General features: G+C 38.0%; 36 protein-coding genes, 1 tRNA gene and 2 pseudogenes (1 of these 39 running past the window's edge). 14 read left to right on the plus strand and 25 right to left on the minus strand.

Annotated features, from left to right (window positions below):
- The 3 genes in view from G504_RS18510 to G504_RS0109385 are tightly spaced (at most 17 nt apart) and all read right to left on the minus strand, a layout consistent with a single transcriptional unit that may run on beyond the window.
- Nucleotides 1–1,241, minus strand: partial view of a site-specific DNA-methyltransferase gene (locus G504_RS18510; protein WP_019669914.1) — the 5' portion only. Its footprint begins 595 nt before the window's first position; only the first 1,241 of its 1,836 coding nucleotides appear in the window; the start codon lies at nucleotides 1,239–1,241; its stop codon lies off the left edge, out of view.
- A gap of 17 nt (nucleotides 1,242–1,258) precedes the next feature.
- Nucleotides 1,259–2,149 (minus strand): PD-(D/E)XK nuclease family protein, encoded by an 891-nt coding sequence (locus tag G504_RS18515; protein WP_019669915.1) that lies wholly within the window; start codon nucleotides 2,147–2,149, stop codon nucleotides 1,259–1,261.
- A complete protein-coding gene (locus G504_RS0109385; RefSeq protein ID WP_019669916.1) occupies nucleotides 2,146–4,734 on the minus strand; it encodes a UvrD-helicase domain-containing protein in 2,589 nt (862 codons plus the stop codon). The genes G504_RS18515 and G504_RS0109385 overlap by 4 nt, the downstream gene beginning before the upstream one ends.
- A gap of 329 nt (nucleotides 4,735–5,063) precedes the next feature.
- On the opposite strand from G504_RS0109385, the gene G504_RS0109390 reads away from it, so the two are divergent.
- Nucleotides 5,064–5,465, plus strand: coding sequence for a winged helix-turn-helix domain-containing protein (locus tag G504_RS0109390; protein ID WP_019669917.1), 402 nt, complete (start codon nucleotides 5,064–5,066; stop codon nucleotides 5,463–5,465).
- A 688-nt stretch (nucleotides 5,466–6,153) separates the two neighbouring features.
- Here the strand turns inward: G504_RS0109390 and G504_RS18520 are convergent.
- From G504_RS18520 to G504_RS0109410, 4 genes are all read right to left on the minus strand, one after another.
- Nucleotides 6,154–6,405 carry a hypothetical protein gene (locus tag G504_RS18520; protein ID WP_019669918.1) on the minus strand — a complete coding sequence of 84 codons (252 nt, stop codon included), beginning with the start codon at nucleotides 6,403–6,405 and terminating at the stop codon, nucleotides 6,154–6,156.
- Nucleotides 6,402–7,400: a DUF3871 family protein gene (locus G504_RS0109400; protein ID WP_019669919.1), complete on the minus strand. Its 999-nt coding sequence runs from the start codon at nucleotides 7,398–7,400 to the stop codon at nucleotides 6,402–6,404. Before G504_RS0109400 ends, G504_RS18520 begins: the two co-directional genes overlap by 4 nt.
- Entirely contained in the window at nucleotides 7,391–8,272 is an 882-nt protein-coding gene (locus G504_RS0109405; RefSeq protein ID WP_019669920.1) for an AAA family ATPase, read from the minus strand. The genes G504_RS0109400 and G504_RS0109405 overlap by 10 nt, the downstream gene beginning before the upstream one ends.
- An 88-nt stretch (nucleotides 8,273–8,360) precedes the next feature.
- Nucleotides 8,361–8,729, minus strand: a complete 369-nt coding sequence (locus tag G504_RS0109410; RefSeq protein WP_019669921.1) for a hypothetical protein — start codon at nucleotides 8,727–8,729, stop codon at nucleotides 8,361–8,363.
- A 307-nt stretch (nucleotides 8,730–9,036) separates the two neighbouring features.
- On the opposite strand from G504_RS0109410, the gene G504_RS0109420 reads away from it, so the two are divergent.
- On the plus strand, nucleotides 9,037–9,315 hold the full coding sequence (locus tag G504_RS0109420; RefSeq protein WP_019669923.1) for a helix-turn-helix domain-containing protein: 279 nt from the start codon (nucleotides 9,037–9,039) through the stop codon (nucleotides 9,313–9,315).
- 82 nt (nucleotides 9,316–9,397) lie between these two features.
- Nucleotides 9,398–10,318, plus strand: a complete 921-nt coding sequence (locus tag G504_RS0109425; RefSeq protein WP_019669924.1) for a hypothetical protein — start codon at nucleotides 9,398–9,400, stop codon at nucleotides 10,316–10,318.
- A gap of 90 nt (nucleotides 10,319–10,408) precedes the next feature.
- Here G504_RS0109425 and G504_RS18525 read toward each other — a convergent pair whose 3' ends face one another.
- From G504_RS18525 to G504_RS0109455, 6 genes and pseudogenes are all read right to left on the minus strand, one after another.
- On the minus strand, nucleotides 10,409–12,109 hold the full coding sequence (locus tag G504_RS18525) for a recombinase family protein (protein WP_019669925.1): 1,701 nt from the start codon (nucleotides 12,107–12,109) through the stop codon (nucleotides 10,409–10,411).
- A gap of 68 nt (nucleotides 12,110–12,177) precedes the next feature.
- Nucleotides 12,178–13,017 (minus strand): annotated as a pseudogene (locus G504_RS18530) (YifB family Mg chelatase-like AAA ATPase); the annotation flags it as partial.
- A gap of 108 nt (nucleotides 13,018–13,125) precedes the next feature.
- Nucleotides 13,126–15,525, minus strand: coding sequence for a penicillin acylase family protein (locus G504_RS0109440; RefSeq protein ID WP_019669927.1), 2,400 nt, complete (start codon nucleotides 15,523–15,525; stop codon nucleotides 13,126–13,128).
- A gap of 131 nt (nucleotides 15,526–15,656) precedes the next feature.
- Nucleotides 15,657–17,657, minus strand: coding sequence for a protein-disulfide reductase DsbD family protein (locus tag G504_RS0109445; RefSeq protein WP_019669928.1), 2,001 nt, complete (start codon nucleotides 17,655–17,657; stop codon nucleotides 15,657–15,659).
- The gene (gene tilS / locus G504_RS0109450) at nucleotides 17,654–18,961 is read right to left on the minus strand and encodes a tRNA lysidine(34) synthetase TilS (RefSeq protein ID WP_019669929.1); all 1,308 of its coding nucleotides are present in this window, start codon (nucleotides 18,959–18,961) and stop codon (nucleotides 17,654–17,656) included. The genes G504_RS0109445 and tilS overlap by 4 nt, the downstream gene beginning before the upstream one ends.
- Nucleotides 18,962–19,068: 107 nt before the next feature.
- Nucleotides 19,069–19,611 (minus strand): NADPH-dependent FMN reductase, encoded by a 543-nt coding sequence (locus tag G504_RS0109455; protein WP_019669930.1) that lies wholly within the window; start codon nucleotides 19,609–19,611, stop codon nucleotides 19,069–19,071.
- 125 nt (nucleotides 19,612–19,736) lie between these two features.
- Between G504_RS0109455 and G504_RS0109460 the strand changes: the two genes are divergently transcribed.
- Complete coding sequence (locus G504_RS0109460) at nucleotides 19,737–20,933, plus strand: acyltransferase family protein (protein ID WP_019669931.1); 1,197 nt, start codon at nucleotides 19,737–19,739, stop codon at nucleotides 20,931–20,933.
- A 59-nt stretch (nucleotides 20,934–20,992) separates the two neighbouring features.
- Here G504_RS0109460 and lpdA read toward each other — a convergent pair whose 3' ends face one another.
- Nucleotides 20,993–22,399: a dihydrolipoyl dehydrogenase gene (gene lpdA / locus G504_RS0109465; protein ID WP_019669932.1), complete on the minus strand. Its 1,407-nt coding sequence runs from the start codon at nucleotides 22,397–22,399 to the stop codon at nucleotides 20,993–20,995.
- 131 nt (nucleotides 22,400–22,530) lie between these two features.
- Nucleotides 22,531–22,992, minus strand: coding sequence for an Lrp/AsnC family transcriptional regulator (locus G504_RS0109470; protein WP_019669933.1), 462 nt, complete (start codon nucleotides 22,990–22,992; stop codon nucleotides 22,531–22,533).
- Between the two features lie 153 nt (nucleotides 22,993–23,145).
- On the opposite strand from G504_RS0109470, the gene G504_RS0109475 reads away from it, so the two are divergent.
- The 8 genes from G504_RS0109475 (at nucleotide 23,146) to ribB (ending at nucleotide 32,614) form a co-directional block, all read left to right on the plus strand.
- Entirely contained in the window at nucleotides 23,146–24,372 is a 1,227-nt protein-coding gene (locus G504_RS0109475) for an aminotransferase class I/II-fold pyridoxal phosphate-dependent enzyme (protein WP_019669934.1), read from the plus strand.
- A 64-nt stretch (nucleotides 24,373–24,436) separates the two neighbouring features.
- The gene (gene nhaC / locus G504_RS0109480) at nucleotides 24,437–25,924 is read left to right on the plus strand and encodes a Na+/H+ antiporter NhaC (protein WP_019669935.1); all 1,488 of its coding nucleotides are present in this window, start codon (nucleotides 24,437–24,439) and stop codon (nucleotides 25,922–25,924) included.
- Nucleotides 25,925–26,032: 108 nt separating this feature from the next.
- Entirely contained in the window at nucleotides 26,033–26,539 is a 507-nt protein-coding gene (tpx, locus tag G504_RS0109485; protein WP_019669936.1) for a thiol peroxidase, read from the plus strand.
- Nucleotides 26,532–26,897 carry a diacylglycerol kinase family protein gene (locus G504_RS0109490; RefSeq protein ID WP_019669937.1) on the plus strand — a complete coding sequence of 122 codons (366 nt, stop codon included), beginning with the start codon at nucleotides 26,532–26,534 and terminating at the stop codon, nucleotides 26,895–26,897. Before tpx ends, G504_RS0109490 begins: the two co-directional genes overlap by 8 nt.
- Before the next feature lie 63 nt (nucleotides 26,898–26,960).
- A complete protein-coding gene (locus tag G504_RS0109495; protein ID WP_019669938.1) occupies nucleotides 26,961–29,318 on the plus strand; it encodes an FtsK/SpoIIIE family DNA translocase in 2,358 nt (785 codons plus the stop codon).
- A gap of 2 nt (nucleotides 29,319–29,320) precedes the next feature.
- Nucleotides 29,321–29,965, plus strand: coding sequence for a LolA family protein (locus G504_RS0109500; RefSeq protein WP_019669939.1), 645 nt, complete (start codon nucleotides 29,321–29,323; stop codon nucleotides 29,963–29,965).
- A 73-nt stretch (nucleotides 29,966–30,038) separates the two neighbouring features.
- Entirely contained in the window at nucleotides 30,039–31,475 is a 1,437-nt protein-coding gene (locus tag G504_RS0109505) for an LptF/LptG family permease (RefSeq protein WP_019669940.1), read from the plus strand.
- On the plus strand, nucleotides 31,472–32,614 hold the full coding sequence (ribB, locus tag G504_RS0109510) for a 3,4-dihydroxy-2-butanone-4-phosphate synthase (RefSeq protein ID WP_019669941.1): 1,143 nt from the start codon (nucleotides 31,472–31,474) through the stop codon (nucleotides 32,612–32,614). Before G504_RS0109505 ends, ribB begins: the two co-directional genes overlap by 4 nt.
- Before the next feature lie 7 nt (nucleotides 32,615–32,621).
- Here the strand turns inward: ribB and G504_RS0109515 are convergent, their stop codons facing one another.
- From G504_RS0109515 to G504_RS0109525, 3 genes are read right to left on the minus strand one after another with little or no spacing between them, the layout of a single operon-like run.
- Nucleotides 32,622–33,815, minus strand: a complete 1,194-nt coding sequence (locus G504_RS0109515; protein ID WP_019669942.1) for a DegT/DnrJ/EryC1/StrS family aminotransferase — start codon at nucleotides 33,813–33,815, stop codon at nucleotides 32,622–32,624.
- 58 nt (nucleotides 33,816–33,873) lie between these two features.
- On the minus strand, nucleotides 33,874–34,509 hold the full coding sequence (locus tag G504_RS0109520) for a nitroreductase family protein (protein WP_019669943.1): 636 nt from the start codon (nucleotides 34,507–34,509) through the stop codon (nucleotides 33,874–33,876).
- 7 nt (nucleotides 34,510–34,516) lie between these two features.
- A complete protein-coding gene (locus G504_RS0109525; RefSeq protein WP_019669944.1) occupies nucleotides 34,517–35,272 on the minus strand; it encodes a sulfite exporter TauE/SafE family protein in 756 nt (251 codons plus the stop codon).
- Between the two features lie 108 nt (nucleotides 35,273–35,380).
- Here G504_RS0109525 and G504_RS0109530 point away from each other — a divergent pair.
- Nucleotides 35,381–35,465: transfer RNA gene (locus G504_RS0109530), tRNA-Ser, on the plus strand.
- Between the two features lie 620 nt (nucleotides 35,466–36,085).
- On the opposite strand, the gene G504_RS0109540 is transcribed toward G504_RS0109530, so the two are convergent.
- The 7 genes from G504_RS0109540 to G504_RS0109570 all read right to left on the minus strand — a co-directional run bounded on the left by G504_RS0109540 (nucleotide 36,086) and on the right by G504_RS0109570 (nucleotide 44,164).
- Nucleotides 36,086–36,847 (minus strand): flavodoxin family protein, encoded by a 762-nt coding sequence (locus tag G504_RS0109540; protein WP_019669946.1) that lies wholly within the window; start codon nucleotides 36,845–36,847, stop codon nucleotides 36,086–36,088.
- A gap of 53 nt (nucleotides 36,848–36,900) precedes the next feature.
- A complete protein-coding gene (locus G504_RS0109545; protein WP_019669947.1) occupies nucleotides 36,901–37,422 on the minus strand; it encodes a flavodoxin domain-containing protein in 522 nt (173 codons plus the stop codon).
- 37 nt (nucleotides 37,423–37,459) lie between these two features.
- Entirely contained in the window at nucleotides 37,460–39,295 is a 1,836-nt protein-coding gene (locus G504_RS0109550; RefSeq protein WP_019669948.1) for a phytoene desaturase family protein, read from the minus strand.
- A 624-nt stretch (nucleotides 39,296–39,919) separates the two neighbouring features.
- Entirely contained in the window at nucleotides 39,920–40,153 is a 234-nt protein-coding gene (locus G504_RS0109555; protein WP_019669949.1) for a hypothetical protein, read from the minus strand.
- 1 nt (nucleotide 40,154) lies between these two features.
- The gene (locus tag G504_RS0109560; protein WP_019669950.1) at nucleotides 40,155–41,171 is read right to left on the minus strand and encodes an FAD binding domain-containing protein; all 1,017 of its coding nucleotides are present in this window, start codon (nucleotides 41,169–41,171) and stop codon (nucleotides 40,155–40,157) included.
- A gap of 10 nt (nucleotides 41,172–41,181) precedes the next feature.
- Nucleotides 41,182–43,527 (minus strand): xanthine dehydrogenase family protein molybdopterin-binding subunit, encoded by a 2,346-nt coding sequence (locus tag G504_RS0109565; protein ID WP_026348488.1) that lies wholly within the window; start codon nucleotides 43,525–43,527, stop codon nucleotides 41,182–41,184.
- A gap of 1 nt (nucleotide 43,528) precedes the next feature.
- Nucleotides 43,529–44,164: a (2Fe-2S)-binding protein gene (locus G504_RS0109570; RefSeq protein ID WP_019669952.1), complete on the minus strand. Its 636-nt coding sequence runs from the start codon at nucleotides 44,162–44,164 to the stop codon at nucleotides 43,529–43,531.
- A 588-nt stretch (nucleotides 44,165–44,752) separates the two neighbouring features.
- Here G504_RS0109570 and G504_RS18535 point away from each other — a divergent pair.
- A pseudogene (locus G504_RS18535) lies at nucleotides 44,753–45,255 on the plus strand (hypothetical protein); the annotation flags it as partial.

Below are 45,255 nucleotides of genomic sequence, written 5' to 3' on the forward strand. Positions count from 1 at the left end.
TCTAGAATTAGATCATCATTATTTACATTTGAGATGTTAATAATTCTTTTCAAAAAATCAACAGGTTTAGGATGATCAAAATATTTTATGCCATCAAATATTTCATTTAATTCCCTTGTTGCCTTTTTATTTCCTTCAATATCGTTCCATAAGTTTGAAGCAAACTTAGTAGCTTCACCTAAATAGTGCTTTTGATAAACTTGCCATTTTCCAATACCTTTTTTAGTGACTTTTTTCCATTCAATTTCTCCCTCTTTTAATAATTTCTTATATGTGTCTTCAGAGCACACCCATCGACTCTCCCAACCTTCCGGAGCTATAGGGAACACTTCTTCTTTATCTGGCGATATAACTGGGTAGAACATTGAAGGTCTATCTTCTCTTCTGTTTTCACCTCCAGTTCTTCTCAATGATCTTAGTAAGTACCTCCCTTTTTCATCCTCTAAATCGTAAATTTTTAAATCTTTTAATTCCATTGGAAGGCCAGAAAATCTGAACTTTTCTGTTTTTGTATAAATTAGAGCATAATCAAGTTCACTTGAGATTTTTGTATTTCCACTTCCCATTCTAGTGCCTGTACACCTTATTATTGTACCTCTATAGTTCTCTTCCCCATAAATTTCATCACATATTTTTTTTAAGTTATCCAATTCATTATCATCTATTGAAATATAAATAACACCATCTTCTTTCAATAGGTCTTTAGCCAACCTTAATCTTGGATACATAAAAGAGAGCCAATTGGCATGATATTTCCCAGAGGATTTAGGGTTAGATACCAAAAGTCCTTCATCACTTTTTTCTCCAGTTTTTCTTAAATAATCTTCGGTGCTATCAGCAAAAGTGTCATTATAGATGAAGTCATTGCCAGTATTGTAAGGAGGATCTATATATATCATCTTAATTTTACTCATGTAGGACTTTCTTAGGATCTTGAGTACCTCTAAGTTCTCTCCCTCTATAAAAATGTTCTCCGTAGAATCTTCATTTACACCTTCTCCTGGACAAGGTTTTAAAGTGCCTGTTGGTGCTTTAGCAGCAATTCTTCTCGCATCCTGTTTACCCATCCAATTAAGGCCAAAGTGTTCCTTTACTGAGCTATCAGTGCTGTACTCCCCAATAAGTTCTTTAAGCGTGTTTAAATTGAAAACTCCATCTTCAAAAGCTTCTGGAAAAAGCTGCTTTAGTTCATTTAGTCTGTCATCGGTAAATGAATATTGGGGTGTAAATTCTTCAGCCATATTTTGTTCTTATCTTTTTAAATTAAATCATCAATGTTAGTTGGTGGTGGGGTTTCAAATGCATTAGTATTCGTAAAGTTTTCAACTTCATCCGTATTTCCTAAATCACTTATATATTCCGCAAACCCACCGCTATAAGCGCTGGATTTTTGAGAATATTCCCTATAGGCATCACAAGAAAACCTTGCATCGCAGTTTCTACAAACTCTTGTTGCAAATCTCTGTCTTGTTCCTTTTATTCTTTCAAGCAATATATCTATACTGGGGGGTTTAAATTCTCTGCTTTCTATTTTGTCCACTACGCAGGCAAATTTGTTTATGGTAGTTTCTACCTTATCCTGTGAAAATGCAATTGGAATTACGGGATCCCATTTTTCTAATTCTCTTTGTAATTTTTCTTCATCATCTGCATCAATGGCCTTTTTTAGACTCCTGGGAAACTGTGTTGCTATAATTGCCGTGCCATTGAGTTTTTCATTTCTTAGGTTTTGCCAAATGTGGGTGTACACATTTAGTTGGTCTAAATAATCCTCCTGATTAGCTTTTACATAATCTGCATCATGTGTTTTCACGTCATACATAGTCGTGGTGTCTTTTTCTCTAATGATATCCACAACTCCTTCAATTGTAAACTTGTTTCCCCTTGGAGATAGTTGCTCAGGCAAGGTTAATTTCACTTCAGTTTCAGTAACAGTTTCTGCTACTTCTCTCATTTTCCTGAAATACATAATAATTTGAAGTAGCCCTTGTCTTTTTATTTCGGGAGTTAATGCGTGGCCTCCTTCTAGTCTTAATCTTTCATAGTTAGCTTCATATTCTTGAGCTATCCATTCTTCCACTTCTACAAGGTATTGCAGCTCTTTAAGCTTGGCCTTGTCTTTTTTCAGTAAGTTAAGTTCATCTTTCATGCCTCTTGCTCTCTTTTTGAAATTAAAAACTGGTGTAAATCTTCAATGGTATTATGTACTAAGGAGCCAAAGAACATGGTTTGAGTTCTTGAGGGAATAAATCCATATTTTCTGAAAATCATGTATTGTCTTGGACATCTATCATAGGTTAAATAATCCGCAGTATAGGAATAAGGTTTGCTTAATGCAGATTCCTTGACATGATCAATTTCAAGAAAGGATTTGTCAAAGCTTTGCATATCTAAAGCATTGGTTTCCTGCAGGGTATTGTTTATATATGAAATAATACATCTTCCTTTTTTAGATTTTATTGGCGCAAGTTTTGGTAGAATGAGAAGTTTTTCAGCTCTTGATAAACCCACATAGAAGATTCTCATTAAGTCAAATCTTCCAATTTTATCAAGTGGCTCACCTTCCACTTCTTTCAAATTTCTAATGATTACTTCTTTTTGGTCAGCTTCAGCAAATTCCCTCCTTTTGGGGTACATAAATACAATGGGAAATTCTAAGCCTTTAGATTGGTGTATGGTTAAAACCTGAATATTCCCTTTAGGAAATGGGTCTTCGTCATTCTCATATTCAGATTCTCCTAAGCGATAGATTGTATATAAGTATGAAGAAAAGAATAATCTCAAAAAGCCTTCATCTTGCATGAAGCTTCCAGACAATATGGAGGAGTACAACTCCATAAACTTGCTTAAATATTCAGTGATTTTAGAGAGGTTACAAATTGGGGCTTCGTTTCCTTCATTTTGAGCTAAATCAAAATAATTTTTAAAATGATTAAATCCTGTTATTTGATAAAACAGATCAAGAATACTCCAGTCTAAAGATGTTGCTCTATTTATTATTTGAGAAAGTTTAAAAGGTTGTAATGCGTCATCATTTTGTCTTTCATTTACTATTCTAGCTAAATAAGGGCTCAATATTGCTTTTTTAGCATCATCTGAAAGGTTATTAGCCTGAGCCAATTTCCGTCTCATTTTATCAAGATCAAAAACATCGTCAAGCTCCCAGTTATTTTTATCTACGACCTTTAATAAACTCGAATAGTCCTTTGAAATAGTTTCTAATTGAGCTCTTTTGTTATCAACAAACCTTCTAAAATCAGAATCACTATCAATGATTTCTGCACCAGTTCTTTCAGCATTTTGTATCCAATTTTTGTATTGATTAAATTCAAATCCGGAAAAATCTGATGAGTCTGGTAGCCCAAAAACATTGGCAAAAACACCAAATAACTCAGTTGCCTCTTGACCCTCTAAAAATACTCCTGCTCTCGGAGCATATACGTTTAGTCCGTGATCTCTTAAGGTCTGAATAGTGTTTTTCGCATCTTTATTGGAAAGGGAAGGGAAAAGGAAAGCAATTTGATTGGCGTCACTTACGACTTCATTTTGAATAAGTTCTTTGCAAAACTGAGCTGTCTGGTCAATCCAATCATCCTGGACGGAAATGACTGAAGTTTGACTGTCACTTGAATGTGCGACTATAGATTTGTCATGCACCCTATACTGACTGGTAATATCTCCATTTTTTGTCCAGTCTTCCTTATCAATAAATCCAGAATAGAAATCCACAATTTTTCTTTTGGATCTATAGTTTATGGATAACGAAATTTTAGTCGTTTCAATTCCCAGGTAACTTTTAACCCTTTTGGGAAATTCCACAAAATTCTCTACGGTACTACCTCTAAACCTATAAAGAGCCTGGTCATCATCTCCAACGACACAAATATTTTTATTTCCTGCAAGGGCAAAATATAATTGCTCTTGAATACTGTTGGTGTCTTGGTATTCATCAACAATTAAATACTTGAAAATATTGGATGCGTCCTTAAAGCTTTCAATTACTTCTAACGCTTTATTTTGCAATAATGATAAATCACATTTCTCAAAGGTTTCATTTTCGATAAGAATATTTCTATACTCTTTATACATTCTGAGTATAGCAAACAGCAGATCCCTTTGATCCGTTTTAAACAATGCCTCTTCAACATCTAATCTTTCTTCAGAAAATCTATTGAATAAAGCTATTATATCTATTATGGCTTTATGCTTGTTGGGGTACGAAGGTTCTTTCTTTTGGAAGTATGCATTAATATCAATAGTGTCCAATTCTCCTGCATCCAAAAGTCTATTCCAAATAGAATGCCTTTTTATGAAAAAGTATTGTTCTAATTGGTCTATCGTTTTTACAGGTTTGTTTCTTTTTCTATCTGAATAAAATCTTCGATCTCCAATTAGCCTATTACATGATGAATGTACAGTTCCAATATACATACTGGCCAAATCATATTGTTTACCTGTATGATTGCTTGCTAGCCCGAGAAGTGATTGGAGTCCCTCTTTAAGTTGATGTGCTGCTTTCTCCGTAAAAGTTGCAAGCATTATTTCGTCAGGACTAATGTTATAGAAAACAATTAGATTAAGTGTTCTCCATAACAGTACTCTTGTTTTTCCTGATCCAGGGCCTGCAGTTAGGTAAAGAGCACCATCAATGTGTTTTATAGCTTTTTCTTGAGATTCATTAGGCACAAACCCAACTTCCGCCCATAAAGTCTCTAAAGAGAAATTTTTATTCATTCATTAATCAGTAATTATAAAAAATAGTAGGGAAACAAAGAATAAAGATAGAATACCTAAAAGTTAATACCTATTAAGACTTCATTTTTTATAACCATTTATTATAACGAACCATTAGTTTTCGTATCTGTGTCAGCATAGCATTATATAACCATCTAAATCTATTTGAAAAACCGTTCTCAAATTAATTGTGGCCTACTGACAATCCTGTGCTCTATAAGAAGAGTATTGGCTGTCAAGTAAGGTGCTGTTCGTTTATAACTTCAAAGTAAAGTATCAAGAACTGGCAAACGCATTAATTATTTTTAGGGTATTGAAAAGCAGATAGAATGACTTCATGGAGTAACAAAGAATTAGAGCAATTGATTGATCCAAATAATCACAAAATCAAATTTGATGGTTTTGATTACGTGTGGTATCACAAGATTAATGGGAAGTGGGAAATTCATAGTATCGAGATATATGACAACTATGAAAAGCCTTATTCATATTTAAGGTTTTGGTTGTATGAATGGAATAAAGAACTCACTTCTAGGAGACGAACTGAAATGAGAAAGAAGCTTAGTATTGAGAAGAAGGTATGGAGAATATGTGAGGTTCTAGAATATGACACATATAAAAGAGTTTTGGAGATACATAAATTGGATCCTACATTAACTCATAAAGAAATAGCTGATATGTTGAATGTGTCAAAACAATTGGTGGGCAGATATATCAAGGATGCAGCATAATTGAAAATAAATTTGATCTCGGTTTACTTTTGTATAAAGAAAAGTAAACCTAGAACTCCAGGAGGCGTGATATCCAGGAAGATTCACACTTTTGACATTTAAGTCTATAATAGTAGAAACTTTGCCGTTCAGTTATATATTCTAAATATCATATTTATCCCATCTAAATTATACTAGTTAATCTATTGGGATAGCATGCAGCAAGGACTTGTGCTTCTATATCACGGCTTGTTTAGATAGTAATGTGTATTTAACACACTTTTTACATTCTATCCCAAAACAAATGAACCATAATACGAGTATATAAATAACACTATCTTCTCGAATTATTTAACTCAAATACTTTTATACATTTCATCAAAGGTTTACCTGAATCTTAAAGCCCATTTAATTTCATAATCGACATAATTAGCCTCTACAAATACGAAAATTATGTTGCAGTATTTTAAATAAGAAATAAGAAAATAGCTATAATATAATAATGTGGATTTCTTAAATCATGCAGAATAATTGCCAAAAAGAGGGTGTCTTGGATTAGGAAGAGAAAAAGTTTAAGTCTATATAACTCATCCTTTTTCCTCTTCTTACCCAATGCGCACAAAACATTTTCAGGGGTTTTTTGATACAGGAGAAACCGTCTCAAAAGCTTGATTATCCAAAATACAGCATAACTCCTTTATTTCAATTTCTAATCAATAAGAATATCAAAGTGAAAATGGAAATAGGCGCAGCCTTCAATGACAAATACAGTTTTTAAATCCATTGTTACTTTCACTTGATCCACCCAAACAATCTGCCCTTTGTTTAAAGACCCCACAGGCTTCAATACAGACACTCTGAAGGGTGTAAATAATTGCTTGAGTAGATTATCCCAAGTAATAACATAAATCCATTTTGACGAGCTGTGAGACAACTGCCATGCCAGGTCTTGTTTGTTCATATATCATCCAAGACTATTGAATTTAAAAACCAATTTTCCGTCTGGTTCTGCATAGAATCAGCTAGTCCAGTTACAAACTCAAAAGCATTGGCATTGCGCTCCAGATTCGAGTCAATATAACTTGACTTGTTGGCATCGGTCATAAGGTTGTATAAATCCCAAAGGTTAATATCTCCATTTTGACTTCTAGAGAAATTAGCATCTTCATAATAGTTCTTCACTACTGTTCCAATTTGATTGTCATTCATCAAAAGTGTCAACTTGTCAACTTTTTCTTCCCTTTTTAGATGGGTGTACATTCGCATTTTACCAATGGTATGTGCAAACTGAAGTTCATCCAAAGTGAATTTATTAATCCGCTCTAGGTTGCCCAGGAACCTATCGTTATCAAATTGTTGGATTAACTCGTTAATCTTATCTTTCAATTCTGCTACACTACTCACTCTGATATCTGCATTTAACCCATCAGTGCTTATGCAGAGGTTAGTACATACCAAGTTTTTATAGCCAATAAATACCTTAAATTTTTCAAGCTTTCTTTTACTATACAAATTCTCAAAATTAAGGGCTCTCACACCTCCGATTGATAGAGATAATTTATTGTTGTTTACAATTTCTGTAATCTCCGGCACTTCAATTATGAAGGCGCATCGTTGATAATAAATTGTATTTTCTTCCGGTATTAATTCCTTGACCGGTTTTCCTATTGCACTTGGTACGCGGCCCTTTATAGTATGGGACACTCTAATATTAGGCTGTAATATCCGATGTCCAGAAAAATTTGCGTGTACGACCTCTTCAGTAGCCTTAATAAATTGAGCATGTGAAATAGTGGATTCGTTGTCAGAATACACTGGAATTATACACTCCTTTTCGATATGATTTATACTAACCTGGGTAGTGTTAGCGAGTATAAAATTTCCTCGTGATACAGTAACATCATTTTCTGATATAAGTTGATTCTCGATATTATTATTGATTGTTATCATTTCCATTTTTCTTGGTTTTTAGATTGTTTAATAATTTGTGTATTCGATATAACTTGAGATTCAATCATCTCTAATGCTTTTTTCTTTTCTATTATCAGAGGCTTGATTGTATCCCGAATCCCTGGGTATTTAGAATAGATGTGCCTTAGTCCCTCGATGCTTTCACAAGCTTCTATTTCTAGTGTAGCCTTTTTGGCTTCTGATCCGGATGCTTTTTCGCACCACTGGATTAGCTTTTTGCCAGTACTTGCATTTATTATAAAGTCTGGCCTATCAATAAATAGCCCTGTACGATCCTTTGATGCCTTAGCATTGTGAGCACTGTCGATGTCAAAAACAATGGTAAATTCATAGTCTAAGTCATTCCTTTGTATGGCCTTTAAACCCACCTTCTCAGGAACCATTTTCCCATTTTTCTGATTTAGCACATAATCTTGCTTTACCCTCATAGTAGATATGATATGGGCTTTAGAGCGAAGTATTTTATTGACAAAAGCATTTTGCCTTGGTGTTATCTTGCCCCAATTTGTGAAACTATTACCAGGCATATTGCTGTGAACATCTATTAAGTAGTCCCAGCAGTGCGAAATACTATCAATTATGATAACTTCCATCCCTGCCTTTTCGCAGACCTCAATGGCCTCTATATACCTTTCTGGAGAATAGGGTGGATCCATCGAAACCACATTATAATTTCCCAGATGAGCATATAAGTCCGCAGACCTGTTCTCTGTATCTATTATAGCTGTTTTGGTGAAGTTTCCACCTAATAAGCCTTTTGCGATCAACAGAGATGAATAGGTTTTACCACTACCAGAACTCCCCTGTAGAGCCAGTTTTATTTTTGCTTTTTTCCTTTCGGATATTCGTATTTCCATTATAGCTGTTTTAAATCGTTATTAAATAAAAAAAGGACTTATACATAGCCTGTATAAGTCCTTAACTGGAATTAGATAATGCTTAGAATTAAATTACTGCCTTATCATCAATTAGTTGTTTTGCAACTTGCAGTAATCCAGAAAAGTCATCAGTGGTTGCTCTATCAGCATTCGTTAAATGGGACATTCTGATTTGTGGATTTCCATCTTCATCAAAAGATAGGGAACACAAATAGTTTTTACCCTCTTCTATTCCATATTGGTAGTTAGACTGGTAGCACATTGCTGTGCGCTCTACTTCTTCACCATCTGGTAAATTGAATTTTAGGGTTACCACTTTGAATAGTTTTTCATTAGAATTTTCCAAAACACTTTCTCCAATTTTTAGTAATGTGGCATTGAATAAAAACTCTGTCTCCCCAGTTTCCTGGTTTTCGATTTGTTTGTAATCTGTCATAATATTTATGATTTTAATTCTAGGACAAGACCATCTTGCCTCCAGAATTTAAAAAGGGTAGAGCAGTTTTATTTCATGAGCGGAGCGAATGCAGTCTCAGTGAAGGCATTAAGATTTCCAATTCTGAAATTAAGCTGATTATTTCAGCTAATTATATTGTAGTAATATTTGAAGAATCAGATCCCTAGAGGAGTTACCTAGGCAACCAAAATTGTAAACACCTAGGGGGTGAAGTTGTATTTAGTAAGTGCATGACAAACTCTTCAAAAAAAAATAAAAAAAATTTTAATTTTCAGAAAAGATAATTATGAGCAATTTAAAATTTGAAGATTTGCCTAAAGCCACAGAGTTAATTTTAGAGAAACTTTTAGCCATTGAAGAAGAACTGAGAAATATCAAGGAGAATTTGCAGCCCAAAGATCCTGTTGAACTATTAACAAGGGAAGAAACGGCGGAATACCTTAAAATATCCTTGTCAACCCTTTGGCATTGGTCTAAAAAGGGAATCTTGCCATCCTACGGGATTGGAAATAGAGTTTTTTATAAAAGGAGTGAGGTTGTATCTTGTTTGATTAAGCTAAAATAAAAATAGATTTAATCTGTTTTGTTATGATACTGGGATATGAAGAAGTATAACACATTCATATAAACAAGTCGGGCACAATAATATGAAACCTAAGATAAATTTAGAATCTCCAATAAATAAACTTGCACTTGAAATTTTTAAAAATCAAGTTGAAGAGGCCCTGAAAATTGAACAGAAAATTGAAAAATCGGTTATTCCAATTTATGTTATTCCAAAAGTTAAAGAACACAAAATAAAGAAAAGAAAGCCTGAACAGATCGGTTCTGGCGTATTAGTAAAAATACAAGAAGAATTTTTTGTTTTTTCTGCAACTCACGTATTTGAGGAGTATGAAGGTTATGCAATTTTATTAGGAGCAGGAGATGGAACTTTGATCAAACCCTACGAAGGAGAAAGATATTCTTCAAAAAAAGTTGTGTCAACTGAAAATAACTCAATAAAATCAGAATTATTTGATGCATCAGTTTATCATATTCAATCGGAACTAGAAGAGAACTTAAAAATATTAGCAATTACATTAGAGGATATGGATTTTGAAGGATATGACCAATCAAAACCCATATTTATTATGTCTGGTTTTAGAGTAAAAAAATCAAACACAAAAGGCGTTTCTGTAAATTCCAAAAGGGAGGGATTTACCTCAATTGAGTATAACCTAGAAGATTATAAGAAAAGAATCTACAATTCACTTTCTCATATTCTATTAGCCTATGAAAATCAAATCCTTGTTAATAATAAATGGAAAATCTCACCAATTCCCAGAGGATTTAGCGGTGGTGCAATTATTAAAATAAAAGGTACTAGTACTAAATATGGTTTAAATCCCAATATACAAACAAGACAATTACTTTCTGGAATTATTATAGAGCATCATAGGGATAAAAATGGAGAATTAGGAATGCTCGTAGGAACGAGAGTAAAGGTTCATTTAGGTTTAATACAACAATTTATGCCTGAAATATTATATGACTTTCTGAAATCATGGGAGCAGAAAGAAAATTAATATCCGTATTCTACAAAGAACTTAGTTGAAAAAACAAGGCAATAAGAGAAATTTTACTCTGTATTTTTCATCACCCGTTTCATCTCCTCACTAATCCTCCTGCTCTATTTTCCAATAATATTCAATCGGAGGTCTGCTAAACTTGATTGGAACAAGTTTAATGAAAAGGTCATCAATTTTATCCACTAAAAAACCGTCCTTATCCATCTTCAATTTTTCTTTAAACTTTTCATTTAAAGGAACAATAAGATCAATTTGTCGTGATGCAGCAAAATTATACCCTCGGTCAATTACATAATATTCTCTATAGTAGGTTGGTAGATTGAACCAAATAGCTACAGTGTAATATCCGTCCTTATAGGCAACGACAATTTCATTGATGAACTTTTTTATAATCTCCTTTTTATCATTGAATGAAGTATTCTCCTTGATTTTTTCCAAATCAGTTAGTTTTTCTTCCAACTCCTCTTTGTTGTAACTTTTTAATTGATCATTTAAGTTATCCTTTTTAATCTCTAGTTCCCGTTTCTCTCTACTAATCCTTTTTATTTCCGATTCTACATCACTTTCATCAAGAACACCTTTAATGGTTAAGCTTATCGCTCTTTTTCTTTCTTTTTCCAAATCTTTAATAGACTTCTCAATATTTAATATTTCTTGTTTAATTTTGTCTAAAACCTCACTGTCTTCGCCTTTTTTAAGGTAATTTTTAACCACCTTAAATAACGCATTATCTTCGAAGAATCTCTTCCAAATAAACCCTTCCAAAACTGTAATATTTATACTTCTATTACCACAATTTTCATGCTTGTATCTTTTACTGCTGCACATGTAAAAATTGTCTTTAAGACTAACTCTAGACTTGCCGTAATAATTCCTTCCACACACGCCACATCTAATTAATCCCTTGAGGAGATACTTATGTGAAACTGATTTTCCACTATTATTTCTGTTGTTAGTAAGATTGTCATTAACTCTTTGCCATTCAGTCGGATTAAAAATTGCCGGCACCTCGTAAACTTTACCTCCAAAATTTCTTTCCCCCTTATATAATGTGTTTTTTATAATAGATCTAACGGTGTTTCCAGACCATTTAATGGCCTTTTTGTTAGTAGTGGTAATTTTACCGGTGTATTTATTTTTAGTTGCTATAGTGCCTTTACCTATCTTATTGTACCTGGTTTGTATGCCTTCTTGGTTGAATATTTCTGCAATCTTATTAGTACCAATGCCAGATAAAGACATTTTGTAAATCCTTCTTACAATTTCGACTTCATCTTCATCTATAATGATGGCTCCATTTTCATCCTTAGTATATCCAAAAGCACTTATACCATGTGCCTTACCCTCTTCCGCATTTCTCTTTAAAACAGCTTTAACCCTTTTTTTTGTAGTTCTTACAAAGTATGCATTAAAGATTGACATCATGTCGCCGTGCATATCAAGAGCATCGTTCTCAAAATCAACTTCTCCATCTTCAGTAAAAAGCTTGCAATTATTGTCAATTAATGTTTGTTTAACAATAAAACGAGTTTGTGGGTTCCTTTCCAGTCTATCCTGCATCCAGATAAACATGGAAGTAATCTTACCATCTTCTATGTCGGAAAGTAATTTATCCAAAGCGGGTCTTTTGTCAATAGCAAGTGTCCCACTTATGCCCTCCTCAATATAGTATTCAAAGTGCAAACCTAATTCCTTAGCTAATTGCTTACCTAGCTTCTTTTGCTCTTTTATTGAACGGTCTTTACCATCTTCTTTTTCCTGAGAAATTCTGCAGAGTATTCCTAACATACAAGAATCGTTATTTTTTAATAGTAATCAAATATACAATTTAATATAACCTCCCTAACATATTATATAACATCTGAAATAGTGTGATGCGGACTCCTGAAAGGGCGTTGGCATATCAAGCCCATGTTTTTAACCTTACCTACCACGCTATGGATTTTAGTTGTTTCCAGTGCTTCCTGCAGGGTCATAGGAGGTAAAATTGAAGGTAGTCGCTTGGCCAGCATGGTCTTTCCGGCACCAGGTGGCCCAATTAAAATAATATTATGTCCGCCTGCCGCTGCAATTTCCATACAACGCTTTATACTCTCTTGTCCTTTAACATCAGAGAAGTCGTGTTCCGGGAAATCCAGGTTTTTATAAAACTCTGCCCGGATATCTACATTGGTTCGTTCAAGAGGTTCCCCTTTATCAAAAAAAGCAACAACATCGGCTATTTTTTCAACACCGAATACTTCCAATCCCTCCACAATTGCGGCTTCACGGGAATTTACTTTTGGTAGGATGAATCCTTTAAAACCTTCTTCCCTGGCTTTAAGGGCAATAGGAAGTGCACCTTTAATGGGTTGTAGACCGCCATCGAGCGACAGTTCCCCCATGATTATGTAGCTTTCCAACTCCTCTGCCCTAATCTGGTCCGAAGCCGATAGAATGCCAAGGGCCAGGGTAAGATCATACGCCGAGCCTTCTTTTCTTAAATCTGCAGGGGCCATATTGATGGTGATTTTCTTTCCGGGAATTTTATACCCATTGTTGCTCAAAGCAGCTGCAATCCTGAAATTACTTTCCCGAATGGCGTTATCCGGCAGACCCACCAAATGATAGCCAATTCCCCTGTCAACATTTACTTCTACAGCTATGGTAGTTGCTTCTACTCCAAAAACGGCACTACCATATACTTTTGAAAGCATGCGTTTGTATCTATGCTAAGAATCAATGTTTTTCTAAGAACATAGATACTGCTTTTCACCGCAAAAAGAGTGCAGACAAATACATAAGGCTTCAGATTGTAATAGAACTTAGTTTCCTACAGGCAAAAACTTTAGTAAGGAGGTTGACTTAGACCTGATTTCTTCCTTATTCATCATCATCTTTCTGAATTTCCCCTGGACAAATAGTTCTGCCTGATCTTTGTAATAAGGGCTAAAGGGGTTCCCGGACTGGCCGGTGGGCAATATACTCACACTATTCTCTACGTCCGAAAAGTCGACAATACGCCTTGTAGACGGCCCTGAACTGACTTTATTTTGTCCGTCTGCAGTATAAGTAAAGAACATGTTATTAATAACCTCCCTGGTTCCTTCAACAGGAAAGGGGCCTACGTTAAAAAAAGACCGGAACATGTCAACCTGTCCAATAGGGTGACCATGCTCCAGGGTATGCACTTTGTCCCAGGTCCATTTTGAGCTACTTTCGCCAAGCTCCTCTTTTAAGGATTCCAGGGCCATTACAAAGGAACTCAGAACAATATCTTTCTTATTTTCTATAGTCTCTTCAGTAAGGGCATTGTCCCACCAAACAGATTCTTTTTTTTGGGCCATCGGAGCTATCAGCCGTTTGTGAAAATGTGTCGTTAGAAATTGCTGAAAAAGTTCGGGTCCTAGTTCGTCTTCAAAAGTATTCTTCAAAAAGAAGTATATCCATCTGTGAAATACCGTTGCTTCCACGCTTTTTAAATGAGCATCTCCATCCCAGGCACTCAGCTTATCCAGCAGATTTATATCATCCTCACTCAACTTTTTGACATTTACAAGTTTGGTAAGATTCCTTGAAATTTCAACATTAACCAATGAGGTAGCATCTGTGATCATGATCATCATGGCATTTTTATCCCAATCATCAATCCCGTCTAATAACTCTACAATTCGTTTAGCCCTGTTTTCGGGTAAATAGTAACCCGGGTATTGCATCCCTGCAATGGAATCGGGTTGGTTATTGGCTGAGTATACATAGTTCCAGGGTGGATTTACAGCACTCGGGTTCTCAGAAAATTCCAGAAACCGCAAAGGTTCATAGGCTCCGTTACTGCCATCCATAATTAATTTTGTCTGTGCACTATCCGGCATTTGGTACAACTTTGCTGTTGCCCACCAGGCTATATTGCCTTCTTTATCCCCATACATAATATTCAGGCCCGGGGCATGTATGTCTTGCAACGACTCTTGAAATTCCGTAATATCACTCGCATGGCTAATACCGTATAAGGCATCAAGTACTTTATTTTCGAGTTTCGTGTAGATCCAGGACATACTAATTGGCCTATCACCTTTAATATTTTTGGATATGCTGTCCAATACAGGTCCGTGATGTGTTTTTCTATAACTAAAGGCAACATCGGTACTATCTTTGATTTTTATGAGCCTTGAAACGATTTCATAATTTTCCCATCCCTCTTTGGTTTTGTATTTGGTACTGTCTGCCGGGTTTGTTTCCTCATAATAAAAATCTACATCATCATTTTGAAACATTGTAATACCATAGGCCAGATTTCTATCATGCCCCAATATTGGGAAAGGAATGCCAGCCATATGATAACCATATTTCTCGTAGCCCGGAACATTGACATGGGCTTCATACCATACGGAGGGCTGTGCAAAACCTATATGGGGATCATTGGCCAGGATTACTTTACCCGATTTGGTTTTTGCAGGGGCCATTACCCAACTATTACTACCTTCCAATTGTGGTATAGGCAAATTAGCCAGGGCCTTTGAAATGGAAGCCACCATTTGAGCTTCTTTTGAATCTTCAGCCGCAGACTTATAATTTTTTATCCATTCCGTATTTTTGTCTACCCCAATTTCCAGGTCTTTCAAATATTCGGGCCCCAATTTATTATTGATCGTAGTGAGCAACGGATCTGTTTTATGGGCCATCGCAAAGCTAAATGCCATATAACCAATAGAATTATAAACATCCTTGAGGGTAAATGGTTCCTTGGTGATGCCTGTAAGATAGAATTCAACAGGAGTGGGTCCGTTTTCTACAAACTGATTAACACCATCTAAATATGCCTTGGCAAGCCGTATGGACTTGTTTGTTTTTGACTGTTGATTGATTGTTTTTGCAGAAGCCTCATCAATGCCCAGTGAAAGGAAAAATTTATCCGTTGAAAGCAATTCAGAACCAAAAACTTCAGATAAGCCTCCTCTGGCTACCCTTCTTAATAATTCCATTTGCCAGAGTCTGTCCTGGGCATGCACATAGCCCAGTGCTCTGATTGCATCTTCTTCATTTTGCCCATAGATGTGAGGAATACCGTAAAAATCATAGTATACAGATACTTCATCCGTAAGATTCTGCAATTGTTTTTCACCTTCGTAGTCGGGTTTTAAGCTTTGTATGAAGATAAATGTCCCAAGAACTATAATTCCAAGTAATGCCAGGGCAATAAGGAGGACTTTTTTAATTTTTTTCAAGAGTAAATGTTTGAGCTTAAAGATAAAAAAATAGCAGCTCTCTTAATTTAATACTAGTTATTAATTTCTAATATAAAAATCCCGAATAATAAAGTAAGTTTAATATTCAAACGGATGATAACAAAGCTGTTTTAAGGCAATGTGCCGGACAATACCCCTTTTTTGACCCTATCAAAGTTCTTAAGACCTTCTTTCAGCCAGCTTTCATAAGTTTCACTGTCGGCATTTTGAATTGAAGAATTTAATACCTCAAGATTCGGGGAGAGTAATACGTAATAAGGTTGCGACGCTGCACCAAAATTAAGGGTTTGGAAAGTACCCCATTTTTCGCCAACAGATTCAATATCTTTTACCCTACCGGAATCAAATTTATAATTGAATTTTTCATTTTCCGGCAAAGACTTCCGGTCGTCAATATACAGGGAGATCAGTACGTAATCTTCATTTAGCATCTGGTAAATATCCGGTTCGCTCCAGACGTTTTCTTCCATTTTTCTGCAGTTGACACAGGCCCATCCGGTAAAATCGAGTAAAATTGGCTTATTTTCTTTTTTAGCATAGGCCAACCCTTCTTCAAAATCTTTAAAGCAGTTTAGGCCAAGCGGACAATCACTTTCTTTTTCCATGACAGAATAAAAATCGGGAGGAGGAAACCCACTTAATAATTTAAGATTGGTGACATTAAAGGCACCTAATATTAAATACAATGTAAAAGCAGCAGTTAAAATGCCGGCTCCTTTTCTGGTTTTCGATAATTTTTGTCCTGGTCCTTCATGGGGAAACCGAATTACACCAAATAAATACAAAGCAAGAAGGACAAAAAGCAATATCCAGATTCCAAGGAAGATTTCTCTTTTAAAGATTCCCCAATTGCCTACAAGGTCTGCATTCGATAAGAATTTAAATGCCAGGGCCAATTCAAGAAATCCAAGAAATACTTTTACAGTATCCATCCATCCTCCGGATTTAGGCAAAGAAGTTAACCAGGCAGGAAATAATGCAAATAAGGCAAAAGGCAAAGCAAGGGCCACCCCAAATCCCAACATTCCTGCAGAAAGGTTATTTGCTACATCGCCTTCGGCCAGGGTAGTACTTCCCAAAAGGCCTCCTAAAATGGGCCCGGTACAGGAAAAGGATACAATAGCCAGGGTTAATGCCATAAAGAATATTCCAAGCCCTCCTCCTACTTTGGAAGAAAAGCTATCCATTTTAGTAGACCAGGAACTGGGCAATGTCAGTTCATAATAACCGAAAAAAGAAAATGCAAAAAATACAAACACCAGGAAGAAAACTATATTCAGCCATATATTGGTTGCTATTGTATTCAAAATTTGCGGATCTACCGAATCAAATAAATGAAAGGGCAGGCTTAACAAGAAGTAAATTAAAACAATGTAAAAACCATATAAAGAAGCCTGGAAAACCCCTGAAGTCTTCTTTTTTGTATGTTTTGTAAAATAGGAAACTGTTAATGGAATCATTGGAAAAACACAGGGTGTTAGCAATGCAATTAATCCACCCAGAAATCCAAGACCAAAAATCATCCATAGGCCGGATCCTTTATTAGGCCTGGTATCATCAGCCTTTTCAAGGAGTTCTTTATTCTTCAGGTCCAGTTTTAAAGCTGAGCCCAGAGCAAGGCTCCTCTCATCAATAGTTTTTTCTTCTATAACAATTCGCTCTCCGGTCAGGGATATTCTAAAAGTGTGCTCTTTTGGGATACAAACTTCCTTACACACCTGGTAGAACAGCTCCACATCTATTTGGGATAGCTCTGCATTCAGCAACTTAATTCTTTGTGTAAAGACCGCATTATTTATAAAAAAAGTCTCATCTACCTCAAAAATATCGCTGTACTCTGTAACCGTCTCACTTTCAGTCGCTGTGCCTATTAATTCATAGTCTTCACCGCTCTTTAGAAAAGTAAATTCGCTGGGCAAAGAACCATTCTCATCCGTAAACTGAGAAAAGATATGCCACCCGTCAGCTATTTTTGCTTTAAAGATTAATTCGTAATCATCTTCTGCAAGTTTGTTTACTTCATGTGACCAAATTACGGGGTTATCCTCGTTCTGACCCAAACCAGGGCTGATATATGACAATAGTATAATAAACGCTAAAACTAATCTCATTCCGTAATGCTAAATTTTAAAATGCTTTTTGTTTGGGGGGTTACCTTAAAACGATCATCTCCCCTGCGGCCTATGACCCATATTATATTATCCCCTGAACATAACAGCCATTGCCTTTCCTTGGAAATCAGATCCATCTTTTCATCTTTATAAAACTTTGAGACTTTTTTTTTCCCTCTCATTCCAAAAGGGTAAAAGTAATCTCCTTTTTCCCATTTTCTAATGCTTAGCTTATGGTTTAACGTTTCTTTATCAACATATAGTATCTTATTGGAGGTCTCCCCCATTTCGTTTACTTCTTCAATTTTCATTTGAACAGGTTCCCTGATAGTTCCTGAAACGGCATCAATGACAAATCTTTCAATTATTGAGTGATAAAGGGCCTGCAATAAAATGTACTCCCGGTCTTTAATTAGTCTGTGCGTACCTGAGTGAACTTCTTTTCCGCTGGTGGCATTTAAAAGTCCAACTACATCATTCCATTCTTTAAAACCATATTCATTAAACAGCTGATACATATAGGTCTTTATGGGATTGAATTTTAAAAGAGAAGCAACGGAGATTTTAATTACATCTCCCTGTTGTTCAAAAAGTCTGTCCTTTAATTCTGCGATATAATTTTTTAAAAGAGCTTCACTTCCCTGAAGGTTTGCCAGGGTAGTTTCAAAATTATTGAGAAATCCGGGATGTAATTCCTTTAATCCGGGAATAACGCCATATCTTATTTTATTCCTCAGATACCTTGTTTCCTCATTAGTTTGGTCTTCGCGCCAGCGAATATTTTTAATTTCGGCATATTGCTCGATTTGCGACCTGGAAAATAGCAACAATGGCCGGCTAATCTTTGCTGTTTTGGCAGGAATACCTGTAAGCCCTTTAATGCCTGTTCCCCTGGACAGGTTAATGATAAAAGTTTCCAGATTATCATCTGCCTGATGGGCTGTAACCAGGATTTTTATTTTGTGCGACGTCATTAATTCTTCAAACCAGCCATACCTCAGTTCCCTTGCCGCCATTTGAAGTGATACTTTATTATCGTTTATATAATTAGCTGTATCAAAATCTTTTATGTATATTTTTTTTCCAAGTTTTCTAGCTAAATCTTCTACAAAGAAGGCATCCATATCACTTTCTGAGCCTCGTAGTTGAAAATTACAGTGAGCAATGGTGAAGTCCATTTTATTTAATGCACACAGATGACATAATACCACACTGTCTATACCCCCGCTGCATGCAAGCAGGAAGTGGTTTTCAAGGAGTTCCGGAAAATTTATTGCAATATGTTCCCTAAATTGATTTAGCACAATACGAAATTAATCAAAGTTGCAGCCGCAACCAATCTTTTCGAGAGAACTGTTAAAGAACAAATTCCGGCTGAAGAATATAGTTACCCCGGATAAAAGGGTCCCCATTATAGCTTTTTGACTTTGGATAAAAACTCATTCAAGGCCTGCTTATGTCTTTCAGATAGCTCTTTATCAAGTATACCCTTATCTGAATCAAAATTTTCGTAAAAAGAGGGCAATGAAAATGTAGCACTGATATTGGCTCCAAACCTGGGCAATAACTTTTCAACGATTTCCATTGAACCCTGACCACCGCGTTTACCCGGTGAGGCAGACATTAAAAGCACTTCGGTGTCTTCCAAAAATTTTCTTTCCAGACGTGACAACCAATCCAGAACATTTTTAAAATATGCGGAAGGGTTACTATTATGTTCATTTACAGAAATAATGACCCCTTTTGCCTTCATAATGTCGTTGCGTAATTCAACCAGTGAATTTGAAAAGCCCATTTCCCGCTCATTATCTTCACTATACATAGGAAATGGAAAATTAGCCAGGTTTATAAGCTGTACCTTTTCCACGCTTATTAAACCTGCGGTATATTTTACTAATTTGAAGTTTATTGATGTGGCAGAATTACTTCCGGCCAAAGCTAATAATGCAGCCATAAGTGAGATTTTTTAAGTTGACGAAAATACCTCAAAAGAGACTTAAATACCAGTAATTTGGCTAATTTTGCATTTTTAAACATCCAAACAGCTTGCCAAACAAGTATATAGGGTAGTTATTAGGCATGGGAAACAAAACTGCAAGACTATTTTTTATTGATGCCATGAGGGCTTGGGCAATCCTTATGATGCTTCAAGGGCATTTTGTAGATGGACTGCTCGAAAACTCGTTCAGGGATCCGGATAGCCCGGTATTTACTATTTGGAAGTACTTCAGAGGTATAACCGCTCCTGTATTTTTCACAGTTTCCGGCTTCATTTTTACGTATCTGCTAATTCGCGTCCCTGAGAAAGGCTTTAACAATCCAAGAATAAAGAAGGGGATCAGACGAGGTATTCAATTATTACTAATTGGGTATCTGCTCCGTTTAAATATTTTTGGATTACTAAAGGGTGAATTATATGCGACCTTCTTTCTGGTTGATGTACTGCATATCATAGGAATATCAATCCTGGGGATTATTGGTTTGTATTTGCTGACCTCTGCATATAAAAAGTATGTTTTTCCCTTATCATTGCTTATCATAAGCTGTTTGCTTTTCTCCTTTGAACCCTGGTATTCCAATTGGACCTTTCAGCTACTACCCGATGCCTTCGCCAATTATTTTACCAGAACAAATGGTTCTGTATTTACTATAATTCCCTGGTTTGGTTATACGGCAATAGGAGGCTTTTTCGCTTACCTGTTTACTCAATATAAAAACTACAAATTTCTTTATCCGGCAGCTATTTCCATCGCCGCTCTTACTGGCATATTGTTCATCTTTTATTCATCGAATCTATTTTTGGCTATCTCATCAATAACAGGGATACAATTATTTGAAGCGATTGCCTCAAATAATTACCTTTTTATACGACTGGGGGATGTGCTTATTGCTTTTGCCTTATTCATGCTTTTCCGGCAGTTCATTACAAGCAGGACCGTACTAAAAATAGGACAGAACACTTTGTCTATTTATGTTATCCATTTTGTTATTCTCTATGGAAGTTTTACGGGTCTTGGACTGTATCGGTTCTTTTATCAGTCGCTATCACCCGCCATTTTAATACCCGCTGCTATATCCTTTATGTTCGTATGTTCTTTTTTAGCCTTGTTTTATACCAGGAAGGAAGATTATATCAAGCAAACCATAAACGCTGCACTTTCCGATCTCAGGAATAAACTGGAGCCATGGTTGATATATGCACAAAAGACAATGAAATTTACAATTTACAGGATACTCAGATCAATAGGATTTGTAAAAAGCCAGAAAAGTAGCTAAAAGTTCTACGCTACTTTATTACTTCTAAAATATTTGCTTACCAGCAAGATTTAATAGAATCAGATATGCAAAGCCCTATCATCAGTAGCGGCTAAAGCTGCTTCCTTTACCGCCTCTGCATAGGTAGGGTGTGCATGGCTCATACGCGCTATATCTTCTGCTGAGGCTCTGAATTCCATTGCCGTAACTGCCTCCGCAATGAGATCGGCACAGCGGGCCCCTATCATGTGGACACCAAGAACTTCATCCGTTTTCTTATCTGCAAGGATTTTCACAAAACCATCCGTATCCATACTTGCCCTGGATCTTCCTAAAGCACGCATAGGAAACTGACCCGATTTATATTCCACACCGGCTTCTTTTAGTTCTTCTTCTGTTTTCCCTACTGATGCCACTTCCGGCCATGTATAAACAACACCGGGAATTAAATTATAATCTATATGCGGCTTTTGACCTGCAATAATTTCTGCAACCATAGTACCTTCTTCCTCGGCTTTATGCGCTAGCATGGCTCCCTTAACCACATCGCCAATGGCATAAATATTTGGAACATTGGTTTGCAAATTGTTATTTACTTCTACCCTGCCCATCTTATCTAAAACAAGGCCTGCGGTTTCGGCATTTAAACCATCTGTATAAGGCCTTCTACCTACCGACACCAGGCAATAATCGCCTTGCAAAACAACTTCCGCCCCTTTTTTGTCGTCTGCTTTTACGACTACTTCATTCTTATTGCGCTCAACAGACTTAACTTTATGTGAAAGCAGAAATTTTATCTTTTGTTTTTTCAGGACTTTTAAAAGTTCTTTGGAAAGTGCGGCATCCATGCCGGGAATAATCCTATCCATAAACTCCACAACCGTAACTTCAGAACCTAATCGCTTATAGACCTGACCCAACTCTAATCCAATCACCCCACCGCCGATAATGATCATATGTGAAGGGATTTCCTTTAGTTCCAAGGCCTCTGTTGAAGTTATAATACGTTCTTTATCCAGCTTTATAAACGGCAGTGAAGATGGCTTAGAACCCGTTGCAACGATAATATTTTTGGCTTCTATTGTCTGTGCTTTCCCTTTTGATGGGGTTATGGTGATATGGGTTGCATCCTTAAAACTTCCCAGGCCTTCATAAACATCAATTTTATTTTTGTCCATTAAAAACTGAATCCCTTTAGTGGTCTGATCTACCACGGCTTGCTTGCGCGAAATCATCTTTTCAAGGTTTATCTTTATATCCCCGGGTATTTCTATGCCGTGATCTTCAAAGTGCTTAACCGCGTCTTCATAATGATGGCTGGAGTCTAAAAGCGCTTTGGAAGGTATACAGCCCACGTTAAGACAGGTTCCCCCCAAGGTCGAATATTTCTCTATTATGGCAGTTTTCATACCCAATTGAGCGCATCTGATGGCGGCAACATACCCACCAGGCCCGGAGCCTATAACGGCCACATCATATTGATTCATAGTCTTCCTTTTTAAAGTAAAATATTCGTTTTATAACGGGATATTCAGAATTTCAGATCACAAAAGTACAAATGTTTTTGATTAGGGCATAAGAGAATAAGCCCTTAACAAAATCCAATATCCGGCTTTAGTTAAAAGTGTACTGCAGTACTGTATTTTACCTCACTAATAACAAATGAACTCTGGGTGCTTCCTATATTTTTTATTGCAGTAAGCTTGGTGACCATGAATTCGCGGTATGCTTCAATATTACTTACATTTACTTTAAGGATATAATCATAGTCTCCGCTGATATGATAGCATTCCGATACCTCTTCCAATTGAACGACTTCCCGTTCAAACTGAAGAACATACTCCTTTATATGCTGTATAAGTTTAACATGGCAGAGCACCATAAATGCCTTGTTTACTTTGTTTTTATCAACCAGCGCAACATACTTCCTAATCACACCCGTTTTTTCCAAGCGTTTTATTCGCTCATATACCGCAGTAGTTGAAAGCCCCATCCTGTTTGCGTATTCCTTGGTAGTCCGCTTGCTATCTTCCTGCAATAGAGTCAATAATTCCTGGTCTTTTGCGTCTGTTTTTATCATGATTTATTTACACCTAAAATTGCTTTATCAGGATAAATATAGTTATATATTCTATTATTACTATGCAATATAGTTTTATTTTCTATTATATCTAATATTAATTGTTTTTTAAACAGTATTTGAATAATTTTATACTATAAAATACAAGCTGTTATGAAACATAATGCGACTAATAAAATTCAGGAATTACACAATTTTGGCGAATTTGGGGGTGTAAATCCATCTATCTCAGATTCTTCTACATATACCTTCCTTTCGGCCAAAACAATGTTCGATACATTTGAAGGGAATACAGAAGGTTGCTATTTATACAGCCGGCACTCCTCCCCTTCCAATCTATATTTGGGAGAAGCCCTGGCAGCCCTGGAAGGAACAGAAACTGCTAATGTTACGGCAAGTGGCATGGGTGCAATTACCGCTGTTATCCTACAATTATGCAATTCAGAAGACCATATTGTCAGCAGCAGGACTATATACGGAGGCACATATGCCTTTATGAAAAATTTTCTGAGAAAATTCAATATCAACACTTCATTTATAGACATCACAAAAACAGAGCTTGTTGAAAAGGCAATTACGCCAAAAACAAAAATGATATTTTGCGAATCCATAAGCAATCCTCTGCTGGAAGTAGCCGATATTAGGGAACTATCCAAATTGGCCAAAAAATATAATATTCCTCTGGTGGTAGACAATACTTTCTCTCCCTTATCGATAGCTCCGGCGAATTTGGGGGCAGACATAGTAATCCACAGTCTTACTAAATTTATAAATGGTACCAGTGACAGTGTTGCAGGTGCGGTTTGCGGGTCGAAGGAATTTTGCCTGAGCTTAAAGGACGTGCATGATGGAGCCGGTATGCTATTAGGGAGCACTCTGGATAGCCTAAGGGCATCTTTTGTCCTCAAAAATATGAGAACGCTTCATATTAGAATGAAAAAACATAGTGAAAATGCATTATTTCTCGCTCAAAATTTTGAGAAAGATGGACTTAGGGTTGTCTATCCGGGACTTAAATCGCATCCGGGCCACCATACCTTAAAAAAGCAAATGGTTTCTGAATATGGGTACGGAGGGATTATGACCATAGACGTTGGCAGCCTTGAAAATGCAAATAACCTCATGGAATTAATGCAGAAAAAAAACCTGGGTTATCTGGCGGTTAGCCTTGGATTCTACAAAACACTGTTTAGCGCTCCAGGTACATCCACTTCATCGGAAATCCCACTGGAAGAGCAAAAATCCATGGGTCTTTCTGATGGCCTTATACGCTTTTCTATTGGGCTGGATAATGATATTCAGAGAACTTACAATTTAATGAAAGAATGTATGCAAAGTCTTCATATACTGGATCCTAAAGTTGCTACGGCGGCTGTATAGGTAAGATGTAGTTTGCAGAACAGCGGCCAAAGTTGTAATATTACGAATCAACCAAACAATCACTATGGCCGACAAAAAAACCAATAAATACAGACAACAGGAACACATAGTTGAAAACCGTGAACTAAATATTTGGGAAGCATTAATCCCTGTAGTCGCGCTTGTAGGAATGCTGGCTTATAATGTTTATGTTTTCGGAGATGATGCCATTGGTGGGTCCAATCAGTTCATTTTATTATTGGGTGGTGCAGTAGCTGCAATAGTTGGTTTTTTTAATAAAACCACTTACAAACAGATGCTGGCTGAGGTAGCCGAAAATGTAAAGTCCACTACCGGTGCGCTCTTAATACTTTTAATGGTTGGAGCTCTTGCCGGAACCTGGATGATAAGTGGTATTATCCCTGCAATGATCTATTACGGCCTGCAAATTCTGAACCCCACTATATTCCTGGCCGCAAGTTTAATTATTTGTGCAATAATTTCAATTGCGACGGGAAGTAGCTGGACCACCTCCGCAACCGTGGGAATTGCTCTCATTGGAATTGGCGATGCCCTGGGAATTCCCATGGGTATGACCGCAGGTGCAGCGCTTTCCGGGGCATATTTTGGCGATAAGATGTCTCCCTTAAGTGATACTACAAACCTTGCTCCTGCTATGGCCGGTGGCGATTTATTTGGTCACATAAGATATATGACCTATACTACTATCCCCTCAATTGCCATTACCCTATTGATATTTGTTATTATAGGCTTTAATCTGGAGACTACAGGCATTGCGGACACCCAAAGCATACTAAACTCAATTGACGCAGCCTTTACCATAAATGGCTGGTTGTTTCTGGTGCCCTTGGCCGTAATCCTAATGATTGTTAAGAAAGCGCCACCACTTGTAGCCCTTCTTATTGGCACTTTACTGGGGGGTGTTTTTGCTTTGTGGTTCCAGCCCGATATCGTTGCAGGAATTACAGGAGCGAAAGAATTGAATTTTGAATCGGGCTATAAAGGGATCCTGAATGCCATTACAGTTAATACAGCAATAGAGACAGATAACCCTGCTCTGAATGATTTATTTTCGGCAAAAGGAATGGCGGGGATGTTGGGTACCATCTGGCTGATTGTATGTGCCATGGTATTTGGCGGCATAATGGATGGGATAGGTGCGCTGTCAAGGATTACCAAAACCTTGCTCGGGCTGGCCAAGACAACATTCGGCTTGTTTGCAAGTACTGTTGGAAGTTGTCTTGCGTTAAATATTACAGCTTCTGATCAGTATCTTGCTATAGTGGTTCCCGGTAAAATGTTTGCCCAAGCATACGAAGATCGCGGGCTGGCTCCTGAAAATTTAAGCAGAACCCTGGAAGACTCCGGTACTGTCACCTCCGTGCTTATCCCATGGAATACATGTGGGGCATATCATAGCGGAGTATTGGGGGTAAGTGTTGCAGATTATTTCTTCTTTGCTATCTTCAACTGGTTAAGTCCGATTACAACGCTTTTCTTCGCAGCTTTGGGGATAAAAATTAAGCAATTGTCTTCCCCACAAGCACTTTGAGGAAGCAGATCCGAATTTTAATGGAAATTAGTTCAACTTTTTGTTGGATTCCCCTGTTAATTCAATCATTTATTTTTTAATTTCACACAGAATTTTAAAAATATCAAAATGGCTATTGTAACACTTAAGGGAAATGAAATTAACACATCTGGAACTCTTCCTGAAATTGGGAGTGCTGCCCCTGATTTCAATTTAACAAAAGGCGACCTGTCTAATGCTACCCTATCTGATTATAAAGGCAAGAAAGTAGTAATGAATGTATTTCACAGCCTGGACACCGGAACCTGCGCAAATTCTGTTCGCCAGTTCAATACGGAGGCTGCAGAATTAGATAATACAGTGGTTTTATGTATATCCAGAGATTTGCCTTTTGCAATGAATAGATTTTGTGCGGCTGAAGGTATAGACAATGTTGAAACACTGTCTGATTTCAAGGATTGGAATTTCGGGAAATCCTATGGGCTGCAATATATAGATGGTCCTATTCAGGGATTGCTTTCCAGAGCTATTATAGTTTTGAACGAAGAGGGTACAGTAATTCATACAGAACAGGTTCAGGAAACTGTTGAGGAACCAAACTACAAAGCCGCTCTTGAAGCGTTGATGGATGCCTAAGGATAATTTGCTTGTAGACAGGATAAAAGGTATTGGGTACGCTTTCCGGGGGGCTTGGTTTTTAGTCCGCACGGAAAGTAGTATTCAGGTCCAGGTAGTCATTGCAATTATCATGACCGTTGCCGGATTTTATTTTGAGATCTCACCCACAGAATGGATTTTACAAATATTTGCTATTGCCCTGGTTCTCGGTATTGAAGGGGTAAATACAGCAGTTGAAAAAATGTCAGATTACATACAACCCGAATTCGATGAGAAAATTGGATTTATCAAAGATATATCTGCAGGCGCTGTTATGCTTGTATCACTGGCTGCATCCATAGTTGGTCTTATCATCTATCTGCCAAAAATTATTTAAGCCCTTAGTGGATAGCCCTTCCTGCGTAAATTTGTATTTTTACCCCAAAGAATAGATTATTAAATGGCAAAGAAGAGAACAAAATCAAAGCCTGCTTCCAGTAAAAAAGGGTTTTCTTTTAAGTTGTCCAAACAAAATAAAATAATTCTGGGTAGCCTCTTAGTGCTTCTCAGTATTGCCCTCTTTTTTTCATTTACTTCTTTTTACTTCTCATGGCAGGCAGATCAAAGTCTTCTTACCGAATTTGCAGACAGAAATGAGCAGGCAAATAATTTGCTGAATAAATTCGGAGCAAGTGTTAGCCACTTCTTTATGTACAGAGGGTTTGGAGTTGCGTCTTTTATATTTCCCATTCTTCTGTGCCTGACAGGTTTATATATGTTTTTGAACCTGGATAAAAAGGGGTTATTGAGCAAATGGATTTGGGGACTGGTATTTGTAATTTGGATCTCCATAGCGATGGGTTTTTTCGCTTACGAGCGCCCTTTGCTAGGTGGACTGGTAGGTTATGAAATGAACGATTTTTTGCAGGACTATACTGGTAAAATAGGCGTTTTGTTACTTCTTGTTTTTGGGCTGATCGTAATTCTTGTTCGACTGTTTAAGTTCTCTCCGGAAGATATTGCAGCTTTTTTTAAGCGTAAATCAAAATCCCTTGCTACTGAATTTCAAAATGCTGGTGGCGAAGAGATCCCGGTTGATACTGATAAAGAGCTTCCAATTGTTGTTGATACCTATACCCATAAAGAGGACATTCCACCTTTGGTTACTGAAGCAGACAAAACAGAAAATGAAGAGGCAGCTTCTGAAGCAGCTGAGGAGGAAGACACTATCAAAATGGAAGTTGAGAAAATTACCGAAGAAAAAGAAGAAAAGGATATTCTCTCTGAAAAGTTGGTTGCAGATTTCGGTGAATTTGATCCCACCCTGGAGCTGGCTAATTACAAGTTTCCACATCTCGACCTGCTGGATCCGCACGGAACTTCCGGTGGCATCACTATAAATCAGGAAGAGCTTGAGGAAAATAAAAACAAGATTGTTGAGACTTTAAAAAATTATAAGATTGGCATAGGCCAGATAAAAGCTACTATCGGACCAACAGTTACCTTATACGAAATTGTGCCGGTTGCCGGAGTGCGAATTTCCAAGATAAAGAATTTGGAAGACGATATTGCATTATCGCTGGCAGCTTTGGGTATTAGAATTATAGCTCCGATACCGGGCAAGGGTACTATAGGTATTGAAGTTCCTAATAAAAACCCTTCTGTTGTTTCCATGCGTTCTGTCATAGCATCCAGCAAATTTCAAAAGGCTGAAATGGAATTGCCCATAGCTTTTGGCAAGACTATCAGCAACGAAACCTTTGTCGTAGATCTGGCAAAAATGCCTCATCTGTTAATGGCCGGTGCCACAGGTCAGGGTAAGTCTGTGGGTTTGAATGCTGTTCTGACTTCATTGCTATACAAGAAGCATCCGGCAGAAGTAAAATTTATCCTTGTTGATCCAAAAAAAGTAGAACTTACTTTATACAATAAAATTGAAAGGCATTATTTGGCCAAACTGCCAGACTCCGAAGAGGCTATAATAACGGATAATACCAAGGTCATACACACCTTAAACTCTTTGTGCATAGAAATGGACAACCGTTATGAAATGCTGAAACTGGCCATGGTTAGAAATATTAAAGAGTACAATGTTAAATTTAAGGCCAGAAAGTTAAATCCAAATGACGGCCACAAATTTTTGCCTTATATAGTTTTGGTTATTGATGAATTTGCTGATCTGATAATGTCTGCAGGGAAAGAGGTAGAAACTCCGATTGCCAGGTTGGCACAGTTGGCAAGGGCTATAGGTATTCATTTGGTAATCGCAACACAAAGACCTTCCGTTAATGTTATTACCGGCTTAATTAAGGCAAATTTTCCAGCCAGACTTGCGTTCCGGGTGACTTCAAAAATAGATTCACGGACAATTTTGGACACTCAGGGAGCGGATCAGCTAATTGGAAGGGGCGATATGCTTTTTACACAGGGAAATGATATTACCAGGCTTCAATGTGCATTTGTTGACACGCCTGAGGTGGCCAAGATCACAGAATTTATCGGATCGCAACGTGCCTACCCCGAAGCGCATCTATTACCTGAATATGTTGGTGACGATTCTGGCACAGGTATTGATTATGATATTTCTGACCGGGATGCGATGTTCAGGGAGGCTGCGGAGGTAATTGTTAATGCGCAGCAAGGCTCTGCTTCGCTTATACAACGCAAGTTAAAATTAGGATACAACAGGGCCGGCAGAATTATAGACCAGTTAGAGGCAGCCGGAATCGTCGGACCCTTCGAAGGCAGTAAAGCCAGGCAGGTATTAGTTTCTGATATTTATGCTTTGGATCAGTTATTAAGTAATGAAATAAATTAAAAATGAAATATTCAATTCTTATCGCTACATTTCTTTTCACGGTTTTTGTAGCCCGTGCCCAATCATCAGACAAAGCCAAAGCACTTCTGGATGAGGTATATTCGAAGGTTATGAGTTATGATAATATTGAGGTAGACTTCAAATTTGCATTGCATAATGCGGAGGCCGATGTAGATCAGGAGACCCGTGGAGATGTCACACTGCAAGGCGAAAAGTACCTTTTTAATTATCTCGGATCACAACAATTATATGATGGCAGTAAGGTATACACCATTGTCCCGGAAAATGAGGAAGTTACTATTGAAGATAAAACCGATGGCGAAAATACCATTACACCTTCCAAAATGCTGACTTTTTATAAAACAGGTCATAATTATGAATGGGACATATTGCAGAACGTACAGGGGCGTAAAATACAGTTTGTAAAGCTTATACCTATTGATACTGACTCTGAAATTACATCAATTCTACTGGGAATTGATGTGGAAACCAAACATATATACAAACTGATTGAGACCGGTAATAATGGGACGGTAACCACTATTACTGTTAATTCTTTTAAAACTAATCAGCCATTATCAAAAACCTTATTTACTTTTGATGAAAACAAGTACAAGGAAGAAGGGTACTACATCATAAGAAACTAGACCATTGCGCATTTTAGATAAGTACATTTTAAGTCGTTTTCTTTATAATTTTTTTAGTTCGTTCCTGATTTTGATGTTTATCTTCATATTTCAGACGATTTGGCTATTTATTGATGATCTCGCGGGTAAAGGCCTGGATATAATAATAATTGGTAAATTCCTTTTTTACCTGTTGCCAAACCTTACCGAAAAGGTACTGCCTTTAACAGTGCTGCTCTCTTCAATCTTAACTTTTGGGTCTTTTGCCGAAAATTATGAATTTGCCGCCATGAAGGCATCCGGGATTTCCCTGCAACGCGCTATGCTGCCTCTGATAATTTTAGTGGTAATTCTTGGTGGTGTAACTTTTTTCTTTGCCAATAGTGTTATTCCTGCTTCTGAGCAAAAAATATATAACCTTCGAAGAAACATAGCAAAAGTAAAGCCTGCAGCTGTAATTGTGGAAGGCGTGTTTAGTGACGTTGAAGGATTTAATATCAAAGTAGATCAAAAGTACGGTGAGAATGATAAATACCTTAAGGAAGTAGTCATACACAAAAAGACGAATCTTGAGAAAAACAATACCGTTATAAAGGCCAAAACCGGAGAACTGAGAAGCAGTCAGGGATCTGATATCATACAATTGGTGCTCTCCGATGGTCATTACTACGAAGAAATTGAAGCTAAAAGTGGTTCAGGCAAGGATAAATCCCCATTTGCCCGCTCTGCCTTTGAGACGTATACCATAAATATTGAAATCCCGCAGAATACCCAGGATCTGGAAGAAGAGCGTAATGTACGCACGGACAAAATGAAAAATGTATCCAGGCTAAATAAGGATATAGATTCTTTAAAAGAAAACAACGTAAAAATAGTTGCAGCCTTTTCCAAAAATATAACCAACAGAATGGGTGCTTTTCTTCCACCAATACCAGCGGACACTACACAAAAAAGCGAACAGCCAATAACCGCTCTGGATACAGTTTTAAGCAACAAAAAAAAGGAAATAGCAGCTGTAAAGAAAGATACAGTATATACAGGTAATGCACTGGATCTTTATAAGGATTATAGAAAAATCCATATAGTTACTGCCGCAAAAAATGCAATATCCAATATCTTGAATTCTGTATTGGGTAAAAAAGAAGAATTGCAGCGGAGATATAAAATATATAACATGCATATCTTGTCTTTGCATAAAAAATTCGCCCTTGCGCTTTCCTGTATAATCCTCTTTTTTGTCGGCGCCCCTTTAGGAGCCATTATTCGCAAGGGAGGACTTGGTTTGCCCATGGTCATTGCAATTACGCTCTTTTTAACGTATTATTTTATCGGAGTATTTGCTGGTAATTATGCAAAAGAAGGAAATATTCATCCCATATTTGGTGCATGGCTTTCTACGCTAATAATGTTACCTTTGGGCGTATTTTTGACCAAAAGAGCAACGGCAGACAGGGGACTAATGGATTTTGGTCATGGGATAGAAAAAATAAAAGAATTCTTTAAAAAGCACATTAAAGTTAAGTCGTCATGATTGAACCTATGGAAGATAAGATTCAATTAAATACTATTGAGGAAGCCATTTCAGATATTCGAAATGGAAAAGTGGTTATTGTGGTGGATGATGAAAACCGGGAGAATGAAGGCGACTTTATTGCTGCTGCCGAAGCGGTTACACCCGAAATGATCAATTTCATGTCTAAACATGGACGCGGACTTATTTGTGCTCCACTTACGGAAGAGCGCTGCAGGGATCTGGATCTTTCCATGATGGTAGAGAACAATACGGTGCTGCATCACACACAATTTACGGTATCCGTAGATTTAATAGGACATGGTTGTACCACTGGTATTTCCGTTCAGGACAGGGCAAAAACAATAAAGGCTCTGGTAAATAAAACTACTAAAGCACAAGATTTAGGCAGACCGGGACATATCTTTCCTTTACGGGCAAAAAATGGTGGTGTTTTAAGAAGAACCGGACATACAGAAGCTGCGGTAGATTTTGCAAGATTAGCCGGCTTTGAACCAGCCGGGATACTTGTTGAGATATTAAATGAAGATGGCACTATGGCCCGATTACCACATCTTGTGGAAGTTGCAAGAAAATTCGATCTTAAACTGGTATCTATTGAAGACCTGGTTGCTTATAGAATGCGACACGATAGCCTGATTATCAAACGAGAGGAATTTGAAATAGAAACCCGTTTCGGACATTTTACATTGCATGCATATCAGCAAACTACCAATGAACAGGTTCATCTGGCACTAACAAAAGGCAGCTGGGAGCTAGACGATCCTGTCCTTACGAGAATAAACTCTACTTTGGTAAATAATGATATTCTTGGGACACTTACCCATAACGCGGACAAGAAATTAGACGATATGTTTAAAGCCCTTAATGAGGCAGGTAAGGGAGCTATCGTATTTATAAATCAACAAAGCCAGTCTTATAATCTCCTTAAACGTTTAAAAGGATTGCAGGAAAATCAGAAAAATGGCATTATTAAGGCTCCCAAAATAGAAATGGATACCCGTGATTTTGGGATTGGAGCACAAATCCTGCACGATTTAAATATTACCAAAATGCGACTTATGACCAATAGTGATCAGGCCAAAAGGGTTGGTATCGTTGGTTATGGCCTTGAGATTGTAGAATATTCCCCCTATTAAATAAAGCCTATAATTGGTTTTTTATTATTGAGGCCATCTTTTCAGCTCTTTTTACAACTTCTTCCTCACCCCAGCTCAGTTTTACGAGGCAGGATATAGTTCTTCCCATCCAATGATCTGATTGTTTAAAATGGGCCTCTGGATAATCCGGAATGCCATCAAGGACTTCTTTTGCCACCGGCGCCAGGGATTTCATGGTTCTAAGGTGATCCCATTTTTTATAATAGTGCCAATTGTTATTATACCAGTAAAAACATGCATCAACACCTCCGGCACCCAAAGCAGCATGGGTTTTTCGGGTAATTTCCTCCGATGGAAGGAAAAAATTCAAGAATGAATAATTCTCCACCCCACCCTCAGGAACTCTTCTGAAGCTCACTCCATCTATTGGCTCCAGGGCATTTCTCAATATGGTATAGTTTTTCTTCTGTATTGCAAGAAAATCATCCAGGCGATCAATTTGAGCCAATCCAACCGCAGCATGCAATTCAGAAATTCGATAATTAAAACCAAGAAAAGGATGGCTTTCTGCCCCCCTGTCGTTCCCTGCATGATCGTGGCCATGATCTGAATAATGATCCGCATTCTTATAAAAAGTTTCATTATTCGTGATGAGGGCACCACCTTCGCCGCAGGTAATTGTTTTTACATAATCAAATGAAAAACAACCAAGGTCTCCTATACTTCCCAGGGGTTTCCCGTTATAGGTTCCTCCAATAGCCTGGCAAGCATCTTCCAGCAAAAGAAGTTTATGCCTGTCACAAATTTCCTGCAGGGCACCTAAATCGGCCATAGAGCCACACATATGAACCGGCATAATAACACGGGTATTTGGTCCAATTGCTTTTTCAACAGCCTTGGGGTCTAAAGTAAGCGTATCGTCAATATCAACCATAACAGGTATTGCACCCAGAGCAAGGATAGCTTCAAAACTGGCCACAAATGTGAAACTGGGAATTATAACTTCATCGCCGGCGCCTATTCCTGCACTTGCAAGGGCAACTGTCAATGCTGCAGTACCACTGCTAACCAGCTGGGCATGATTTGATTGCATGCGTTCAGCTATTTTTTGTTCAAGTTGCTGTGCTTTCCAGTGACCGTTTCGCATGCCGTCAAACCCGTAGCGCATTAGTACTCCGGAATCTAATACGTCCTTGACTTCATTTCTTTCTTTATCCCCAAATAGTTCAAAACCTGGCATAGTTATCGTTGATTTTATATGTTGTTGATTTCTTTTTTTCTTTATACAATTGTTGCTTCTAAGATATATAAATAATACTATTCTCCATATCGCGCCTGACTTTCTTTAAACCGGAAAACATATCGTCCTCTGCCCTATATCCTATGGGCAGAACGAGTACAGACCTCAGCCCTTTTGAGTTAAGATTCAATAGTTGATCATAACGATCAGGAAGAAAACCTTCCATAGGGCAGGCATCTAATTGTTCTGTGGCACATATTGTTAGCAAATTTCCCATGGCAAGGTAGGCCTGATTCGTTGCCCACTGTTGAATTTCATTTGCATCCATTTTCGAAAATTCACTTACCAATGCATCTTTAAATGGTTCTAAAACAGAATCACTTGTGCCCCTGACTTTCTTTACTTTATTAAAATAACCCGAAATATATTCGGCATCAATATTCTTTTCTATACAAAAAATCAGAAGGTGTGAAGCCTGGGCAACCTGTTGCTGGCCAAATGAAAACTCAACCAATTGTTCCTGCAGTTCCTTATTTTTTAGTATCACCATTTTTATGGGTTGCAATCCATAAGAAGTAGCAGTAAGATTAAATGCCTTTTTTATTCTTTCCAGTTTGGAATCTTCTATCACTTTAGAAGAATCAAACTTCTTTACCGCATAGCGCCATTCCAAATCCTTTATTATATCTGCCATTTTCCTTTTAATTAAAAAACCATAATTTAATTGCCATTACTATGACCATAATTACCAAAAACATTTTTACATACCCATCGCCTTTACCTACTGAAATTCTGCTGGATAGCCAAGCTCCTGCCCCATTTCCTATAGCCAAAACCAGTCCAACTTTCCATATTACCTTATCGTTAAAAATAAAAACAGCCAGGGCAGAAAGAGTATATATAAACACCACGGCCACTTTGGTTGCATTGGCTCTTACCAGGGTCATATGGTTAAAATAATGCAGAAACAAGAGAATTACGAAGCCAATTCCCGCATTAATAAACCCACCATAAATTCCAATAAAAAAGAAAACCAGTATACCAATCCATAGATATTTGCCGGTAAGCCGTTCTGTCATATCCTGCATACTTATTTTGGGCTTAAAGACAATAATCAATACCACGGCGAGCATTATAATAGCTAAAATCTTGTTGAAGGTCTCACCTTTAATATCAACGGCAATGCTTGCGCCCAATATAGACCCGAAAAGTGCTGAGATCCCCAAATAAATATTGAAAGGAAAGGTAGAGACACCCTTGCTTTTAAATCCGGCAACACCGATTGCGGTCTGTATTGCAATTGCCACTCTGTTTGTTCCGTTAGCCACGCTGGGAGGCAATCCCAAAAAAATCAAAAAAGGCAATGAAATTAGAGATGCTCCACCCGCCACTGTATTTATAAAACCTACTACAAATCCAACCAGTATGAGCAGTACATAATGATACCATTCTTCCATTGGGCAAAAATAAGATGTCATAAATTAATAATACTATAAACGGCAGAAGAAAATCGACAACAAACTTTTTTAGGAATCAAAAAGGTTAGTATATTTGCGCTCGCTAAGGGAGGAATGGCAGAGTGGTCGAATGCGGCAGTCTTGAAAACTGTTGAGGGTCACACCTCCGGGGGTTCGAATCCCTCTTCCTCCGCAATCAAGCGTAACTTCGTTACAGCTTAAAGATAAAATCCCATCAAGCTCGCTTGTTTGGGATTTTTAGTTTTAAGGTGTCAATCCTGCAAGGATTGGAAGTTACATTTGCAGTATGTGTCATTAGGGATGCACGAAGTGAATCCCGTTCAGAATCCATTGATTGAGGGATCACAAAACAGACAAACGCCAGCTTGTGTTGGTTTTTATGCTTGTCCGGGATTACTTTTGAGGGATGCACGAAGTGAATCCCGTTCAAAATCCATTGATTGAGGGATCACAAAACAGACAAGCACCAGCTTGTGTTGGTTTTTATGCTTGTCCGGGATTACTTTTGAGGGATGCACGAAGTGAATCCCGTTCAAAATCCATTGATTGAGGGATCACAAAACAGACAAGCACCAGCTTGTGTTGGTTTTTATGCTTGTCCGGGATTACTTTTTAGGGATGCACGAAGTGAATCCCTTTTAGAATGCAGTGACCGAGGGATCAAAAAACAGTCAAGCACCAGCTTGGGTTGAATGCATGGAATTTCATCTGCTCTGCATATGAAAAAACTTCTTCCTAATTATTCAATTTTTTACCGATCTATTTCGATGATTCTTGCATTTATATAAAACGCTATCTATTCGCCATCAACTTCTTAGTTTCTCTTCCTGCAATCCACTTAGCTATTTTATTCTTAACAAAGGGAATTTTGATGTCATTATAGAAATCTTTCTTGTCCTTGTAGAAATTGTAATCAGCCCATCCTTTCAATTTATTCCATTCTGAAATAGATTTGAAGATATTAAAGTACACCAATTGGCCTAATGAAGGTTCGAATTTCTCATGTGACTTAATTGCATTAAGAAGCTCTTCATATCCATTTAATGCCTGCAAACGATTATGATCTGTTTCATTTTTAGATTTTGTTGCTACCTTAAGTTCCAGGGATGACACAAAGTTATATCCACTTTGAGTGAAGTTTTCATTTAAATATTTACAGGTTAGGTCGGCCCCAAATCCTGCACAGGTAGTAAGCGCCATAGCGTATTTTCCAAAGAACACTGGTCTATGAGCAAGATAGCTTGTTCGTTCTACAAATTTCTTCATCAACGCGCTAATGGTTCTAGCATAAGTAGGAGACGCAAATATAGTACCATCAGCAGCTTTCATTTCTTCGATGATCATACCACGATCGTCTTTAAGAGGGCAATTTTCTTCTCCAGTATTGATGCATGAATAACAACCAAGGCAATCCATCAGATTTAATTCAGAAAGCATAAGAATCTTGAAATCTATTTCAGAATTACTTTGTTTAAGCAGTTTAAGAATGTTGTAAGTATTCCCTTTGTGCGGGCTTCCGCAGATTGCCACTATTTTTAGTTTTTTATCCATCATTACTGAATTTAAGCATTGGGCATTTCAATTTTCTATCAGAACTTAGATTTCACTTATTGGTATACTGACACTTCACTGCGTTTGAATTGCCCTACCATTTCTAATATAGGTTCTATGCTTTCTTTGTCAACATAGTCAAACCCATAGCGCTCATCTTTTCTGGCTTCGGGATCTGGATTTATTAGGGAACCTATCCAAAGCATCTTCCGAACCCACCAACTAACTTTCGAATGGTCCAACCTGCCTGGAAGGCCTACATGCTCCATTTGTGAAGCCAGCCCGGAAGGAAGGGAAGCAGCAACCCATCTGTTGAGTTTATCGCCTGGCCCGGCACCGGAGACCGAAAACAAGATTTTGGACCTGGCTTTAAGCATAGGTAAATTTGCCCTTACCCATTTTCGGATAGACAGCCTAAAATAGAGAATTGAACTGCCCAATATCAGATACTCGTACTTTGACGGATCGGCATTGGGATCCTTAATGTCAAATACAGGAAATCCTGTGGCTTCGCCAATCCAGTTGGCATATTGCTCTGTACTACCGTACTTACCTGAGAAAAAAATTGCTCCGTTCATAATACATTGTTTTAGATGTTGGTATAATAAAATTAAACTAGCCTATAGGACCAAATATCAAAGCCTGATCACCAATATCGATACCCTCACAACTTTTAGAAAAGCTGCTGCCATCCAAATCAATTTGAAACTTTAAGTAATCTTCCTCACCATTCGAATTAACAGGAAGCCATCGATAGGGAAGGTCCAGTTGGGTTACCTTGGGGTTTGTGAGATTGAGAATGGAATATTGTCCTTTCTGACATTGAAATCCGGGAGGTTTTTCAAAGCTCAATTCGAGCGTTTTGTCATCTAACTTTTTGCGCTCTGAAAGGGCAACAACTCTCTTGTCCACATACTTTTCGTCATCACATTCCGACCATATTTTGTCTTTATTCATCTGCAGTGCAGCTAAAAACCCGCCCGTAATGCTACCTTCAAAGCCACCGCCAGGAAAAGCCCAAGCCGACGCGAAATAGAGGTTTGGAATCAAGAAATTATTTCTAAATCGTTTAGAAGCTGTTAATTGCAAGGTTTGAGCAAAACCGTAAACTGCTCCACTGGGATTAGAGGTATACCGCTTGATAGTTTTCGGGGTAGATACCTCGTAATATTCTATGCTTTCCAAAATACCCGGAAACTTCTCTTCGAGGCGCTTCAGTAAGATCTGGGCTACCTCCTCTTTTTTTGCCTTGTAGTCATCATGACTAAGGTTTTCCCAGTTTTTCAGATAAGCTACAGTACAGATCACACCAGCAGCTTTATCCGATGGTGCCAATCCGGCATCGACCTTTTCATAATCTACAAAGATGAAACTACGTTTTTTCCAATCACCTAGCTGATTCGGATGTACATCTTTGAGACTTTTTATATCATCCCCTTGTATATAATTTGAATAGTATTTAACACCAAAACGATCTAGTTTTTCCTTAAAGCCAAAGTACATACACAATAATGAGACTGAATCAGGGTTCGAACCGATCTTTTCCTTAAGAGCGCTTGCGTAAGGCTCATCCAGTAAAGCAGGTACCGTTGGCATGGGTGCATTAGCCACCACATTATCACAGGTAATAGTAATAGGCTCTTCATTTTTGTTATAAACCTCTCTAAATGTGACTCCCGAGGCCTTACCTTTTTCAGTTATGATCTTCTCTACTTTTTTCCCTAATAGTACTGTACCGCCATGCTTTTCAATGTATGCCGCGAGATAATCAGAAAGCTTTTGTGATCCCCCTTTTATAAAATGTCCTCCGCTTTCAATAAAACCAGAGAACGGCAGGCCAAAATAGAACATAGACAAGGTGTACGGATCATCGCCCCAGTAAGCAATATGTGCTGTAAGGTCAAGTTTTAGACCTTCATTTCTGATGTGTTTATCTAACCAGGACCCCACCGTGTGTCGTGTTGCTGTTACCAAGTTGGGGTAAAGTAAGGGCATAAGCGGATATATCAATTTGCTTACTAATGGATTGCGAGGCAAACTGTGTGCTTCCTTTCTAATACCTGCTATCAATTTCATAAATTTCTTTATGGCCTTTTTCTCATCAGGATACTTACTGACGAGGGCTTTAGTAGCTTTATCAAAACCATGTGGAAAAACAAAGTCCTCATTATCTGAAAGTACACCATAGAATTCGGGTACCTTCTCAAACTGAACGTGCTTGTCCACATCGAGCATTTTGAAAATTCTCCTAATATTGCCGCCCTCTGCCAGGCCACTCATTTCATGCAGGCCAACTTCAATGATGAAATCGCCTCGCTTGAAGGTAGTTGCACAACCACCAGGTTTGTAGTGTTGCTCCAAAAGGAGTACTTTCTTTCCAAATTTTGAAAGCGTAGCTCCGGCAGTCAGGCCGGCTAAGCCTCCTCCGATAATAATCGTATTATATTTCATAGTTCTTTAGTTATTACAAATCCAACAATTATACAGGTTATAGGTTTGACTCTGCGCGATATCGAATGGGAGAACTGGAAAGAATAGGAAAAACTTACCAATGATATGCTAATACTAGTCAAAAATATTATCGAAAAATAAATTATAAAATGATGAAGATCAGTATGATTAACTTTTTATGATGCCCTGCTTGCCATCACTTAACCATTGAATATATCCTGGTCTTTAGGAAGTTCCATAAAGCAATTATTTTTGGCAATCATTGGAGTTTAAACTTGTCCCAAATCCTCACCTCAAAACTTTGCGCGTGCCCCGATAACTATCGGGATGTTTCAATTCATTTTTTTCTTTAGATAAGCGGTGTGTATAACTGAAATAGGTTGAGGGATCACAAAACAGACAAGCGCCAGCTTGTGTTGGTTTTTATGCTTGCCCGGGATTACTTTTTAGGGATGCACGAAGTGAATCCCAACAGGATTGGAAGTTACATTTGAATGATCGGGGGTTTTTGGGAAGCACAAGGTGAATCCCTTTTCATAAGCCGGTTTGGTTAAACATCTACTACCTGCCTTTTAAATAATCAACAAATTGTAGTCTGTTTGGGTACCGTTCAAATTATTCCCATCAAATAGTATCAGCTTGCTGAGAAACGAAACAACTACGCCCTTTTTTGCATTCCATGGGGGATACCAAACCATTATCCGGACCCATTGCTCCTGCGGAATTGATACACCAGCTAATAGTGTTGGCGTCATCTAATAAGAGCCACGGATCTTCCCCGCCTTCCATCATTCCATAAGGGTTTCTGGCCCTGAGAAATTTGCAAATGCTCAAATTGCCTGGTTTACTATTGTCCATATTATGATATTTCTAAAATTGCTTGCTTAATTGTAGTTATAAACAGTGGAACTTTGTAGCCGTTTTTCGTCAATGGCCGGGCTTTGGACATAGCTGCCTCTGCTGCTGCCAGTGCATTTTCACTATTGATTGTCTTTTTTTCAATTGCCTGTTGTGCCTCCAGAGACCGATACGGTACCGGAGCAGCAGCTCCAAGTACAATACTCGCTGTGCGACAGGTATCCCCTGAAACCTCCAGAACAACCGCTACATCTCCCAAAGACCAATCATACGATTCGCGGGCCACTTGTTTAATATAAGCGCTTTTTGTGTTTTTGGAAGGTGCCGGTAGAATAATTTCTGTTATAATTTCTTTTGCCTGAAGGATGTTTTCCTTTGCGATATCCTTTCCGGCAGTGACAAAGAAATCGTCCATGTGAACTTCTTTCTTTTCCCCTTCTTCATTGACAATAACAACACTTGCATTAAAAGCCATTAGTGCAGTTGCTATGGAAGAAGCATGAACGCTTACACAAGATCCATTATCGATAATAGCGTGATTTTCATTTTCACCTGTATCAGAGTGGCGGGCAAAACAACGATCGCCCCCTTTGCGAAAACATTCGTGGTCAGCAGAACGAAAATACCAGCAGCGGTTGCGCTGCGCTATATTACCTCCCAAAGTCGACATATTTCGCAATTGGGGGGTAGCAGCATGGTTTACTGCCTGATGGAGCGCCAGGTAGTTTGTTTTTATATCCGGATTGGAAGCCATTTCGGCAAGTGTAACATTCGATCCTATACTCAGTCCTTTTTTAGGGTCATAACCAATTTTATCAAGACCTGGGATGTTACGGATATTGATAATTTTTTCAGGTTTAAGCAAACCTTCCTTTACCAGGTCAAACACATCAACACCGCCGGATTTGAATACCGATGCTTTGCCTGAATGCTCATATAGCTGTTCGGACACTGTTGAATTCACCTGTTGAAGGGCATCTTCAAGGGATTTGGCTTCATACCAACTAAATTTATTCATTTCTATGTTTTTAAGAGACTTTATTCAATGCTTTAAGAATACTTGAAGGAGTAATGGGTATTTCATAAATCCTCACTCCTATGGCGTTATAAACCGCATTGGCGATTGCCGCAGCCGTTGCTATATTGGCGGGTTCTCCAATACCATATGCGTCCGTAGAGGAACGTGCTCCATATTCTTCTACAATTAGGGTTTCAATTTCCGGGATTTCCATAGAAAACGGCACCTTGTATTGGTCCACATTGGCATTCATCATATGACCGGTGCCATTGTCCATCACTCTGTTTTCATATAAAGCGTAGGATACGCCCTGGATGACTCCCCCGTTAATCTGACTTTCCAATTGCCCTAAATTGAGTGGTCGTCCACAACTATGAGCAGCTACTATCTTATCTACCCGGACAAAGCCTGTATCGGTATTAACACTGACCTCTGCAAACTGCACAGAACCCAAATCCCCATATGCCAGGCCCCAGGGTTGTTGAAAACCACCATAATCATTAGATCGGCTGGCGATTTTACTGATCTGGCTTGTACGCATTAATTTGGTTGCCTCTTTAAAAGGCATTTTCAGACCGGCATCTTTTTTGCTGCCTACCTGACCGTCCTCAATAAACAATTCTGAAGAATCTGTTTCCCATTTTTTGGCAACCAGTTTCAATAATGCTTTTTTGGCTTCATAGGTAGCATTACGAGCCGGAGGCGTAATGGAACCGGTTACTACGCTTCCCCCTGAACCCGGGCCAACCGGGAAAAAAGTATCGCCAATATTAACAGTAATAGCAGCCACCGGAAGGCCTAATTCCTCAGCAACCACCTGAGCAAGGATGGTTTTAGTACCTGTTCCTATATCCTGAACGCTGGACCGGATCTCAACCCCGCCGTCGTTATGGATTTTAACTTCAACCGAAGAATCGAGTGTTACAAATCTCGGCCATGTAGATTGGCCAACACCCAGACCTTTCTTTACTACCCCTTTGCCACTGCCTGCAGCCTGGCGACGAGACCAGTCGAAAAGTTTTGCTCCGCGCTGCCGCTCTACTTTTCTCACTTCACTTTTATCAATTAGATCCCTGTATTTCAATGGATCTATTTCTAGCTTTTCCGCCAATTCATCAATAGCCTGTTCTAGTCCAAAAGCACCCTGAACATTACCAGGTGCACGCCAGGCAGCTCCCGGTCCTGCATTGGTCAAAACATCATATTGTTCGGTCGCAAAATTTGGACAGGGATACAGGATTTGAGCAATTCGCCCCACTCCCGCGCCCAGGTTTACACCAGCTGTTCCATGGGAACGTTGCTGAATGGCAGTCAAAGTACCATCTTTCCTGGCTCCAATTTTCAGGGATTGAATAGAATTAGGACGGTTTCCTTCAGCAATATGCTCTTCTTGTCGGTCTAACATTAACCACACCGGTCTTCCTGTTTTTTTTGCAAGATTTGCAGCCATGGGCCCAAAGCTTCCGGCACTGTGTTTTGCGCCAAATCCACCGCCCATAAAATCACAGAATACCCTTACTTTACTTTTTGGTAAATTAAAGATACTAGCCATTTCATTTCTGACCGCATTGGTATTCTGTGTGGAAGCATAAACCATCATATGGTCTGGATTCCAGTCCACCACCACGCCATGGGTCTCCAGGGGCATGTGTGTATGTACCTGTGTGCGATACGTCCTTTCCACAATAACATCCGCTTCTTTGAAACCTTCTTCCAAATCACCTCTGGGTCCACCAAAAAAACTACTGGTAGACGGACCCCTGACATTACCTTCCCCTTTACTCCCATCGTGAGTTTCGCCTACATCTCCACCATCTTCCTGTTGGGTAATTGGTTCATCAAACACAATGGGTGCGTTGAGTTCCATCGCAGCCTCAATATCTATCACAAAGGGTTTCTCCTCGTAGTTCACCTTAATCAATGAAATGGCATCTTTGGCTATTTCCAGGCTCTCGGCAGCAACACCTCCCAGAGGTTGACCCGCATATTTTACCATCGGATATTTCCCATTGTTATTTTCTTCGCCCTCTTTCCGGACATTCTCAATAAGGTGAATTGCATGTACCCCGGGCAGGCTTTCCGCTTTGGAAATATCTATTGATGTAATAACCGCATGGGGGACATTGGAACGCAACATCTTAGCGTAGAGCATCCCCGGCAATTTAATATCAGAAGTATATTTTGCCTTACCGGTCACTTTTTCGAGGGCATCTATTCTTGTGACCCTTTTGCCAATTACTTTTAATTCATCATTGACCGGCCATACCGGTGGTTCTTCAATAGGTATTTCCCTCTCTATTTCGGTTAAATTATGCCCCGGAATACCGTGCGGGAATTTTTCTTTTCTAGTATCCATTTTAAATTGTTTTTTTTGAAGCTGCCAAAGTGGCCTTAAAGACATGGGGGTAAGTACCGCAACGACAAAGGTTGCCACGCGTGGCATTTTTCACATCTTCCAAATCAGGGTTTGCATTGTTTTCTACAAGATGCACACAAGACATTACCATCCCCGGTGTACAGTAGCCACACTGGGAAGCATCATGCTCAATGAACGCCTGTTGTACAGGATGCAATTCACCATTTTTAGCAATACCTTCAATGGTGGTAACTTCCTTCTCGCCAACATCAAAAGCTGACATCATACAGGAATTCACAGGTTTTCCATCAACGTAAACGGTACATGCTGAACAGGAGCCCCGATCACAAACAACTTTTGTTCCTGTAAGCTCCAAATGGTCTCTTAAAGCGGAAGCCAATGTTGTTCTCGGTTCCACACTTAAAGACTTCACAATACCATTGACTTTCATTTTTATGGTAATGGCATCAGGTCCAAATTCTTTACCAACTGTAGCCTGTTCTTTATAATCAAAAGCAAGTGCATTTGAAGTTAATAAGACACTGCCTGCAGTAGATAATCCTGCCCCTCGGATGAAACTCCGCCTGGTTATACCTTTTGTCGGTTTAGATGCCGATCCTTGGTTTTTATCTTCCATAGAATTGCATATGAATTAATTAAACTTTCATTCTGAATAAGAGTAAGAAAGTTACGATAATATTCATTTAGAAAGAATAAAAATAAGATATGATTGCCCTCTATTACTTTTTAGGAATCTTGAAAATAATCCCTCTTCTTTCACATCAATTCCAAATTTCAATAGTTACAAGATTGCATTTTTAGATTTCCCAGAATTGTAAATTTTACGTATTTTTACCTCTAATTAGGCACTTTCAGAAGTAGTTCAAATACTTGATATTCAGCAAAATAAGTTGTATTTTAGATAAAACAAAACCCCGAAAACGAGCCGAACACTCAAAAAACGGGGTTTTAATTTATCAAGTATGTCTAAAATACGAAGAATCTCCAGTTTACAGCACAATTTTTCATTTTTAAGTCCATTAGAGAATTTTGATATTTATTTCAATCAGTTTTTATCAAGTGATTTAGGTAAAAGTTTTTATCAAGTGATTTAGGTAAAATATATACTGCCATTCCTTGGGATGAGTTGGTCTTGGTCTTTAAGATTAAAGAATCTGTCAAGGGCACTAAGAATTATTTTAGTCCAAAAGGCAAACTAGCCTTAATGTTTTTAAAGCACTATGCTTGTTGTTCCGATAAAAGATTGATTGAGCAACTCAATGCCAATATTGATTATCAATTTTTTTGTGATATCCATTTAGGGCACCATCGTTTGACGAACTATAAAATCGTGAGTCAAATACGCTGTGAACTATCTACTATTTTAAATATAGAGAAGGTTGAAAAAACATTATTTAGCCATTGGTCTACTTACATAAAAGAGCAAGAATGTATTTTTACAGATGCTACCTGCTATAAGAGCGAGGTTCGTTTTCCAACAGACCAAAAGTTGCTTTGGGAGTCTGTTCATTGGAGTTTTGTCCAAATGAAAATAATCTGTAAAGCATTAAAGTTAAAATTACCACGCACCAAATATTTAAAATGGAAAAGACGCTATACCAGTTATAGTAAAATGCGAAGAAAGACCAATAAAAGGCGTACACCACTAACCAGGTCATTATTGCACTTGCTCAAAAAAATAAACAAGGAATTAGACCATTTAGAAAA

This window comes from Eudoraea adriatica DSM 19308 (assembly GCF_000382125.1).
Lineage (GTDB): Bacteria > Bacteroidota > Bacteroidia > Flavobacteriales > Flavobacteriaceae > Eudoraea > Eudoraea adriatica.

Coding starts and splice junctions, on each gene's coding strand:
- G504_RS18515 (WP_019669915.1), bottom strand. CDS start 2,149: ATGAAAGATGAACTTAACTTACTGAAAAAAGACAAGGCCAAGCTTAAA.
- G504_RS0109385 (WP_019669916.1), bottom strand. CDS start 4,734: ATGAATAAAAATTTCTCTTTAGAGACTTTATGGGCGGAAGTTGGGTTT.
- G504_RS0109390 (WP_019669917.1), top strand. CDS start 5,064: ATGACTTCATGGAGTAACAAAGAATTAGAGCAATTGATTGATCCAAAT.
- G504_RS18520 (WP_019669918.1), bottom strand. CDS start 6,405: ATGAACAAACAAGACCTGGCATGGCAGTTGTCTCACAGCTCGTCAAAA.
- G504_RS0109400 (WP_019669919.1), bottom strand. CDS start 7,400: ATGGAAATGATAACAATCAATAATAATATCGAGAATCAACTTATATCA.
- G504_RS0109405 (WP_019669920.1), bottom strand. CDS start 8,272: ATGGAAATACGAATATCCGAAAGGAAAAAAGCAAAAATAAAACTGGCT.
- G504_RS0109410 (WP_019669921.1), bottom strand. CDS start 8,729: ATGACAGATTACAAACAAATCGAAAACCAGGAAACTGGGGAGACAGAG.
- G504_RS0109420 (WP_019669923.1), top strand. CDS start 9,037: ATGAGCAATTTAAAATTTGAAGATTTGCCTAAAGCCACAGAGTTAATT.
- G504_RS0109425 (WP_019669924.1), top strand. CDS start 9,398: ATGAAACCTAAGATAAATTTAGAATCTCCAATAAATAAACTTGCACTT.
- G504_RS18525 (WP_019669925.1), bottom strand. CDS start 12,109: ATGTTAGGAATACTCTGCAGAATTTCTCAGGAAAAAGAAGATGGTAAA.
- G504_RS0109445 (WP_019669928.1), bottom strand. CDS start 17,657: ATGAGATTAGTTTTAGCGTTTATTATACTATTGTCATATATCAGCCCT.
- G504_RS0109455 (WP_019669930.1), bottom strand. CDS start 19,611: ATGGCTGCATTATTAGCTTTGGCCGGAAGTAATTCTGCCACATCAATA.
- G504_RS0109460 (WP_019669931.1), top strand. CDS start 19,737: ATGGGAAACAAAACTGCAAGACTATTTTTTATTGATGCCATGAGGGCT.
- lpdA (WP_019669932.1), bottom strand. CDS start 22,399: ATGAATCAATATGATGTGGCCGTTATAGGCTCCGGGCCTGGTGGGTAT.
- G504_RS0109470 (WP_019669933.1), bottom strand. CDS start 22,992: ATGATAAAAACAGACGCAAAAGACCAGGAATTATTGACTCTATTGCAG.
- G504_RS0109475 (WP_019669934.1), top strand. CDS start 23,146: ATGAAACATAATGCGACTAATAAAATTCAGGAATTACACAATTTTGGC.
- nhaC (WP_019669935.1), top strand. CDS start 24,437: ATGGCCGACAAAAAAACCAATAAATACAGACAACAGGAACACATAGTT.
- tpx (WP_019669936.1), top strand. CDS start 26,033: ATGGCTATTGTAACACTTAAGGGAAATGAAATTAACACATCTGGAACT.
- G504_RS0109490 (WP_019669937.1), top strand. CDS start 26,532: ATGCCTAAGGATAATTTGCTTGTAGACAGGATAAAAGGTATTGGGTAC.
- G504_RS0109495 (WP_019669938.1), top strand. CDS start 26,961: ATGGCAAAGAAGAGAACAAAATCAAAGCCTGCTTCCAGTAAAAAAGGG.
- G504_RS0109500 (WP_019669939.1), top strand. CDS start 29,321: ATGAAATATTCAATTCTTATCGCTACATTTCTTTTCACGGTTTTTGTA.
- G504_RS0109505 (WP_019669940.1), top strand. CDS start 30,039: ATGTTTATCTTCATATTTCAGACGATTTGGCTATTTATTGATGATCTC.
- ribB (WP_019669941.1), top strand. CDS start 31,472: ATGATTGAACCTATGGAAGATAAGATTCAATTAAATACTATTGAGGAA.
- G504_RS0109515 (WP_019669942.1), bottom strand. CDS start 33,815: ATGCCAGGTTTTGAACTATTTGGGGATAAAGAAAGAAATGAAGTCAAG.
- G504_RS0109520 (WP_019669943.1), bottom strand. CDS start 34,509: ATGGCAGATATAATAAAGGATTTGGAATGGCGCTATGCGGTAAAGAAG.
- G504_RS0109525 (WP_019669944.1), bottom strand. CDS start 35,272: ATGGAAGAATGGTATCATTATGTACTGCTCATACTGGTTGGATTTGTA.
- G504_RS0109540 (WP_019669946.1), bottom strand. CDS start 36,847: ATGATGGATAAAAAACTAAAAATAGTGGCAATCTGCGGAAGCCCGCAC.
- G504_RS0109545 (WP_019669947.1), bottom strand. CDS start 37,422: ATGAACGGAGCAATTTTTTTCTCAGGTAAGTACGGTAGTACAGAGCAA.
- G504_RS0109550 (WP_019669948.1), bottom strand. CDS start 39,295: ATGAAATATAATACGATTATTATCGGAGGAGGCTTAGCCGGCCTGACT.
- G504_RS0109555 (WP_019669949.1), bottom strand. CDS start 40,153: ATGGACAATAGTAAACCAGGCAATTTGAGCATTTGCAAATTTCTCAGG.
- G504_RS0109560 (WP_019669950.1), bottom strand. CDS start 41,171: ATGAATAAATTTAGTTGGTATGAAGCCAAATCCCTTGAAGATGCCCTT.
- G504_RS0109565 (WP_026348488.1), bottom strand. CDS start 43,527: ATGGATACTAGAAAAGAAAAATTCCCGCACGGTATTCCGGGGCATAAT.
- G504_RS0109570 (WP_019669952.1), bottom strand. CDS start 44,164: ATGGAAGATAAAAACCAAGGATCGGCATCTAAACCGACAAAAGGTATA.